This window comes from Rhodococcus artemisiae (assembly GCF_036327795.1).
Lineage (GTDB): Bacteria > Actinomycetota > Actinomycetes > Mycobacteriales > Mycobacteriaceae > Rhodococcus > Rhodococcus artemisiae.
On the sequence record NZ_JAUTXY010000002.1, the window covers coordinates 1 to 56,995 of the forward strand.

54 protein-coding genes (1 of these 54 cut by a window edge) are annotated in these 56,995 nt (G+C 64.3%); 21 read left to right on the forward strand and 33 right to left on the reverse strand.

The window, feature by feature from the left end; all coding sequences use genetic code 11:
* Positions 1-830: transposase (locus Q7514_RS04245; protein WP_330132023.1), on the forward strand; the 830-nt coding region annotated here is incomplete at its 5' end.
* Between the two features lie 55 nt (positions 831-885).
* Here Q7514_RS04245 and Q7514_RS04250 read toward each other — a convergent pair.
* Positions 886-1,419: a MarR family winged helix-turn-helix transcriptional regulator gene (locus Q7514_RS04250; protein WP_330132024.1), complete on the reverse strand. Its 534-nt coding sequence runs from the start codon at positions 1,417-1,419 to the stop codon at positions 886-888.
* A gap of 58 nt (positions 1,420-1,477) precedes the next feature.
* Complete coding sequence (locus tag Q7514_RS04255) at positions 1,478-2,404, reverse strand: DNA-3-methyladenine glycosylase family protein (RefSeq protein ID WP_408016031.1); 927 nt, start codon at positions 2,402-2,404, stop codon at positions 1,478-1,480.
* 70 nt (positions 2,405-2,474) lie between these two features.
* On the opposite strand from Q7514_RS04255, the gene Q7514_RS04260 reads away from it, so the two are divergent.
* Positions 2,475-2,999 (forward strand): ribonuclease H family protein, encoded by a 525-nt coding sequence (locus Q7514_RS04260; RefSeq protein ID WP_330132026.1) that lies wholly within the window; start codon positions 2,475-2,477, stop codon positions 2,997-2,999.
* Between the two features lie 36 nt (positions 3,000-3,035).
* On the opposite strand, the gene Q7514_RS04265 is transcribed toward Q7514_RS04260, so the two are convergent.
* From Q7514_RS04265 to Q7514_RS04320, 12 genes are all read right to left on the reverse strand, one after another.
* Positions 3,036-3,791, reverse strand: coding sequence for an iron ABC transporter ATP-binding protein (locus Q7514_RS04265; RefSeq protein WP_330132027.1), 756 nt, complete (start codon positions 3,789-3,791; stop codon positions 3,036-3,038).
* On the reverse strand, positions 3,788-4,816 hold the full coding sequence (locus Q7514_RS04270; protein WP_330132628.1) for an iron chelate uptake ABC transporter family permease subunit: 1,029 nt from the start codon (positions 4,814-4,816) through the stop codon (positions 3,788-3,790). Before Q7514_RS04270 ends, Q7514_RS04265 begins: the two co-directional genes overlap by 4 nt.
* Before the next feature lie 61 nt (positions 4,817-4,877).
* Complete coding sequence (locus tag Q7514_RS04275; protein WP_330132028.1) at positions 4,878-5,858, reverse strand: ABC transporter permease; 981 nt, start codon at positions 5,856-5,858, stop codon at positions 4,878-4,880.
* An 81-nt stretch (positions 5,859-5,939) separates the two neighbouring features.
* Positions 5,940-6,944 carry a siderophore ABC transporter substrate-binding protein gene (locus Q7514_RS04280; protein ID WP_330132029.1) on the reverse strand — a complete coding sequence of 335 codons (1,005 nt, stop codon included), beginning with the start codon at positions 6,942-6,944 and terminating at the stop codon, positions 5,940-5,942.
* A 123-nt stretch (positions 6,945-7,067) separates the two neighbouring features.
* Positions 7,068-8,636 (reverse strand): long-chain-fatty-acid--CoA ligase, encoded by a 1,569-nt coding sequence (locus Q7514_RS04285; protein ID WP_330132030.1) that lies wholly within the window; start codon positions 8,634-8,636, stop codon positions 7,068-7,070.
* A gap of 19 nt (positions 8,637-8,655) precedes the next feature.
* A complete protein-coding gene (locus Q7514_RS04290) occupies positions 8,656-9,339 on the reverse strand; it encodes a CoA transferase subunit B (protein ID WP_330132031.1) in 684 nt (227 codons plus the stop codon).
* Positions 9,340-9,341: 2 nt separating this feature from the next.
* Complete coding sequence (locus tag Q7514_RS04295; protein ID WP_330132032.1) at positions 9,342-10,100, reverse strand: CoA transferase subunit A; 759 nt, start codon at positions 10,098-10,100, stop codon at positions 9,342-9,344.
* A complete protein-coding gene (locus tag Q7514_RS04300) occupies positions 10,097-10,681 on the reverse strand; it encodes an RBBP9/YdeN family alpha/beta hydrolase (RefSeq protein WP_330132033.1) in 585 nt (194 codons plus the stop codon). The genes Q7514_RS04295 and Q7514_RS04300 overlap by 4 nt, the downstream gene beginning before the upstream one ends.
* Before the next feature lie 55 nt (positions 10,682-10,736).
* Positions 10,737-11,747 carry a zinc-dependent alcohol dehydrogenase family protein gene (locus Q7514_RS04305; RefSeq protein WP_330132034.1) on the reverse strand — a complete coding sequence of 337 codons (1,011 nt, stop codon included), beginning with the start codon at positions 11,745-11,747 and terminating at the stop codon, positions 10,737-10,739.
* 76 nt (positions 11,748-11,823) lie between these two features.
* Entirely contained in the window at positions 11,824-12,876 is a 1,053-nt protein-coding gene (locus tag Q7514_RS04310; protein WP_169690814.1) for a BKACE family enzyme, read from the reverse strand.
* A 56-nt stretch (positions 12,877-12,932) separates the two neighbouring features.
* On the reverse strand, positions 12,933-13,781 hold the full coding sequence (locus tag Q7514_RS04315; protein WP_330132629.1) for a TauD/TfdA dioxygenase family protein: 849 nt from the start codon (positions 13,779-13,781) through the stop codon (positions 12,933-12,935).
* A gap of 97 nt (positions 13,782-13,878) precedes the next feature.
* A complete protein-coding gene (locus Q7514_RS04320) occupies positions 13,879-14,853 on the reverse strand; it encodes a quinone oxidoreductase family protein (protein WP_330132035.1) in 975 nt (324 codons plus the stop codon).
* A 199-nt stretch (positions 14,854-15,052) separates the two neighbouring features.
* Between Q7514_RS04320 and Q7514_RS04325 the strand changes: the two genes are divergently transcribed.
* From Q7514_RS04325 to Q7514_RS04365, 9 genes are all read left to right on the forward strand, one after another.
* Complete coding sequence (locus tag Q7514_RS04325; protein ID WP_330132036.1) at positions 15,053-16,063, forward strand: AraC family transcriptional regulator ligand-binding domain-containing protein; 1,011 nt, start codon at positions 15,053-15,055, stop codon at positions 16,061-16,063.
* Positions 16,064-16,249: 186 nt separating this feature from the next.
* Positions 16,250-16,597 carry a carboxymuconolactone decarboxylase family protein gene (locus Q7514_RS04330; RefSeq protein WP_408016043.1) on the forward strand — a complete coding sequence of 116 codons (348 nt, stop codon included), beginning with the start codon at positions 16,250-16,252 and terminating at the stop codon, positions 16,595-16,597.
* A 29-nt stretch (positions 16,598-16,626) separates the two neighbouring features.
* Positions 16,627-18,000: an MFS transporter gene (locus Q7514_RS04335; protein WP_330132038.1), complete on the forward strand. Its 1,374-nt coding sequence runs from the start codon at positions 16,627-16,629 to the stop codon at positions 17,998-18,000.
* Positions 18,001-18,115: 115 nt separating this feature from the next.
* On the forward strand, positions 18,116-18,991 hold the full coding sequence (locus tag Q7514_RS04340; RefSeq protein WP_330132039.1) for an amidohydrolase family protein: 876 nt from the start codon (positions 18,116-18,118) through the stop codon (positions 18,989-18,991).
* 221 nt (positions 18,992-19,212) lie between these two features.
* Complete coding sequence (gene phnD / locus Q7514_RS04345; RefSeq protein ID WP_330132040.1) at positions 19,213-20,112, forward strand: phosphate/phosphite/phosphonate ABC transporter substrate-binding protein; 900 nt, start codon at positions 19,213-19,215, stop codon at positions 20,110-20,112.
* Entirely contained in the window at positions 20,112-20,933 is an 822-nt protein-coding gene (locus Q7514_RS04350) for a phosphonate ABC transporter ATP-binding protein (RefSeq protein WP_330132041.1), read from the forward strand. The genes phnD and Q7514_RS04350 overlap by 1 nt, the downstream gene beginning before the upstream one ends.
* Entirely contained in the window at positions 20,914-21,780 is an 867-nt protein-coding gene (phnE, locus tag Q7514_RS04355; RefSeq protein WP_330132042.1) for a phosphonate ABC transporter, permease protein PhnE, read from the forward strand. The genes Q7514_RS04350 and phnE overlap by 20 nt, the downstream gene beginning before the upstream one ends.
* Positions 21,777-22,580, forward strand: a complete 804-nt coding sequence (locus Q7514_RS04360) for a tyrosine-protein phosphatase (RefSeq protein WP_330132043.1) — start codon at positions 21,777-21,779, stop codon at positions 22,578-22,580. The genes phnE and Q7514_RS04360 overlap by 4 nt, the downstream gene beginning before the upstream one ends.
* Positions 22,577-23,224 carry a TetR/AcrR family transcriptional regulator gene (locus Q7514_RS04365; protein ID WP_330132044.1) on the forward strand — a complete coding sequence of 216 codons (648 nt, stop codon included), beginning with the start codon at positions 22,577-22,579 and terminating at the stop codon, positions 23,222-23,224. The genes Q7514_RS04360 and Q7514_RS04365 overlap by 4 nt, the downstream gene beginning before the upstream one ends.
* A 6-nt stretch (positions 23,225-23,230) precedes the next feature.
* Here the strand turns inward: Q7514_RS04365 and Q7514_RS04370 are convergent, their stop codons facing one another.
* Complete coding sequence (locus tag Q7514_RS04370; protein WP_330132045.1) at positions 23,231-24,895, reverse strand: class I adenylate-forming enzyme family protein; 1,665 nt, start codon at positions 24,893-24,895, stop codon at positions 23,231-23,233.
* A 309-nt stretch (positions 24,896-25,204) separates the two neighbouring features.
* On the opposite strand from Q7514_RS04370, the gene Q7514_RS04375 reads away from it, so the two are divergent.
* The 5 genes from Q7514_RS04375 (at position 25,205) to Q7514_RS04395 (ending at position 30,720) form a co-directional block, all read left to right on the forward strand.
* Positions 25,205-26,584, forward strand: a complete 1,380-nt coding sequence (locus tag Q7514_RS04375) for an ABC transporter substrate-binding protein (RefSeq protein WP_408016044.1) — start codon at positions 25,205-25,207, stop codon at positions 26,582-26,584.
* Between the two features lie 63 nt (positions 26,585-26,647).
* On the forward strand, positions 26,648-28,918 hold the full coding sequence (locus Q7514_RS04380) for an ABC transporter permease (protein WP_330132046.1): 2,271 nt from the start codon (positions 26,648-26,650) through the stop codon (positions 28,916-28,918).
* Positions 28,911-29,654, forward strand: coding sequence for an ABC transporter ATP-binding protein (locus tag Q7514_RS04385; protein WP_330132047.1), 744 nt, complete (start codon positions 28,911-28,913; stop codon positions 29,652-29,654). The genes Q7514_RS04380 and Q7514_RS04385 overlap by 8 nt, the downstream gene beginning before the upstream one ends.
* Positions 29,651-30,355: an ABC transporter ATP-binding protein gene (locus Q7514_RS04390; RefSeq protein ID WP_330132048.1), complete on the forward strand. Its 705-nt coding sequence runs from the start codon at positions 29,651-29,653 to the stop codon at positions 30,353-30,355. The genes Q7514_RS04385 and Q7514_RS04390 overlap by 4 nt, the downstream gene beginning before the upstream one ends.
* Entirely contained in the window at positions 30,352-30,720 is a 369-nt protein-coding gene (locus Q7514_RS04395; protein ID WP_408016032.1) for a hypothetical protein, read from the forward strand. Before Q7514_RS04390 ends, Q7514_RS04395 begins: the two co-directional genes overlap by 4 nt.
* An 18-nt stretch (positions 30,721-30,738) precedes the next feature.
* On the opposite strand, the gene Q7514_RS04400 is transcribed toward Q7514_RS04395, so the two are convergent.
* The 12 genes from Q7514_RS04400 to Q7514_RS04455 all read right to left on the reverse strand — a co-directional run bounded on the left by Q7514_RS04400 (position 30,739) and on the right by Q7514_RS04455 (position 43,442).
* Positions 30,739-31,881 carry an AI-2E family transporter gene (locus Q7514_RS04400; protein WP_330132050.1) on the reverse strand — a complete coding sequence of 381 codons (1,143 nt, stop codon included), beginning with the start codon at positions 31,879-31,881 and terminating at the stop codon, positions 30,739-30,741.
* A 26-nt stretch (positions 31,882-31,907) separates the two neighbouring features.
* Positions 31,908-32,396, reverse strand: coding sequence for a DUF1269 domain-containing protein (locus tag Q7514_RS04405; RefSeq protein WP_054809508.1), 489 nt, complete (start codon positions 32,394-32,396; stop codon positions 31,908-31,910).
* A 103-nt stretch (positions 32,397-32,499) separates the two neighbouring features.
* Positions 32,500-34,215 (reverse strand): SulP family inorganic anion transporter, encoded by a 1,716-nt coding sequence (locus Q7514_RS04410; RefSeq protein ID WP_330132631.1) that lies wholly within the window; start codon positions 34,213-34,215, stop codon positions 32,500-32,502.
* A gap of 14 nt (positions 34,216-34,229) precedes the next feature.
* The gene (locus Q7514_RS04415; protein WP_330132051.1) at positions 34,230-34,883 is read right to left on the reverse strand and encodes a GAP family protein; all 654 of its coding nucleotides are present in this window, start codon (positions 34,881-34,883) and stop codon (positions 34,230-34,232) included.
* Between the two features lie 56 nt (positions 34,884-34,939).
* Positions 34,940-35,263 carry an SHOCT domain-containing protein gene (locus Q7514_RS04420; protein ID WP_330132052.1) on the reverse strand — a complete coding sequence of 108 codons (324 nt, stop codon included), beginning with the start codon at positions 35,261-35,263 and terminating at the stop codon, positions 34,940-34,942.
* 14 nt (positions 35,264-35,277) lie between these two features.
* The gene (locus Q7514_RS04425; RefSeq protein ID WP_330132053.1) at positions 35,278-35,700 is read right to left on the reverse strand and encodes a DUF6325 family protein; all 423 of its coding nucleotides are present in this window, start codon (positions 35,698-35,700) and stop codon (positions 35,278-35,280) included.
* Complete coding sequence (locus Q7514_RS04430) at positions 35,697-37,583, reverse strand: glycosyltransferase (protein WP_330132054.1); 1,887 nt, start codon at positions 37,581-37,583, stop codon at positions 35,697-35,699. The genes Q7514_RS04425 and Q7514_RS04430 overlap by 4 nt, the downstream gene beginning before the upstream one ends.
* Entirely contained in the window at positions 37,580-39,493 is a 1,914-nt protein-coding gene (locus tag Q7514_RS04435; protein ID WP_330132055.1) for a hypothetical protein, read from the reverse strand. Before Q7514_RS04435 ends, Q7514_RS04430 begins: the two co-directional genes overlap by 4 nt.
* On the reverse strand, positions 39,480-40,685 hold the full coding sequence (locus Q7514_RS04440; protein ID WP_330132056.1) for an NAD-dependent epimerase/dehydratase family protein: 1,206 nt from the start codon (positions 40,683-40,685) through the stop codon (positions 39,480-39,482). Before Q7514_RS04440 ends, Q7514_RS04435 begins: the two co-directional genes overlap by 14 nt.
* Before the next feature lie 92 nt (positions 40,686-40,777).
* The gene (locus Q7514_RS04445) at positions 40,778-42,676 is read right to left on the reverse strand and encodes an alkyl/aryl-sulfatase (RefSeq protein WP_330132057.1); all 1,899 of its coding nucleotides are present in this window, start codon (positions 42,674-42,676) and stop codon (positions 40,778-40,780) included.
* 66 nt (positions 42,677-42,742) lie between these two features.
* Complete coding sequence (locus Q7514_RS04450; protein ID WP_330132058.1) at positions 42,743-43,195, reverse strand: DUF6069 family protein; 453 nt, start codon at positions 43,193-43,195, stop codon at positions 42,743-42,745.
* 19 nt (positions 43,196-43,214) lie between these two features.
* The gene (locus Q7514_RS04455; protein ID WP_330132059.1) at positions 43,215-43,442 is read right to left on the reverse strand and encodes a hypothetical protein; all 228 of its coding nucleotides are present in this window, start codon (positions 43,440-43,442) and stop codon (positions 43,215-43,217) included.
* Between the two features lie 180 nt (positions 43,443-43,622).
* On the opposite strand from Q7514_RS04455, the gene Q7514_RS04460 reads away from it, so the two are divergent.
* Positions 43,623-44,021, forward strand: coding sequence for a DUF7144 family membrane protein (locus tag Q7514_RS04460; RefSeq protein ID WP_330132060.1), 399 nt, complete (start codon positions 43,623-43,625; stop codon positions 44,019-44,021).
* A gap of 39 nt (positions 44,022-44,060) precedes the next feature.
* Here the strand turns inward: Q7514_RS04460 and Q7514_RS04465 are convergent, their stop codons facing one another.
* A complete protein-coding gene (locus Q7514_RS04465) occupies positions 44,061-46,679 on the reverse strand; it encodes a LuxR C-terminal-related transcriptional regulator (RefSeq protein WP_330132061.1) in 2,619 nt (872 codons plus the stop codon).
* A 223-nt stretch (positions 46,680-46,902) separates the two neighbouring features.
* Here Q7514_RS04465 and Q7514_RS04470 point away from each other — a divergent pair, with 223 nt between their 5' ends.
* The 3 genes from Q7514_RS04470 to Q7514_RS04480 are packed head-to-tail and all read left to right on the forward strand — an operon-like array spanning position 46,903 to position 50,273.
* Entirely contained in the window at positions 46,903-48,570 is a 1,668-nt protein-coding gene (locus Q7514_RS04470; protein ID WP_330132062.1) for a SulP family inorganic anion transporter, read from the forward strand.
* A 2-nt stretch (positions 48,571-48,572) separates the two neighbouring features.
* Entirely contained in the window at positions 48,573-49,277 is a 705-nt protein-coding gene (locus tag Q7514_RS04475) for a GAP family protein (RefSeq protein WP_330132063.1), read from the forward strand.
* A 30-nt stretch (positions 49,278-49,307) separates the two neighbouring features.
* Positions 49,308-50,273 carry a TIGR00341 family protein gene (locus tag Q7514_RS04480; protein WP_330132064.1) on the forward strand — a complete coding sequence of 322 codons (966 nt, stop codon included), beginning with the start codon at positions 49,308-49,310 and terminating at the stop codon, positions 50,271-50,273.
* Between the two features lie 69 nt (positions 50,274-50,342).
* On the opposite strand, the gene Q7514_RS04485 is transcribed toward Q7514_RS04480, so the two are convergent.
* Complete coding sequence (locus Q7514_RS04485) at positions 50,343-51,656, reverse strand: bifunctional o-acetylhomoserine/o-acetylserine sulfhydrylase (protein ID WP_330132065.1); 1,314 nt, start codon at positions 51,654-51,656, stop codon at positions 50,343-50,345.
* 428 nt (positions 51,657-52,084) lie between these two features.
* On the opposite strand from Q7514_RS04485, the gene Q7514_RS04490 reads away from it, so the two are divergent.
* Positions 52,085-52,897: an IclR family transcriptional regulator gene (locus Q7514_RS04490; RefSeq protein WP_408016033.1), complete on the forward strand. Its 813-nt coding sequence runs from the start codon at positions 52,085-52,087 to the stop codon at positions 52,895-52,897.
* Here the strand turns inward: Q7514_RS04490 and Q7514_RS04495 are convergent.
* The 4 genes in view from Q7514_RS04495 to Q7514_RS04510 are tightly spaced (at most 29 nt apart) and all read right to left on the reverse strand, a layout consistent with a single transcriptional unit that may run on beyond the window.
* Positions 52,876-53,538 carry a TetR/AcrR family transcriptional regulator gene (locus Q7514_RS04495; RefSeq protein ID WP_330132066.1) on the reverse strand — a complete coding sequence of 221 codons (663 nt, stop codon included), beginning with the start codon at positions 53,536-53,538 and terminating at the stop codon, positions 52,876-52,878. The genes Q7514_RS04490 and Q7514_RS04495 overlap by 22 nt on opposite strands.
* Positions 53,539-53,567: 29 nt before the next feature.
* The gene (locus Q7514_RS04500) at positions 53,568-54,716 is read right to left on the reverse strand and encodes an acyl-CoA dehydrogenase family protein (protein WP_330132067.1); all 1,149 of its coding nucleotides are present in this window, start codon (positions 54,714-54,716) and stop codon (positions 53,568-53,570) included.
* Entirely contained in the window at positions 54,713-56,383 is a 1,671-nt protein-coding gene (locus Q7514_RS04505; protein ID WP_330132068.1) for a class I adenylate-forming enzyme family protein, read from the reverse strand. The genes Q7514_RS04500 and Q7514_RS04505 overlap by 4 nt, the downstream gene beginning before the upstream one ends.
* 28 nt (positions 56,384-56,411) lie before the next feature.
* Positions 56,412-56,995 carry the 3' portion of an SDR family NAD(P)-dependent oxidoreductase gene (locus Q7514_RS04510; RefSeq protein ID WP_330132069.1) on the reverse strand. Its footprint extends 148 nt past the window's final position, so the window shows 584 of its 732 coding nt (coding positions 149-732); its start codon lies beyond the right edge, outside the window; the stop codon is at positions 56,412-56,414.

The following is a 56,995-nucleotide window of genomic DNA, read 5'->3' on the forward strand; positions in this document are numbered from 1 at the left end:
AGGCGGTCAAGGTAGTCACCCGCGCTCACCAGACGCTGATCTGGGAACGCACTCGCCACCTGTTGCGGTTGCGGGTAGCGTTGCGGGACTACTTCCCCGCCGCGCTCGAGGCCTACACGCCGCTCGGGCTCACCTCCACCCCAGTGTTGACCCTGCTGGCCAAGGCCCCGACCCCGGATATGGCCGCCGCGCTCACCCTCCGGCAGATCACCGCCGCGTTGAAGAGCCGCCGTGACATCGAGACCAAAGCGGCGGCGCTCCAGCAGGTACTGCGCGCCGAACACCTCGGCCAGCCCGCTCCTGTGACCACGGCGTATGCGGCGACGGTCCGGTCACTCGTGGCGATCCTGACGACGCTGAACTCCGAGATCGCGAACCTCGAGAAAGACGTGTCGGCGCATTTTGGTGAGCACCCGGATGCTGAGATCCTGCTCAGCCAGCCCGGTCTCGGCGTCGTTCTCGGTGCCCGGGTGCTTGCCGAGTTCGGGGACGCCCCGGGCCGTTATACCAGCGCGAAGGCGCGCAAGAATTACGCCGGGACCAGTCCGATCACCAGGCAGTCCGGCAAAACGCGAGTGGTCTCCGCCCGGCATATACATAACGATCGGCTTGTCGATGCCCTGCACATGCAGGCTTCCTGCGCGCTCCTGCACGATGAGCAGGTCCGTGCCTATTACGACCAGCTTCGCGCCCGCGACGTCAGCCACAATGCCGCTCTGCGGCAGGTCGGCAACCGGCTCGTCGGCATCCTCCACGGCTGCCTCAAGACCCACACGCACTATGACCAGGCGACCGCGTGGTCGCATCGTCAGCACACCCTCGCTGCTTGACAGCTGAGATCCAGGGATGTCTGATCGGTCACCTACGACCAGAGAGGCCGCGTGGTTACCGGTCGGTGCGGGAGTGATGCTCCACAAGCTTGGTCAACATCGCAGTGAATTGCGCACGTTCGTCCGCATCCAGTGGTGCGAACGCCACGTCCTGCACCGCAGTGAGCGTGAGCTCGAGGTCGAACAGCCGGTTCCGTCCTCGGCGGGTGAGGCTGATGATGTTCCGGCGCCGGTCGCTCGGGTCGGGAGCGCGTTCGACGAAGTGCCGATCGACGAGTGCGTCGACGACGGACACCACGTCGCTGCGATCCAGACCGCATCGGCGTCCCAGATCGACCTGGCTGGACGGCCCGTACTCGTCGAGCGCGGCGAGCACGCGGTAATGGTGCCCGCGAGCATCGGAGGCGTCGAGGCGGTCGAACACGACGCGGTGGATGTGAAGCGCGGCTTGGCTCAGCAGGAAGCTGGGGAGATGCTCGAGTCGAGCCGGACCGGTCGGGGTAGCACTGACCGGACCGGTCGGGATAGCACTGACCGGACCGGTCGGGATAGCACTGACCGGACCGGTCGGGGCATCGATGGCGGGCATGCGACGGAGTCTACGTTCGGCGATGCCCGGGACGAAAGTTCCATGAGGCCCGTCCCTGTCACCGTCCGCGGTGGTCGGTGATGGGCGTGCGAGGCCCGCGTTTCGGCACTCGGGAGTACCCACCGGATGCGGCGATCAAGCGCACCGCCCGATAGCGGTGAGGACGTAGTGGTTCGAGGTACTCGACCATGCCGTCGTCGTCGAGCGGTCCGCCGAGCAGCGACCAGCCGACGACGTTCGCCAGGTGATAGTCGCCCACCGACAGTGCGTCGGCGTCGCCGAACGCGCGCTGCGCGACCTCGGCGGCGGTCCACACGCCGATTCCCGGCAGGGACCTCAGTTTCCGCTGGGCTTCGTCCGGGGGGTCGTCGCACAGGCGCTCGAGACGGTCGGCGAGCTGCGCGCACCGCACGATCGTGCGCGCCCGGGCGGGGTCGACGTTCGCCTTGTGGAACTCCCACGATGGGATTCGCCGCCACACCTGGGCGCTCGGCGGAACACACATACCTGTCGGTGCGGGGCCCGGGGCGGGTTCGCCGAAGCGGGTGACGAGGCGGCGCCACGATGCGAACGCCGCGACGCCGTGCACACGCTGTTCGAGGACGGCCGGGACGAGCGATTCGAAGACGCGTCCGGTGCGTGTGATCCGCAGTGCAGGGAATAGCCGGTGGGCCTCGACGAGCGCGGGATGTTCGGGTGCGAAGCCGGACGGGTCGTCATGAGCACCGAGGAGTGCGGGGAGCTGTTCGTGTAGTTCTGCCGAACCGGGGCCCCACAGTTGTGCGCGTGCTCCGTTCGGGCCGTCCTGGGTCAGGCGGTATGTCACCGGACCGGACTCCATCCGAGACACCCGCCACACGGCGGCGCCGTCGGTGCGGTGACATGGATCCCACGCGCCACGCTGGAGAGGCAGCAGCGTCGACGCGAGGTCGACGGGCCATGGCACTCTTATACGGGTGTCCGTGGTGAACGTGGACGTGGGCACCGAATCACCGTACGCCCGTGAACGAAACTCGGGTTTAGACGGTGTCGGACGGAAAGGCTATGGTCGCGACATGATCATCGTGAGCACCGACGGATCCTGTTTGCGCAATCCCGGTGGCGCCATCGGGTGGGCGTGGGTCAATCACGAAGGCCCCAGTGCATCGGGGGGTGAGCGTTCGGGAACCAATCAGATCGCGGAACTGCGGGCACTGCTCGAAGCGCTTCGCGCACATCCCGGTTCCGACCCGATGATCATCGAGTCCGATTCCCAGTACGCCATCAAGTGTGCGTCCGAGTGGCTGCCCGGCTGGAAACGCAAGGGCTGGAAGACGGCCTCGGGTGCCCCGGTGAAGAACCTCGATCTGGTTCGCGACATCGACCGCGAGATCGCCGAGCGCAAGGGGCCCGTGCGGTTCCGCTGGGTGCGCGGGCACGTCGGCAATCACTTCAATGAGGTCGCCGACAAGCTTGCCGGTGAGGCAGCACGCGAGGCGGCCGCCCGGCCCGGTCCCATCGAGGTCCCGAAGAGCACGCCCGCAGCGGTCGAGACCAAGAATGCCTCGCCCGCTGCAGATGCCGAAATGACTCTGTTCTGAGTCCGGCCGGCGTGCTGCTCAGTACCGGCGTGCTGCTCAGTAATAGACGGCGAGGCGGCCGTTCGGCCCGTCGACGCAGGTGACGGGGGTATCGAAAACTCCGGTGAGGACCTCGTCCACCAGGATCTCGTCGGGGGTCCCGAACTCCACGACCTTGCCGTCCTTCATCGCGCAGATCCGGTCGGCGTAGTGGCCGGCGAAGTTGATGTCGTGGAGCACGATGACCACGGTGCGCCCGAGTTCGACGGCCACCTTGTGGAGATGCTGCATCATTTGGACCGAGTGCTTCATGTCGAGGTTGTTGAGCGGTTCGTCCAGCAGGATGTAGTCGGTGTCCTGGCACAGCACCATCGCCACGTAGGCGCGCTGCCGCTGCCCGCCCGAGAGCTGATCCAGGTAGCGGTGCTCGAGGTCGGTGAGGCCGAAGAACTCGATGGCCTGGGTGATGGCGTCCTCGTCCTTGCTGGTGAGACGGCCCTTCGAGTGCGGGAACCGGCCGAAACCGACGAGCTGCCGCACCGTCAACCGGGTCACGAAGTGGTTCTCCTGGCGGAGCACCGAGACGATCTTCGCGAGGTCCTTCGACTTGGTGCTCGAGACGTCGTAGCCGGCGATCTCGATGGTTCCGGCGTCGGCGCCGAGCAACCGGCCCACGATCGTCAGCATCGTCGACTTGCCCGCTCCGTTCGGTCCGACGAGGGCCGTGATGCCACCTGCGGGGATGGTCAGGTCGATCTCGCCGATCGTGACCGTGCTGCTGTACTCCTTACGGAGTCCCTTGATCTCGATCAAAGTCTGCCCTTTCGGAGGATCACGTAGAGGAAGGCCGAACCGCCGACGGCCTCGATGATGATGGACACGGCGCCCTCGGCGTAGAAGATGTTCTTGAGCACGAAATATGCACCGCCGAGGATGACGAATCCGGTCAGAATCGCCACCGGGAACACGAAGCGGTGGTCGTGTGTGTTCGCGAACTGGTAGGCCAGGGTCGCCACGAGGAAACCGAGGAAGGTCAGGGGGCCGACGAGAGCCGTGGTGGTGGCCATGAGGACCGACACCAGAAACAGGATGAGGATGATCTCGCGGCGATGGTTCATGCCGAGATTGGTCGTCACATCCTTGCCCAGTGCGACGATGTTGAGTCTGCGAGACCGCCACCACAGCGTTCCTGCGGCGGCGACGCAGAGCGGGATCGCCAGCGGCAGGTAGGACGCGTCCGCGTTGGACACCGAGCCGAACAGCTTGGCGGTGAGAATGTCGAACTCGCTGGGCGTGAGCATGCGCTGCATGAACGTCGCGACGGAGCCGAGTCCGCCACCGAGCACTATGCCGACCAGCAACATCACCTGCAGGTTCGCGTACTTACCGGACAGCAACCACCCGTAGAGCATCAGCGCGAAGCCGACCATGAGCACCAGCATCAAGGCGAACTGCGGCACACCCTGGAGGGTCGTCACCCCCACTGCGCCGAGGAAGAAGACGGCGGCGGTCTGAATCGCGACGTAGAGTGCCTCGAACCCCATGATCGACGGCGTGATGATGCGGTTGTTCGTCGCGGATTGGAATGACACCGTCGCGACTGCCTGGCACACCACGACGAGCAGGATCACGACGAGATTGGTGGCACGCATCCGGGCGATCCGCCAGTAACCCGTAGTCCCGAACTGGACCGGATTGTCCCAGGCCACCAGTCCCACGGCGATCACGACGGAGAGGAGGGTGAGGGCACCCACGAGGATCCAGTAGCGACGTCGTTGCCGCACGGTCGAGAAAGCCCCGGTACCTGTGTGTCGTTTCCGCACTGTCTCGGTGGACATCGTCGCGGTGGACGGTGTGACGACGGCCGCACCACGATCTGTTGTGACAGGCGCTTGTGTATCAGGCATTGCGGCGGCTCCGGAGAAGCAGGGCGATGAAGACGATGGAGCCGACGACGCCGAGGATCAGCGACACCGGAATCTCGAACGGCATGATGATCGTCCGGCCGATCAGGTCACAGACGGTCACGATAGCGATGCCGAGCAGACACACCCAGGGGAGGTTGCTGCGCAGGTCGTCACCGCGGAACATCGACACGATGTTGGGGACGATCAGCCCGAGGAACGGGAGAGCGCCCACCACCACGGTGACGACGCCGGTGGCGACCGCGATGAGGCCCGTGCCCAGAAGAATGATGCGGTTGTAGTTCAGGCCGACGTTGGTGGCCACGTCCTCGCCGAGTCCCGCCACCGTGAACCGGTCGGCGACGATGAACACGAGGACCGCGACGATGGCGACCACCCAGAGGACTTCGTACTGGCCCTTGATGATCGACGTGAAACTCCCGGCGAACCAGATGCCCAGGCTCTGGAGTTTGTCGGTCGCGAGGGCGATGTATGTGGTGATGGAACCCACCACAGCGCCGAGCATGATGCCGACGATGGGAACGATCAGCGACGACGACAACTGCACGCGGCGCAGGAAGAGGAAGAAGATCATCGTCCCGATGAATGCGGCGACGATGGCGCCGAGCATGCGGGGCATGAGGCCTGCGGTGGGGAAGACGATCATCATGATCAGCAGCCCCAGACCTGCCCACTCGGTCGTCCCGGTGGTGGTCGGCTCCACGAAGCGGTTCTGGGTGAGCAACTGCATCACGAGGCCGGACATCGCCATGGCCGCGCCGGCGAGGACCAGCGCGATCGTGCGGGGGATTCGGGTGATACTGAACATCTCCCAGCCGAACTCGCCACCGAAGATGTCGAACACACCGGTGAACAGAGATACGACCAGTAGGAGTCCGACCCCCAGGAAACCCAGTAGGAGTTTCCAGTCGAAAAGCTTGTCCCGCGTCCGGGAGGGTCTGATCTGCGTACTCATCTCACCGTTGTTCTCACTCGTGAATCACATCGGCCGCGGGCCCGGCCTGATGGCCGAACCCGCGGCGATCGACGCGCTGGATCAGTTGTTCTCTGCGCCCTGTGCGTTCTTCTCGAGCAGATCTGCGAGGGAGTTGAAGAACTCCGTGTAGGTCTGGATGCTCTCGTTGGTGTAGGTGTCGGCGGGCAGGTAGATGACGTTGCCGTCCTGGATTGCCGGCACGTTCTGCAGCGCCGCGGAGTCTTCGAGGACCGTCGCTGCGGGCACGTAGTCCGGGCCGTCGGCCGAGACAGCGGCGTCGCGATCCATGACGATGATCAGGCCCGGGTTGGATGCGGCGATGGCCTCGACGGAGATGTCGTCACCCTGGTGGTCGTCGGATCCCTCGGGTACCTCGAGTGCGGGGGTGAAGTCGAAGATGTCGAACATGGGACCGATGGTGCGGCCGTTGCTCGGAGCCACATAGCCGATCTGACCGCCGGACACGATGATGCCCATCACCGACTGATCGGGCGAGTATGCGGCCTGGACTCGGGCGATCGATGCGTCGAACGCGTCGCTGAGTTCCTGCGCCTCGGCTTGCTTGTCGAAGATCTCGCCGAGAACCGTGACGCCGCGCTTGAGCTCGGAGTCGAACGCCTCCTCGTCGCGGGGGGCGACCTCGACGATGGTCGCGTCCGGCGCGAGTTCCTGGAACTTCTCGCGGTACTGCCCGTAGCGACCACCGTTGATGATCAGGTCGGGGTCGACGGCGACGACGGCTTCGAGGTTGGGCTCGCGGTGCGAACCGAGGTCGACGATGCTGGCGTCCTCGGTGTAGGAAATCGTGTCCGGCATCAGGGAGACAGCGCCTGCGGCGAGCGGGATGCCCCACGTGTCGAGGGTCTCGAACGTGCTGTTGTCGGTGGCGACCACGGACTGCGGCGGAACGGTGACCGTCTGGGTACCGAAGTTGTCCTCGACCGTGACGGTCGTGGCGGCGGTGTCGTCGGAGGACTCGGTGGCGGGGTCGCTCGAACATGCCGTCAGGGCAAGGGCTGCCAACGTGCCGAACACGGCACCTCGGTACAGGCGGGAGGCGTTCATCGTTTTCCTTGCTGCTCGCTTACGAAGGGCAGGTAATCCCTTTAGGACACCTTACAAAACGGTTAGCATAACCTAACCTGGAAACTTCGCTAGCTCTGCCTCGGATCCCCTGGTGAACTGGTGTTATCGGCGACCTGCCTTCGTGGCGAGTTCGCGCTTGAGGATCTTGCCCGTCGCGGTCATCGGGAGCACTGTGGTGAACTCGATCGATCGCGGGTACTTGTACACCGCCATCTGATCCCGGCACCACGCGATGAGTTCGGCCTCCTCGACCTGCTTGCCCGGTTCGAGGATGACGAACGCCTTGACCTCCTCGCCGTGCGTCTGATGAGGCACGCCGATCACTGCTGCGAGCGAGACCGCGGCGTGCGTGATCAGCACTTCCTCGATCTCCCGTGGGTACACGTTGAAACCGCCGCGCACGATCAGGTCCTTTGCGCGGTCGACGATGTAATAGAAGCCGTCGGAGTCCCGTCGGGCGAGGTCGCCTGTGCGCAGCCATCCGTCGCGCATCACCTCGGCGGTCGCTTCGGGGCGGCCGAGATAGCCGGACATGACGTTGTGTCCCCGCACTGCGATCTCGCCGACAGTGTCGAGGTCGGTCACGGTGTTCCACTCCGTGTCGACGAGTCGCGCCTCGATTCCCCACACCGGGACACCGATCGATCCGGGGCGGGGTTCGCGCTCCGGGTCGCTGAACAGGGCCAGCGGCGAGGTCTCGGAGAGGCCGTAACCCTCGAGGATCTGCACACCGAAACGCTCGGAGAACTGAGTGAGGATTTCGACGGGAAGTGCTGCTCCCCCCGAGATCGCGCGACGCATCGTCGCGGCGATCCGGTCGACATCCACACTCTCGTCCAGTGCGCTGAGCAGGCCCCAATACATTGTCGGCACACCGGCGAAAACGGTGATGCCCTCGTCCGTCATCAGTCTCAAGGCTGCGCGTGCCTCGAATCGTGGTAGCAATACCAGAGTGCCGCCCACCGACAGTCCCGCGTTCATCGTCACGGTCTGACCGAAGGAATGGAACAGGGGTAGCGTCACGAGGTAGGTGTCGTGGCGGATCGGGTTGCTGTCGAACAGTCGGTTCGAGGTGACGGCATTCATCACCATGTTGGAGTGGGAGAGCTGCGCGCCCTTGGGTTTTCCGGTGGTACCGCTCGTGTAGAGGATGACCGCGATGTCCTGCGGTGCGCGCACCACCGTGGAGAATGCGTCCGAGGTTTCCGCGAGTGCAGCTTCGAGACCCGAAACGTCGCCGGTGCCAGTGCCGGTTCCAGGCTCGTGGCCCGCGACGAACATGACGCGGCACTGTGTTGCCGACTCGAATCCCGCTCGGCCGAACTCGCCGATCGGCAGGTCCGGACCGCCCTCGAAGCAGATGTAGGCTTTTGCTCCGGAATCTTCGAGGTGATAGGCGATCTCGCGACCCTTGAGCATGATGTTCAGCGGCACCACGACCGCGCCGGCCTTGAGGATGCCGTAGTAGACGATCGGGAACTCGGGCACGTTGGGGAACGACATAGCGACGGTATCGCCGGGCTCGATACCGTGTTCGATCAGGAGGTTGGCGACCTGGTTCGAGCGGGAGTCGAGTTCGGCGTAGCTGATGCGAGTGTCTCCGAGCACCAGTGCGTCACGGGACGGGTATCGCCGGGCGGAATCTTCCAGGAGGACAGACAAGTTGAGCATTGTGGAGTCGCTTTCAGGATCAGATTCGGGAGGAGAGGGAGACGGTCGTGGTCAGGGAGGCTCCGGTGGCCGCTCGGACCTGCTCCTCGGTCACACCCGGCGCGCACTCACGCAGAGCCAGACCATCGTCGGTGACATCGATGACGGCAAGATTCGTGACGATCCGCTGCACCACGCCCTCACCCGTCAACGGAAGCGAACACGAATCGACGATCTTCGGCGCACCGGACTTGTCGGTGTGCTCCATCAACACGATCACCTTACGAGCACCGTGCACCAGATCCATCGCACCACCCATGCCCTTGACCATCTTGCCCGGCACCATCCAATTCGCCAGATCCCCGGTCTGGGAGACCTCCATACCACCGAGCACGGCGGTATCGATATGACCACCACGGATCATCCCGAACGACAGTGCCGAATCGAAGAACGCCGCACCCGGATCGACCGTCACCGTCTCCTTACCGGCATTGATCAGATCCGGATCGACCTCCTCGTCCGTCGGATACCGGCCCGTGCCCAAGATCCCGTTCTCACTGTGCAACGTCACCTGCACACCCTCGGGCAGATAATTCGGGATCAGGGTCGGCAAGCCGATACCGAGATTGACGTACTCACCCGGTGACAGTTCCTGCGCGGCACGCGCAGCCATCTCGATCCGCGACCACCCGACGGTCTCGGCGGTGTCCACACTGGTGCTCATGCTCACGCTCCCTTTCCGGCGCTGACGGTGCGCTTCTCGATCAGCTTGTCCTGGATGCCGGTGTGCACGATCCGATCGACGAACACACCCGGCAGATGCACCTGCCCCGGATCGATCTCACCCGGCTCGACGAGCTCCTCGACCTGCACGATGCACACCGCGCCGGCCATCGCCGCCAGCGGATTGAAATTCATCGCGGCCTTGTTGAACACCAGATTGCCCTCGGTATCCCCCCGCAGCGCATGCACCAACGAATAGTCGGCGCTGATCGACTCCTCGAGCACATACCGCTTACCACGGAACTCGCGGATCTCCTTCGCCGGCGACGCGATCTGCACCGACCCGTCCGCCGCATACCGCCACGGCAACCCACCCTCGGAGATCGGGGTGCCCACACCCGCGGGAGTGAAGAACGCCGGAATCCCGGCACCACCGGCGCGGAGTTTCTCGGCGAGGGTGCCCTGCGGTGTCAACTCCACCTCGAGTTCACCGGAGAGGTACTGGCGTGCGAATTCCTTGTTCTCACCGACGTACGACGCGGTGACCCGGCGGATCCGTTTTTCCCCGAGAAGAATCCCGAGTCCGTGGCCGTCGACGCCGCAGTTGTTGGAGAACACCTCGAAGTCGGTGGCGTTGCCGGCGGCGATCGCGGCGATCAACTCGTCGGGGATACCGCACAGGCCGAAACCACCGACGGCCAGCGACGCACCGGAGGGGATATGGGCGACCGCGTCGGCCGCCGTAGCGTAGACCTTGGTCATGACGTGGCCGCCTCGCATCGGTCGAGCAGTTCTTGCAGGAACTCGTCGGCTTTCGGCCACTCGCCGAATCCCGACGCGGGGTTGAGGTGTCCGACCTCACCCAGGTCGACGAACCGGCTACCCCACACCTCGGCCAGGCCTGCGACCCTACGCTGCTCTGCGAGCGGGTCGTTGCTGCTCGCCGCGACGATGCTGGGGAAGGGGAGACGGCGTCGCGGGATCGGAAGCCAGCCACCCTGTTCGAGATCATCCATCGTGGGATAGTTCTCGGGTAGCGGGGACTCCAGATCGGCCGGCGTCGCGAGCAGGGCACCGAGGATCGGTCTGGTCGACTGCTGCGCCCAGTGCACAGCGATCAGGACACCGGCGCTGTGCGCCACAAGAACCAGAGGTCCGTCGACCTCACCCACTACCGCGTCGAGCGCGGCGATCCGGGCCGCCAGACTCAGCTTGTCGTGCTCGAGCGGGGGTACCGTGCGCACCCGGTCGAGGCGATCGGCAAGCCGGGTCTGCCAGTGGTCGGCGACGTGGTCGCGCAGACCGGGGACGATGACCACGGTCGGTTCGGCATGGTTGTTCATTGCTCTCCCAAATCTGTTGTTCCACAGCGACCGTCGACGCTGCAAGATCGTGTGCTCAGATGTCTACGCAGATCTTCCCGAAGTGGCCACCGGACTTCTCGTAGTGGAACGCCTCTACGAGATCGACCAGGGGGAAGTGCCGGTCGATGATCGGCCGCAGGCCGGTCGATTCGATGGCGTCGATCATGTCGAGTTGGTGCCGGCGACTGCCCACCAGTAATGCACCCATTCGAAGTTGACGGGCCAGAGCCAGACGGATCGGGACGTCACCTCCGGTACCGGTGAGGACGCCGATCATGGCGATGTGGCCGCCGACGCGGGATGCAGTCATCGACTGCTGCATTGTTCCGGAGCCGCCGACCTCGATGACGTGGTCGACTCCGCGGTCGCCGGTGATCTTGCGGACCGCGGCGCCCCAGTCCGGTGTGGAGCGGTAGTTGAGGACGTGATCGGCCCCGATCTCGCGGAGCCGATCCAGCTTGTCGTCGCTCGACGAGGTGGAGATCACTGTTGCACCAGCAGACTTGGCGAATTGCAGTGCGAAGATCGATACGCCACCGGCCCCCAAGGTGAGGACGGTGTGTCCTGGACGGAGCGCACCGTCGACGAACAGTGCCCGCCACGCTGTCAATCCGGCTGTCGTCAAGGTCGCTGCTTCGGCATGACTGTAGCCCTCGGGTGCACGAGTGAATGCGGCCGCCGGCATCGTGACCTCGGTGCGTGCGAAGCCGTCGATGCCGTCACCCGGTACGCGTTCGAATCCTTGGGCGGTGGGTTCTCCGTCGATCCAGTCGGGGAAGAATGTGCTCACCACGCGGTCGCCCACAGCGAACTCGGTGACGTCCTGTCCGATCGCGATCACCTCACCGGCGCCGTCGGACAGCGGTATTCGGGGTTCGCTCACGCCCTTGAGCCCGCTGACAACGGCGAAGTCGTGAAAATTGAGCGAAGCGGCGCGAATCCGCACCCGTACTTCACCGTCGCCGGGTGTGTGTTCGGCGAGCGCGACCTCGGTGACGGTGTCGAAGCCGCCACCTGCACCGACCTGCAACGCTGTGACAGCCATGTCGTCCGTACTTTCCTTTCGTATCGGACGCGACCCGGGCCCGGCGTGAACGGCGGGCCCGGGTCGCGGTGATGGGTCAGGCGTGCTGTGTGAAACCGACCTGCCCGGGCCGTCGGTTCGGTGCGTACCCGAGCTTGGCGAGGGTTTCGTCGGCGTCGCGGTAGGTCTCGCCGATCTTGTAGATGTCGCGGGCTTCCTTACCGGTGGCGACTTCGCGGCCGAGTTCGCCGGCGATGCGGACCAGTTGCTGGATCTGCTGGACAGAGGTCATCTTCTCGCCCTTGCGGCCCCAAATGGTGTCTTCGTTGCCGCAACGGTTGTGCAGACCCATCGCAGTCGCCATGGTGTTGACCGGAAGGACCGAGCGCATGAGCGTTTCGAGGGTCAGGCAGGCCCCGTCCGGGACACGCTGCACGAAGTTCATGATGTTGTACGGGTTGGGGCCGTCGAAGCCACCGCCGATGCCCACCCAGGTCAGGTTGAGAGGTCCGGTGTACACCCCGCGGCGGATGAGACGCTCGACGGTCTCGAGTTGCGGGATGGACGAGAGCTGGAAATGGGGCTGGATGCCGGCCGCCTGCAAACGTCGCAGGTGCTCCTCTACCCACTCGGGACCGGCGGGAACGGTCATTTCGCGGTATGCCGCAGCAAGTTCCGGACGTTCCATCGAGGTGCCCGCGATGTCGTCCGCGGTCATGAGCTCCATGATGTTCATCTGGCTGGTGTTGATCGCGATCGTGACCTGATCAGGCTTGGGGTCGAGCTCGGCGAGCATGTGCCGGGTGTCGTCCGAGAGCCATTTCGCGTCGGCGCCTTCACCTTCCGGAGCGAAAGAGATGGACCCGCCGACCTGCAGGATCATGTCCGGCACGGCCTCGCGCAGGCCGGCGAGGAGTTCGTTGAACTTCGACAGGCGCTTGGAGCCCTTGCCGTCGAGTTCCCGCACGTGGATGTGCAGCACGGTGGCGCCGGCCTCGTAGCAGTCCACCGCCTTCTGGATGTGCTCTTCCATTGTCAGCGGCAGGTCTTCGCGGAAGTCGTTCGGCTCCCATTCGGGTCCGTACGGCGCGCAGGTGATGACCAGCTTTTCCTGGCATTCGGGGAAGAGGGCATCGTCGTGGAAATGCATGGCAGTCTCCTGTGGATCGAGTTGGGAAGTCTTGGGTCGAAAAAGGATCGGTGCGATCAGAAGGGGCGGTCGCCGATGATTCCGGCGCGTTCCATCTTGCGGACGGCAGGCCAGTAATCCTGGACCGCGTAGTGCTGCGTGCACCGGTTGTCCCAGATCGCGACGCTGTTCGGTGTCCATCTCCACCGCACCTGATATTCGGGGATCGTCGCCTGGCTCTGCAGGTATCGGAGCAGATCGCCGGCCCCGGGCGCGTAGTCGATGCCGCATCGGACATTGTCTGCGTTGTGGAAGTTGGTGAAGTGCGTGGTGAAGCTGTTGACGAAGAGGACCTTCTCGCCCGTTTCCGGATGGGTACGGACGACGGGGTGCTCTGCGTCGGGATAGCGTGCCTTCAGCTCGAGGCGCTTCTCGATCGGCAGTCTCGCACCGAACGACGCTTCGATGCTGTGTCGCGCACGCAGGCCGGCGATCTGTTCCTGGACACGCTGGGGCAGTCGCGCGTAGGCGAGGGCCATGTTCACCCAGATCGTGTCGCCGCCGATAGCGGGACCTTCGACGCATCGCAGGACGGATCCCATCGGCGGGTTCTCTCGCCAGGTGGCATCGCAGTGGTAGGAATTCTCGAATGCCTCGGGCGGGCTGTCGAGGTCCTTGTAGATGCGGACCAGACCTGGATGCTCCGGATCGCTGCCGAGTACCGGATGATCCTCGAGCCGGCCGAAGCGTTCCGCGAGCGTGACGTGCTCGGCCCGGCTCATGTTCTGGTCGCGGAAGAACAGCACCTTGTGTTCGAGTAGCAGTGCTTTCAGTTCGGCGAACAGCGCGTCGTCGCGAGACACCTCGGCCAGGTCCACGTCGTGAAGTTCTGCGCCGATGCTCGCGGTCAACGGTCGCGCGTTCATCGGACTCCCGGAGGCTGTACCGATGCAGGGTTTCGCACGGTCGACAGTGGTGGTCATGGCGGTTGTCCTCCTGTCCATGACGATGGGTGGGTGTGGGTCAGACCGAGAACACAGAGGAACCGACGCTGATGCCGGATTCCAGTTCACGGTGAGCGAGCTCGGCTTCTTCGAGCTTGTACCGCTGGTTGATGTCGATCTCGATGCGTCCGGCGGCGACGTGTCCGAACAGCTCGTTCGCCAGTTCGGCGCGCTCGGCAGGGTCGGCGATGTAGTCGGCGAGCGCGGGGCGAGTGACGAACAGTGAGCCCTTGACGGCGAGTTCCATGGCGTTGATCGGCGGGATCGGGCCGGAAGCAGTACCGAAGGCCACCAGCAGGCCGCGGCGGGCGAGGGAGTCGATCGAGGACTGGAAGGTCGACTCACCGATGCTGTCGAACACCACTGGCACGCCCTTGCCGTCGGTGAGCTCGCGGACTCGCTCGGCGACGTTCTCTCGGGTGTAGACGATGACCTCGCTGCACCCGTGGGCTCGCGCCACCTCGGCCTTCGCGTCAGTGGACACGGTGCCGATGACGTTGATGCCCAAGTGCCGTGCCCACTGGCAGAAGATCAGACCGACGCCACCGGCCGCCGCATGCAGCAGGACGGTGTCCCCGATATTCAGCGGGTGGATGCGGCGGAGCAGGTACGAAGTGGTCAGGCCGCGCATGGTCATTGCGGCTGCGGTGTCGAAGGGGATCTCGTCCGGAAGGGCGATCAGATGCTCGGCCGGCATCACGCGTTCGGTGCTGTACGCGCCGAGCGGGCTGCCCGTGTAGGTGACACGATCGCCTTCCCTGAAGTCTGTGACACCCGAGCCGATCGCCTCGATGACACCGGCGGCTTCGACTCCCATTCCTGCGGGGAGCGGGGCCGGGTACATACCGGTGCGAAAGTAGGTGTCGGCGAAATTGAGGCCCACGGCTTCGTGCCGGATCCGGACCTGGCCGGGTCCAGGTTCGCGGACCTCCACTGACTCCCACTTCAGGACCTCGGGGCCGCCGGTTTCGTAGAATCGGATCGCCTGTGCCATCTGTTCTTCTCCTCTGATGTCGCTGCGCCTGATGTCACCGCGTCGTCGGTGTTCTGCCACCTCGGAGGGTTCGTGTGACGCTGATAACACGACAGTAATCAGGAGTCGTGGGTCATACTTACCCTCAGGGGACATATTTATTGCCGATTCGGGACAGGCGTCCGAATCGGCGCTGCGGCAACGAAGGGAGGGGTCGACGATGAGATCGGCGAAACCTCTGGCGCGCTACGCGGCGCTGACGGGCTACATCGACCTGGGGCGCTCGTTGTCGGTCGAGCCGGTCCAGCTGCTGCGGAGCGTCAATCTCGATCCGGCGGGTCTCGAGCTCCAGGATCGCTGGGTGCCGGCCGCGTCGATCGCGCGACTGCTCGAGCTGTCGGCCGCAGCGACGGGACGTCAGGATTTCGGGCTCAGGCTTGCCGAACGGCGACGGTTGTCGACACTCGGCCCCCTGAGCATGGGTATCCGGGAGGAGCCGGATGCCCGGAGTGCGCTGCGGATGCTGATCCGCTATCAGCACACCTATAACGAAGCGCTGTTCATCGAGGTCATCGAACGCGATGGGCTGGCGACCGTCGTTCTCCGCGTCGAGACCGGCGAGCCGATGCCCGTGCGCCAGTCCGTGGAGCTCGCCCTTGCCGTGATCCATCAGCTGTTGCAACACCTGCTCGGAGATCGTTGGCGACCCGTGTCGGTGTCCTTCGAGCATCAGCGACCCGACGACGACAGCACCCACCGCCGCATCTTCGATGCGCCCCTGACATTCGGTGGTGACTACTCCGGAATCGTCATGTACGCGAACGACCTGGACCAGCCCAATCGCCTGTCCGACCCGTTGCTCCGCGGCTACGTACGACAGGCTCTCGACGAACTCGCAGCTCCGGAGGCGCCGACCCTCGAGCAGCGGGTGCGCGAGCTCGTCGAACTGCTACTGCCGACCGGGCGCTGTTCCGTCGAGCAGGTTGCTCAGAGTCTCGGCGTGGATCGGCGCACGGTCCACCGACATCTGGCCAAATCGGGGCAGACCTTCACCGGGGTAGTCGACGCCACTCGCGCCGAACTCGCCCGGCGGTTGGTGGCGAGCGGGCGGCACACCTTCACGGAGATCTCCGAAATGTTGTCGTTCTCGGCGCCGAGTAGCTTCTCCCGGTGGTTCGGTCAGCAGTTCGGCATGAGTCCTCGTGAGTGGCGCAAGCGCTCCGAAGAATGACTGTCCCGAAATGTGAAGAATTACGTCCCGGCAGGATAATTAATCTCGATCAGCGAGGGATAACGTGATGTGCACCACGTTCACCGTGGAATGGCGTGCATGACACACCACACTTCGACCCCTGCGTGAAACGAGTGCCGCGTGACCACGAAACCCGATTCGATTCCCACCCCGACCCTCGACGCCATGCGTCGGGATGGAAAATGGAATCCCTTGTGGGACACCCTGTCCGACTGGGATCCGGAGTGGACCGAGCAGTTCATGGCGATGAATGCCACCCCGATCGAGCGGGGCATCTTCACGCCGGAGTTCGTCGAACTCCTCAGCATCGCGATCGACGCTGCCGCTACCCACATGTACGCCCCCGGCGTACGGCGGCACATCCGTGCTGCGCTCGATCTCGGAGTCTCTCGCGACGAGATTCTCACCGTTCTGCAGATGGTCAGCGTCCTCGGAATCCATGCCTGCAATCTCGGCGTTCCGATCCTCGAGGAGGAACTCGACGCACATCAGGCGCGTCACGCAGCGTCCTGACCACACCTTCCCCCACTCGAGGAGCTCTCATGGGAAACCCTCCCGCCTCGATCGGTACCTCCGTCGAACTCGGCCCCGACTCTCCGGCCGATGTACTAGGATCCGATCGCATCGACTCTGCTCAGCCCCGCCGCCGCCCCACCTATCCCTGGGTGGTCTTTGCGCTGACGTTCGCGTTGCTGCTGTCCGATTACATGTCGCGCCAGGTGCTCAGTGCGGTCTTCCCGTTCCTGAAGGCCGATTGGGATCTGTCGGATTCCCAGCTCGCGTCGCTGACCAGCATCGTCGCGCTGATGGTGGGTTTGCTGACCTTCCCGCTGTCCCTGCTCGCGGACCGCTGGGGCAGGGTTCGCAGCCTCGCCCTGATGGCGGTGATCTGGAGCATCGCGACGTTGTTCTGCGCGGTGGCAGCCAACTACGAGCAGATGCTCGCCGCTCGCTTCCTGGTGGGCGTCGGCGAGGCTGCGTACGGCAGTGTCGGAATCGCATTGGTGCTCAGTGTCTTTGCACCCCGCATCCATTCGACTCTCAGCGGTGCTTTCATGGCCGGCGGCTCGTTCGGTTCGGTCGTCGGCGTCTCGCTCGGCGGTGTCATCGCTGTGCACCTGAGCTGGCGATGGTCGTTCGCTGCGATGGCAGTGCTCGGCCTCATTCTCGTCGCGCTGTTCCGCATCGTGGTCACCGAACGCCGGTTGGCCGCACACGCAGTCGACCAGGATGTCGCGTCACCTGCACGCCCGGACGCGCCCCCGATCCGAGTCCCCGTCTCGTCTCTGTTCACCAACCCTGCGGTCTGGTGCGCGTATCTCGGTGGCGGTCTGCAGATGTTCACCGCTGCAGTGCTGCTGTCGTGGACCCCCAGTTTCTTCAACCGCGAGTACGGCATGGCCCCGGACAAGGCGGGCCTGATCGCCGCGGCCTTCGTGATGCTGATCGGCACCGGCATGGTGGTGTGCGGCATCATCACCGACCGGGTCAGTCGCAACAACCCCTCCGGGAAGTGGTCCAGTGCCATCGCGTACTGCGTCATCTCGTTGACGTCCCTCGGAATCGCATTCCAATTGGAACCCGGTGCCGCGCAATTGACGCTCATCGCGCTCGGTGCCTTCTTCTCTGCCGGTTCCTCCGGCCCGACTGCAGCGATGGTTGCCAGTCTGACGCACCAGTCGGTGCGCGCGTCCGGCCTGGGGACCTTGACCGTCGCCAACAATATCCTGGGGCTGGCCACCGGACCGTTCATCGTCGGCATCCTCGCCGACCGGCTCGGCCTCATCGGCGCACTGCAGTTGACCCCGCTGGTGTACGTGCTCGCAATCGTGGCGCTGTTCTTCGGTAGACGGTTGTACGCGGCAGGGCTCGACAAGCTCGCGATTCAGAGTGCAGCCGCAGCGGCAAAGGCCTGACTCTGCGCTCCGCAGAACGACAGGACCGGGTGCGGATCGCTTCCGCACCCGGTCCCGGCCTGTTCAGGCCCCTCCATCGAAGGTTGTTCCGATACACCATGTGTACGGTCGCAGTGTGAACGAGATCGATCAGGTTGCGCAGTTCCGTCGACGGCACGGCATCGATGAGCTCATCGATGTCCACACGCATTTCATGCCGAAGAACGTGATGGACAAGGTCTGGGAGTACTTCGACACGGCAGGACCGCTCGTCGGACGGACCTGGCCCATCACCTACCGACACACCGAGGAGGAGCGCGTCGAGCGACTGCGCGCGTTCGGTGTCCGGTACTTCACGTCGATGCTCTACCCGCATCGGCCGGAGATGGCGGCGTGGCTCAATTCGTGGTCGGCCGATTTCGCCTCCCGAACCCCGGACTGCCTGCACACCGCGACGTTCTATCCCGAACCGGGCGCGGCGTCCTATGTCGCCGAGGCGATCTCGTCCGGTGCCGTCGTGTTCAAATCCCACATCCAGGTCGGCGACTACACGCCACTCGATCCGCAGTTGAAGGACGTGTGGGGACTGCTCGAGGACGAAGGGCTACCGATCGTCGTGCACTGTGGGTCGGGGCCGGCTCCCGGAACGCACACCGGACCCGAGCCGATGGCCGAACTGATGCGCCGGTACCCGAATCTGGCGGTGATCATTGCCCACATGGGGATGCCGGAGTACGAGGCCTTCCTCGACCTCGCGGACGAATACCCGCGCGTGCACCTCGACACCACGATGGCGTTCACGGACTTCGTGGAAGCGGACATGCCGTTTCCCGAAGCGGCACTGCCCAGGCTCGATACCCTCCGGTCGAGGATCCTTCTCGGCACCGACTTCCCCAACATCCCGTACGGCTACCTCCACCAACTCGAGGCGGTCGAGCGGTTCGCGCCGGATTCCGCGTGGGTACGCGAGGTGTGCCACGACAACGCGGCCGCATTGTTCGGGCTGGGGTAGCGCCAGCGTCGTTCGCTGCAGAAGAAGGCAGATACACACTGTCAGAAGTTGTGTACCTGCCTTTTCTGTTGTGTGGGCGATCGTTCGGGTGTAGCGGCAGCACCGAGTGTTCACCTGGCGTCCAATTTGCAGTACGACAGTCTCGTAATTCCGCGTTACGTGGGGGAGTTCCAATACAGCCGTTCTCGTTATCGATACGACGTCGCTGTGAAAGGGACATCATGCGTCGCCACACCATCACCGCGGGCATCCTGGGCCTGACTGCCCTTGTCGCGGTCACCGGTTGTCAGGCAACCAGTACGGATACGGATGAATCCGCCGCTGTCATCAAGATCGCCACAACTCCGCTGGGGGACGATCCGACCCAGGCCAACCCGATCGAATCACTCGCTTCACTTCTCGAGACGGAGACCGGGCGCGCGGTCGACATCGTCGATGTACCCGACTATCTGAGCGTGGTGGAAGCGATCCGCTCCGACCACGTCGACTTCGGCATCATGAGTGGCTTTCCCTCGGCACTGGCTGTCAGTACCGGTGAGGTCGACGCACTCATGGCATGGCGGGGCGATGGGGCGCCCGTCTCCACATGTGTCGTCCTCGACGACTCTCCGGTGCAGGCGCTCGACGATCTCCGCGACGGCACGGTCGCCTTCGCAGACCAGGCATCGAGCTCCGGGTACTTCATGCCCGTCTACATGCTGCACGAGGCAGGGCTCGAGCAGAACGATGACTACGAGGTGATCTTCGCGGGCGGCCACGAGGGTAGTTTTGCCGCGCTCGAACAGGGTCAGGTCGATGCCGCGTGCACGGCGATTATGCTCACCGAGCTCGGCGCGCCGATGTTCCCGTTCGAGGACGGCGAGTGGCGTGGCGTCGGTGAAAGTCCATCGATGCCCATAGCCGGCGCGGTGCTGGCACGTCCTTCACTCGACGAGGACACCCGCGCACTCCTGCAGCAAACGCTCCCCCGGGTGTTCTCCGAGGAGAACGCTGATGCGCTCGGCGCGCTCGGTTCAGGATTCGTCGGCCGTGAGGCGATCATGGACCCGGCCGGCTCGGAGTTCCAGTCGTTCGTGGACATCGCCGCAGTCGCAGGCGTCGAACTCGAGGACCTGGACTGATGAGCGCAACGACCCTCACTGCCGCCGCCCCGTCGGTACGGGCATCCAGCCAAGGCTCGCCTGTTGTGACCGTCAGGGCCCTTCAGGTTGCCTATGACACCGAACTCGTCCTCGACCGTGTGGACCTCGACCTTCACCCCGGTGAGATGGTTGCGCTCCTCGGTGCTTCCGGCTCCGGCAAGTCGACACTGATGAAAAGTCTGACCGGCTTTGCGCCGATCACCTCGGGCACAGCCGATGTCGCCGGGCGCGACGCCACCAGCGCATCCGGCCGGGAACTCCGCAGGCTGCGTGCCGACGTCGGCCAGGTGTTCCAGCAGTTCAACCTCATTCCCCGATTGAGCGTGTTCTCCAACGTTCTCACCGGTGCACTGCACCGGGCAGGACCTCTCAATGTGATCGGAGGCTTCACCAGCGAGCATCGACGACTCGCGATGCACTATCTCGACCGGGTCGGAATCGCACACAAGGCGAAGGAGCCTGCCCGCTCGCTGAGTGGCGGACAGCAGCAGCGTGTTGCGATCGCCCGTGCACTCATGCAACAACCCCGTGTCATCCTGGCCGACGAACCCGTCGCGTCTCTCGACCCGAAACTGGCCACGTCGGTGCTCGAGCTGTTGCATGACATCGCGAAAGGGGACGGCATTCCGGTGCTCGTGAGCCTGCACGTCCTTCCGCTCGCCCTCGCACACAGCGATCGGATCATCGGTCTCCGCCACGGCGAGATACTCCTGACCGCGCCGACAGCCCAACTCGATTCCGAAAAACTGTCCGTACTCTACGAATTCGAGGAGGTCGACGATGACGATCACCTCGCCTGATCCCGCACTCCAGCGCGATCCGATTCGGAAATCCGGGCACGTCATCGAGTCGCTCGACCAGGCCGAGCGTCATCGGCTCGAGCAGGCGTTCTCGATTCCCCGTACCCGGTTCCTCGCAGGAATCCCGATTGCGCTCATCGTCCTGCTCTGGTCCTTCAATGGTGCCGAATTCAACTTCGGCAAACTCGGTGACGGTGCTGTGAACATGGGCGAGTTCATGTCCCGGCTCTTCCCTCCGGACTTCTCGAAGTTCGGCAAGATCGTCGAACTGCTGATCGAGACCTTGCAGATGGCGATCGTCGGGACGGTACTCGGAGCGGTGTTGTCGCTGTTCGTGGCATTTGCGGCAGCTTCCACTCTCTCGCCGAAATGGATCTACTACCCGGCGCGCTGGACGATGAACGTCATCCGCTCGATCCCGGACCTCGTCTTCGCGCTCATGTTCGTCTCCGCAGTGGGGCTCGGCCCCTTCGCGGGCATCCTCGCAATGACACTCGGCTCACTCGGCTCGATCGGCAAGGTGTACGCCGAAGCAATGGAAGCCGTCGACCGCGGCCCGACGGTGGCCATGGAGGCGGTCGGCGCGTCGAAACGCCAGGTCATCCAGTACGGAGTACTTCCGCAGGCCGCGCCCCTGCTCGTGTCCTACACATTGCTGCTCTTCGAGGGGAATGTCAGGGGTGCCACAATTCTCGGTCTCGTCGGGGCCGGCGGCATCGGACTCGAACTGACCACGGCGATGAAGATGTACGACTACGGACATCTCAGCGCCATCATCATCTGCATCATCGTGCTGGTCACGGTGATCGACCAGGGCAGTGCCCTCATCAGAAGGAGAATCACGTGACGATCACTACTGTCGACATCTCGCTGAGCATCCCTGCCAATCTGCGGGACATGGGAGGCATCCGGATCGCGGGCGGTGTTCTGCGAGCGGGTCTGGTCATCCGAGCCGACGACCTTTCCACGATCCCAGAGGAGACAGCACGCGACCTCGTGGAGGGTGGCCTCGTCAGCGTCATCGATCTTCGATCGACTGACGAGGTCGCTCTCACGGGGCGTGGGGTGCTCGCCGGACACCCGGTCGCTTATCACCACCTGCCGCTCATGGCGGACATCGGTCAGGGGATGTCCGGTCTCTCGAAGGACGCAAGTTCGTCGGAAGGCGCAGGGCCGTCGACATTCTCATTCGATCATGTCCAGTTCGGCACGATGTACGCGGACATGGTGGAACGCGCCGCACCTCAACTCGCCAGCGCGTTGTCGATCATCTCGCTCGCTCCCGGAGCCACAGCATTCCATTGCACGGCCGGCCGCGACCGCACCGGCGTGCTCGCCTCGCTGTTGCTGCACTCGCTCGGCGCCGGCGACGACGACATCGTCGCGGATTACGCCCTCACCGACACGAACATGGCCGGGGTCCACTCCCGCACCCACGCCGTCATGAGTGTCCTGATGACGCGGATCGGCTTCGACCTCGACGATATCGCTGCATCGACGATCACGAACGAACCGTCCGATATTTCGATGATCACGATGCTTGCGGTTCTGCGTGAACGCCACGGCGATCCGCTTGCACCCCTGCGTGCGGCAGGCTTGGGCGACGACGTGGTGGCGCGGCTGCGCGAACGAGCGCGCGCGGCATGACGACGAGTGAGGTCCGTGCCACGGAGCAGGAGCGCCGTGGCCCGGGCCGTCCTCGCGACCAGGATCTCGACCAGCAGATACTCATGGCCACTATCGAACTCATCGACGCAGACGAGGCAGTGACCGTCACGCGCGTCATCGAACGTAGCGGCGTCAGCCGTGCAGCTCTCTATCGACGGTGGCCGTCGGTGACATCTCTCGTGGCCGCTGCGCTGGACGTCGGCCGAGAGGTACCGGAACCGGTGCCTTCGGGCGGAGATCTGCGTGAGGCGATCGTGGCATTGTTGGCCGGGACGGCGATTGGTGCTTCCGAGTTCCCGGAACAGCGGTTCCGGCATCGGATCAAGCTGAGTATGGAAGACCCGGAGTTGCAGCGGGCGTATTGGAATTCGCATGTGCGGCGGCGGCGCGTCCCGATCGAGGATGCACTACGGAACGGTGTCATGTCCGGCGTCTTCCGGTCGGACCTCGACCTCGAAGCGTGCTTCGATCTCATCGCGGGCGTGTTCTACTACCAGATGATCGTGCGCGGCGACAGGATGGACGATCCGGTCGTGCGGTCGAGGTGCGAGGCAGCCCTCGACGTCGTGTGGCGCGGAATGCTCGCCGATGCAGATGGGGAACGGTCGGCATCGGCGAGCTGATCGCGCTCAGACGGAGAGGTCGCGCCGGATGATCTTGCCGGTCGCGTTGCGCGGCAGTAGATCCTGCGTGATCTTCCAGGTCTTCGGGATCTTGAAGTAGGCGAGGCGTTCCTTCAGGAAGTCCCGAAGGTCGTCTTCGGTGGCGTTGGTGTCGGCGTGAAGTACGACCACCGCGCCGACCTCTTGCCCGAGGTCTTCGTCGTCGATACCGATGACGGCGCATTCCTGGACTGCGGGATGCTCGTCGAGGGCCTGCTCGATCTCGGTCGGGTACACGTTCTCGCCGCCGCGCAGGATCAGATCGGAGCGCCGGCCGGTCAACCGGAGTCTGCCGTTCTCGAGAGTCCCGTAGTCGCCGGTGCGCAGCCAGCCATCGGAAGTGATCGCACCGTCGGTCGCGGCGTCGTTGTTCCAGTAACCGAGCATCACGAACGGGCTGCGGACACAGATTTCCCCCTCGACACCATCGTCGACCTTCACGCCGAACGGGTCGCGGATCTCCATGCTCACAGTGAGGATCGGGCTGCCGAGCGTGCCGGGGAAGGCTTCGATCTCGGGTGCGGTTGCCACCGCAATTGCGGTGCTGCACTCGGTCAGACCGTAGCTGTCCACGAGCGCCTGCTTCGCGAACGGGAACTTCTCCTGCAGTCGCTTCTTGAATGCCGGAGACGACGGTGCGGATGCCAGTGCGAACGCGCTCAGTGACGACAGGTCGTACTTGTCGGTGTCCTCGTGTTCGAGCATGCGGGACGCCATGGTCGGGACGGCGCCCCAGTTGGTGACCTTCTCGCGGTCGATCAGGGTGAACACCTTGTCGACGTCGAAGGCGCCCTCGGTCATGACGAGGGCGCTGCCGGTGGCGAGCCGGGGAACCGCGAGGTTGTGCAGGCTGGCGATGTGGAACAGCGGCGACGTCACGAGGTAGCGGAGGTCGCTCGGCACGGCGTCGTCGTACGGGCGCCCGTACATCTCCGACATCATCGCATCGTTGAACCGGTGGTAGTCGATGACGGCGAGCAGATTCCGTTGGGAATGCACCGCGCCCTTGGGGCGTCCGCTCGTGCCGCTGGTGAACAGGATGACGGCGGGATCGTCCTCGGCGACGTCGGTGACCGGGAGTTGGGCACCGGCTGCCGCGGCGACGATCCGCGGCACATCCTCTTCCATCGAGAGCAGCTCGAACCCGGACACCTCGGCCTTGGCGATCAGTGCGGCGCGCTTGGCATCGGCGACGATCACCTTCGGCTTCACCATCTCGACGCCGTACGCGATCTCCGCGGGCACCCACCACGAGTTGAGTCCGACGGAAATTGCCCCGAGGGCCTGTGTCGCCCAGAACGTGATGATCCATTCCGGGGCATTGGCAGCGAGCAGCGCGACCCGATCGCCCTTCCCCACGCCGTATTCGTCGCGCAGAGTCGTCGCCAGAGCCGCCACCGCATCGGCGTGCTGCGCGAAGGTGATGCGCCGATCGGCCGTGACTATGTAGTCGCGGTCGCCCCAGGCCTTCGACCTTGCGATCACATCGCCGATACGTCGGTCGCGATTGACCATCACCGGGATGTGGTTGCCACGAACCTCCTCCACAGCGATCTCGAACCGTCCGCCGGGGCCTGTCAGCCGGGATACGACCTTCTGCAGCATCTGTTGGACGTCCGCTGGTGCTGTCACTTCGATCGCCTTTCGTCGGTGTCGCCGTGGGGTTGTGCAACTTCGCGGGGCGACGATCTCATGCTCTGTCTCCAGTATGGCGTGATCGCTACCACTGACCGGGAGTGGACTGTGGTGGCGATCACCCCGAAGTCTCACTCACCGGGAGTCCGGGATGTCCGATGCGTGACGCTGGCTACTTTCTCGGCACCCCGATATGCCGCCGCGAGGTGCGATTTCCTCGCCGTCCTCGGCGTGCTCGAGACGAAGGAGATCTTCATCGTGAAACGCAGTACTGCTTCGAAGCTGGTGGCCGGCCTGGCCGCCACCATGGCGGTGACCTCGGCCTGTGCGTCGGATCGCGGACCGGATTCGTCGTTCGGCGGGCTTGCCCCGGTCGCCGCTGCGGAAGCGGCCGCAGCTCCGTCCGAGGTGAAGTTCGGAACGCTCGAGTCCCCCTGCGGCGCGGGTGATGCCGTAGGAGCAACGGATCAGGGCGTCACCGACACCGAGATCCGCATCGGATTCGGCGACGACAGCGGCTACGTCAAGAGCCCGGGCCTGAACAAGGAAATGGGCGACGCCGTCGCCGCCATGATCGATTGGTGCAACGAGCAGGGGGGCATCAACGGCCGGCAGATCACGGGTACCTACTACGACGGTGCGATGACCCAGGCGAACGCCGTCATGCAGAACGCCTGCGGGTCCGAGTTCATGATGGTCGGGCACGGCTTCGCCATGGACCAGACGTCCGAACAGACACGCGTCGCCTGCAACCTGGCAGCCGTCCCGGCGTTCACCGTCTCCCCGGATGCGGCGAACGGTCCGATGACGTACCAGGGCGTTCCCTTCCCCGTGGACTACGCCAACGGGTCGCAGTGGTTCCAGATTGCCGAGATGTACCCCGACCTTCTGAACGACTTCGACGTCATCGACTCCACGATGCCGACGATCATCACGTCGACGAACAAGATCCGCTCCATCGCGACGGCTGCGGGCTTCAACCTGAAGAACTGCGGCGTGACCCTCAACTACGAGGGTGAATCCAGCTACGTGCCGTTCGCCGAGAAATTCAAGGAATGTGGCGTGAAGGGCCTGTGGACGTCGCGGTCGCCGGTGCCCGCCGAGTTCAACTTGGTCAAGGCCTTCGACCAGGTCGGGATCGACCCCATCTTCATGGGCGAGGCCACCTGGTACGGCGACGCGGCTCGTGAGTGGAACGGCGCGAACGGTGGTCTGCTCGACAACCTGAACGCCGGCATGACCTTCCAGATGATCGAGAATGCCGACACCGTTCCCGCGGTGAAGGACTACGTCGACGTCGTTTCCGAACAGGGCGGCAAGACCGCGCTGCTCGGTATGCAGGCCACGTCGTCGTTCCTGCTGTGGGCAACGGCGGCACGTGAGTGTGGATCGGACCTCACCCGGCAGTGCATGATCGACGAACTGTCCGAGATCCACGAATGGGACGGCGGCGGATTGCACGCCGTGACCGATCCGGGCGCCAACATGCCCGCGAAGTGCGGTCTGGTCACCACGCTCGAGGGCACGGAGTTCTCGCAAGCGTTCCCGACTGAAGCCGGCACCTTCAAGTGCGACGACAGCTACCTGATCGCGACCGACGCGAGCACCTGGGGTACCGATCTCGGCCCCGACCGTATCGCCACGAAGTACCTGAATCCCAACATCATCAGGCCCGCGGCGTCCTGATCCGATGACGACCGGTGCCGGCAGCGTAGCCCGCTGCCGGCACCGACGAGCAGAGGTTTTCGCATGGACACCTTCTTGACCTTCACCGTTCTGGGGCTGGTGCTCGGATCGGTATACGCGATCGCAGCATCGGGCCTCGTTCTCACCTACAACACCTCGGGCATCTTCAACTTTGCGCACGGCGCGCAGGCGATGCTCGGCGCCTTCGCCTACTGGCAGTTCAAGGTGGGCTGGGGTCTGCCCACTCCCGTGGCACTGCTGATCGTGCTCGGCGTCCTCGGCCCACTGATGGGCCTGTTCCTCTACACCGTGATCATGCGCGGCATGCGTGACACGGCCGAGGTGACGAAGATCGTCGTCACCGTCTCGATCCTCCTCGGTATGGTCGCTGTCTCCCACTGGTTCTGGCATCCGGAGATCCCGCGCACCATGACGATGTTCTTCGGCGACCGAAGCGCAGTCGAGATCTTCGGCGTCGGTATCCGCTATCACGAGCTGATCTGTATCGCCGTCGCCATCCTCATCGCCGTGGGCCTGCGCGTCATGTTCACACGTACTCGATCGGGTGTCGCGATGCGTGGCGTCGTCGACGACCCGGATCTGTTGCGGCTCAACGGACACGACCCGGATCGCCTGGCAGCGATCTCGTGGGTGATGGGATCGACCCTGGCGGTGCTCGCCGGCATCCTGATCACACCCATCAACGGCGGCACCCTCGAAGCGAATATGCTGACGCTGCTGGTCATCGACGCGTTCGCCGCAGCGATGTTCGGCCGGCTGCGCAGTATCCCGCGCACCTTCGCCGGAGCGATCTTCCTCGGCCTGGCGGCCACCTACGTGCTGGCGTACTTCCCGACATCGTGGAACTGGACGTCGAACTTCCGCGTCTCGCTGCCGATGATCGCCCTGTTCGTCGTACTGATCGTGCTGCCGCAGGATCGCTTGCGCGGAGCGGTCACCCGCACCAGAGAGCGCTATCACGTGCCGTCGGTGCGTAAGGCAGTGGCGTGGGCCGTGGCCCTGGTGGTCATCGTCTACGCCATCCGATTGCTCATGGTGACGTCCTCGGTCACCACCATGACGATCGGCATGACGTTCGCGATCATCGCGCTGTCGTTGACGCTTCTCACCGGGTATGCCGGTGAGATGAATCTGGCACCGGTGTCGTTCGGTGCGATCTCCACGATCGTCGCGTTCCACTTCGGGATTTCCGGGGCCGGGCTCGCCGCTCACCTGAACCTGTGGGGCGTCGCATTCGGTGTTGCCGCGGCAGCCGTGATCGGCGGTCTGATCGCATTGCCTGCACTGCGGCTCCGCGGTCTGTATCTGGCCTTGGCGACCATGGCATTCGGTGTGTTCCTGTCGAACATGGTGCTGCGGGACACCACCCAGCGAGAGCTCTTCGGTATCAAGTTCTCTCTCTTCACCGACGGCAACATCGCGATTCCGCCGTTGAAGGTGGGGCCGCTGGATCTGCGCAACGAGACCGTGTTCCTCATGACCATGACGGTGATCTTCGCCGTGCTCGGTGTGGGAATCATCGCCCTGCGCAACAGCGGTTACGGCCGGCGTCTGGCCGCGATGAAGGACAGCCCCGCTGCATCCGCGATGCTCGGGCAGAGCCTGGTCCGGCTCAAGCTGGGTGTGTTCACCTTGTCGTCCGGCATCGCCGGACTCGGCGGTCTCTTCATGGCGAGTGCGATGGGGTCGGTGTCCAACGAGAGTTTCTCGATCATGGTGAGCCTGTCGCTGTTGATGCTCACCGTCGTCGCGGGAATCGGCTACGTCTCGGGTGCATTGTTCGGCGGTCTGATGTCGGGTATCGGTTTCGCGGTCATCATGACCTCGTTCGCGAACCTGGCTGCGGCGCAACCTGGACACGCCGACATGTGGAACTTCCTGGGTAATGTCGCCGCGGTGAGCCCGGCACTGATCGGCATCGGTGTCGCAGCCAACCCCAGTGGCAGCGTCCACCAGGTCGTCGAAGGCTATCGTCACCTCGCGAACGCCAAGCCGGTGCTCATCGGCGGCGCGGCCGTGGTGCTCTTGTCCTACGTCCTCGCGTTGGTGGGTGCCCTGGACAACTGGTGGTTCGCATCGATCACCATCGCGACGGTGTTCATGCTCCCGGTCGTCGGGCAGTGGCTGATGCCCGAGGCGGTACTCGGCGCCGAGGAAGCGAAGCGGCGTGCTCCGCTGGTCCCGGAGCGGGTGGGTCTCGATGTTCCCTACAGCGATCAGGTGCGTGACGAGATCGACCGTGAACTCGGTATCGACGGGTACCTGGCGGCCTCTCCCACACGGACCGACAAGGAGCTGGTCACCAATGGCTGACACGCCGATTCTCGAAACACGCGGTATCACAGTTCAGTTCGGCGGTCACAAGGCCGTCAAGGATGTGAGCATCGGAATCGCGGACGGCACCATCACCGGGCTGATCGGCCCGAACGGTGCTGGTAAGACCACGTTGTTCAACACCATCACCGGCCTGCAGAAGCCGACCGCCGGCAAGGTGTTCCTCGATGGCCGAGACATCACCTCGGCTCCGCCGTACAAGCGCGCTCGCCGTGGTCTCGCCCGCACCTTCCAGCGTCTCGAATTGTTCGTGTCGTTGTCGGTGCGCGACAACCTGCGTGTGGCCGGCGACATCCACAACGCCAACGGCCGCGCTCGCATCGATGTGGAAGCGGAGACCGACAGGCTGCTCGAACTCACCGGCCTGGCAGACATCGCAGACAAGGACGTCTCCGACATCCCTACCGGGCGGGCCCGTGTGGTGGAGGTGGCGCGGGCGCTGATGACGTCTCCGCGGGTTCTGCTGCTCGACGAACCGGCATCCGGTCAGACCGATCAGGAAACCGACGAGTTCGCGGAACTCCTCACCGGTCTCGCCGACCAGGGACTGGCGATCTGCCTTGTCGAACACGACATCCCGCTGGTGATGAAGCTGTGCTCGACGATCCACGTCCTCGATTACGGTGCGATCCTCGCCAGCGGACTTCCGGAGGAGATCAAGAACGACCAGAGCGTGATCAACGCGTACATCGGAACCGAGGAGGAAGCGGTATGAGCACCGAGCCTTTGCTCGAATTGGTCGATGTGCGTGCCGCGTACGGACCGATCGAAGTTCTGCACGGCGTCGATCTCGTGGTGGATCCCGGCGCGGTCGTTGCGTTGCTCGGCCCCAACGGCGGCGGCAAGACGACGACGCTGAAGGTGTGCTCCGGAATCCACCCGGCGACCTCGGGGGAGTTCCGGTTGGCGGGACGCGTGGTCAACGGTGTATCCGCGGCAGAGTTGGCCCGCCTGGGCGTGTGCTCGATCCCGGAAGGCCGTGGCGTGTTCCCCAACCTGACGGTGCGGGAGAACCTGTGGATCGCCACCGGCACCGGTGTTTCGCTCGCAGAACTCGAGGAGGTCGCCTACGCGCGGTTCCCGATTCTCGGTGAGCGACGCACCCAGCTGGCCGGGTCCATGTCGGGCGGCGAGCAGCAGATGCTCGCACTGTCGCGGGCGTTGGGCACCAACCCGACCGTGTTGTTGCTCGACGAGCTGTCGATGGGGCTGGCGCCTCGAATCGTCTCGCAGATCTACGACATCGTGGGTGAGCTTGCTGCCGAGGGTGTCTCGATTCTTGTCGCGGAACAGTTCGCACGGGCAGTGCTTCCCATCGCCACCAGTGCCGGACTCATGTTGCAGGGCCGGGTGGTTCGCACCGGTGGTCCAGCGGAGATCGAAGAAGCACTGTCCACCAGTTACCTAGGAGGTTGACCATGACTCTCGTCGAAGAACGACGTGAACAGTTCAAGAAGGATGTGGCCGCGTTGGGGCTCGATTCGGCGAGTGCCGGTTCCGGCGGAGGCAAGGGGCGGATCATCGGCCTGGTGCTGATGATCATCGGTGCCATCGCGGCATTCGTGATCTACATTGCGTCGCTGACGCTGTCGGACTCGCGAGACCTGCTGTCGTACCAGCTGCTGAGCATCGGATTCATCGCGATCACCCTGATCGGCGGGTTCGTGTACCTCGCGGCTGCGGTCACCCGGGTGCTGAGCCTCTGGCTCGTGCGGCAACTGCTCGAGAGTAATGCTCAGGCGGAGAAAGCAGCGGAGGAGCTCACACCGACAACTGCCTGACGAGGTGGGCGGCGCCGGTCAGCCCGGGTCCTCGACGAGACGCTCCTGTTGTTCTGTTGCGTCGTCGAGGTTCCCGGGCTCTTCGGTGTCGATGGGTGAATCGCCGATCAATGCGTCGACCCATCGCGTGGACTGATCGATATCGATGAGCAGGGCCTTCACAAGCAGTGTCAACGGCACGGCGAGTAGCGCACCGAGCGCGCCGAGCACCCACGACCAGAACACCAAGGACAAGAATGTCACCGTGACACTCAACCCGACGGCGTCGCCGACGAACTTCGGCTGGATGATCGACTGGATCACGAAGTTGATGACGCTGTAGACCACGATCACCCACACCATGAGGGCCGGTCCACCTTCGAGCAACGCCAGAATCGCGGGCGGTATGAGTCCGATGATGAAGCCGATATTCGGGATGTAGTTGGTGATGAACGACAGCAGTGCCCACAGGATCGGAAGTGGCACACCCAGCAGCCACAGCGCAGCACCGTCGAACACCGCCACGATGAGACCGAAGACCGTGGACACGATCAGGTACTTACGTGTTCCGCCGACGAAAGCGGAAAGCGCGTAGGAAATGTCGGGACGCATCCGGTCGACGATGCGCATGCGACGCCCGATCGTACTGCCGTCGATGGCCATGAACAGCAGCAGAGCCATGATGAACACGAGGTTCGAGACGACTCCGAGGAGTCCGGCCAGCAACTCGTCGAGGAATCCGACGAGTTTCCCGAGGTCGAGACTGCTGAGAGTGCTGGCGATGCGGTCGTCGTCGACTCCGGCATTGCTCAACTGCGCATGTGCCCCGTCGAGCAAGTTGTTCAGGCTGTCGGTGTACTGCGGCAGCTCTGTGGCAAGTTGGGCAACGGACAGGAGGAGTGCGCCGATCAAACCGAGCAGGATTGCGTACACGGCTGCCAGGGCGGCCAGCATCCCTGCCCACACGGGAATCCCCCGCCGCGCGGCCCATGTCTGGATCGGCTGCACCGCGATGGTGAGCATCAACGCCAGGAACAGCGGAGCGAGCAGGCCTGACAGTGCCCTTGCCCCGGCAACCGCGACGACGGTGGCTGCCAGGGCAAGGAGGACTATCAATCCACGAGGAATCGTCCAGGGCGGTGGCGCCGATTCTGTGCTGACCGGCGTGTATCGCGAGCCCATCCGGATTCCTCCTGGTCGATGCTGTGTTATTCGGCGAACACGCTGCGCAGGGTGGCTTCCTGCTCATGCGACAGGTTCGTCGAGATCAGTTCGGCCTTCTGGCCCTCGAACTCCTCGTGAACACGGTCGAGGGTTGCGTCGGAGGTCAGGACGAACAGTGCCGACGTGCCAGGAGTGATCTTGTCCTTCAGGTTCTTGATGAAGTCGTCGTCGATTCCGACGTCCGTCAGCGATCCCGTCAGAGCGCCGATACCCGCGCCGATGGCAGCACCGATGAGGGGGATGAAGAACAGGATGCCGAAGAGCAATCCCCAGAATGCACCGCCCAGGGCCCCGACCCCGGCGAGGTTGTTCAGCTGTCGTGTCTTCGGTTTCTTCGCGCCTTCGGCCCAACTGACCACGGCGGCATCGTGCACGGTGATGAGTTCCTGACGCTGCAGGTCTTTCAACGTCTCGACGGCAGTATCGGCGCCGGTTTCGGTATCGAACTTCCATACGGTCAGGGTTCCGGCCATGGGTTCCTCGATTCGGTGACGTGGTGATGCTGTCGAACTCGACGCTATGGCGGAGGCCGCTATCGGGTCTTCATACGGTGAGGGTGAGATCCCGCGGGAGCGGTCAGTCCGTTCCGGCAATCGGGTCTGCGCCGGCAATGGCGGCACGGACGGTCGGATAGACCGCGATCGGTGTGACCTTCGAATTCGAGTGGCCCAGCACATCACCGAACTGACCGACGTCGCGGGCGATACGCAGCGTGACTCCATTGTCGGCGAGCGTGTCGCGTAGTTCGAACAACATCTGTGCGGCACTGACATCGATGAACGGGGACGTCTCTGCATCCAGCACAACGACCCTGGTCTCGTCGGTGCAGCGCGCCTCGATCTGCTGATGCACGTAGTCGGAGTTCGCGAAATAGAGACCGGACTCGACCCGGACCACGAGAACGTCGGTCCTTCCCGCGGCATGGTCGCTCGACGGGTGCGTGGTGACATCCACCCACCGGTCGCCCTCGCGAACCAGTGACGCGACGTGCGGTCGGGACGACCGGTACAGCAACAGCAACATCGACACCCCGATGCCGATGACGAGTCCGGGAAGCGTATCGAACAGCAGCACGCCGAGCATTGCCGCGATCGCCGCCGCGAAGTCTTCTCGCGCAGCGACGCCGTAGATGCTGCCCAGCCGGTCGGTCCACACCCGGTAGAGACGGCGCAGCGCAGTGAAATCGACCAGTTCGACGACCGCTGCGATCACGATGGCTGCGAGGGCTGCGTCCGGCAGCTGTTCGAACAGTCCGGTGAGGAACAGCAGCGTCAGGACCACCAGGGCGGCGACCACGAGGCCGCTGACCTGCGTCCGGGCGCCCGCGCCGCCATTGACCGCGGTTTTGGAGAGACTGCCGTTGACGACCATGCCCGAGCTGAACCCCGATCCGAGGTTGGCGGCGCCGAGACCCAGTAGTTCGCGGTTGGGATCGACGGTGTAGCCGTGCTTGACCGCGTATGTCTTTGCCGCGCCGAGACCTTCGGCGAAGCCGATCAGCAGGACTCCGACGGCGGGCCCGAGGAGGTCGGTGTAGTCATGGAATCCGAGACCATCGGGTATCCCCAGTGTCGGTAGGCCAGAATCGATGTGCCCGACGATGGCCACTCCCTTGTCGTCGAGACCGAAGACCGCGACCGCAAGGATGCCGACGGCCACCGCGACCAGCGCTCCGGGGATGAGGGGCAGCCATCGTTTGAAACCCAGGACCACCATGAGACAGACGGCCCCCACGGTCAGAGTGCGCCACTCGGTGTCGCCGAGACCTCGGATGATGCCCCAGGCCTGGACGAAGAAGTTCCCTTCGGTCTTCTCGATTCCGAACAGTTTCGGCACCTGGCCGATGATGATCGTCAACGCGAGTCCGACGATGAATCCTTTGAGGACCGGTTCGGAGATGAACGCCGCGACGAATCCGAGGCGGGCGAACCCGGCGATCAGGCCTACGATCCCGGTGGCGATCGCCAATCCCGCCGACAGCGCGATGAACTTGCCGTCGTCGGCGCCGGCGATCGGAGCGATGATCGCCGCCGACAGTGCTGCGGTGGCAGACATCGGGCCGACGACGAGGTGCCTCGAACTTCCCGCTGCCGCATACAGAATCAGAGAGGGGATCGCCGCGTAGAGGCCTACCACCGGTGGAACCCCCGCGATCGTCGCGTAGGCGAGTGCCTCCGGGACGAGGACCGCCCAGACCGTCAGGCCGGCGATGACGTCGGGTCGGATCCAGGATCTGCGGTAGCCCTGCAATGATCCGAAGAGAGGCCAGGCAGTGGCGTTGGGGTGGTTCATTTTCGGGTGGTTCATCACAGACCACCGAGACCCTTGCCGACGACCGTCGCACCCATGATCAGGAGCACGATGGCCATCACCATGTGGTTGTTGGTCTGCAGCCAGTTCTTGGCTGAATCGAGTGCACCGCCCATCCGTTGCGCCGCCACCGCATAGCCGATGACGGGTACCAGGACCGAGCAGGCGGCAAGGATGGTGAAGACGAGCCAGACCACGACCGCGTTACCGGAGGACAATCCGGCGGTGCCGATCGCGACACCTGCCGACACGCACAGGAGCAGGTTCTTGGGGTTGACCGCCGACAGGGCGAGCCCGAGACCGGTGGCCTTGACGAACGTGAACTCGTCGATGGCCTGCATCCACTTGGGGGGTGTGGTGTCGGACCGCGATTGCCACTGCTTGAAGGCGAGGATGATCAGGAGGAGGCCGAGGACCACTTTGACCCAGCCGGTGGACGATCCGCCACCGTCGTCCGGGGTGATCGAACCGGCGAGGAGGATCACGATGCCGGTGACCGCGAGGATCCCGACGGCCCAGCCGACTCCGAATCCTGAACTGGTTGCTTTCGCATTGCGCGACAACAACATCAGGATGACGGCCACGATGGGTATCGGTGAAATCGCGACACCCACGGCCAGTGGAAGGATTTCTCCGATTGTGGCGCCCATGGCGATAAGTCAATCAGTCGGCCGACGGCCTACGGCTCACCTGTACCGGATGAATCTCAGCCGAGGAGTTGCTTTTTCGCGGCGGCAAATTCCTCGTCGGACAGCACACCCGCGGTGTGGAGTTCGCCGAGTTGCTTCAGTTTCTCGACCAGATCGTCGGATGACGCAGGCGGTGCGGCCGGAGTAGGGGCGGGGGCCGGGTAGTCCTGGGGCGGGGGAGGGGCCTGCTGCTGTGTGTAGGCCTGTTTCTCGGCTGCGCGCTGCTGACCACGGCGGTTGATGGCATTGGACGTGGCGGTGGCCGTGCCTGAGATGACTGCGGTGCGCGCGACGGTGCCGAGCAGACCCGGACGACCGACGCGTCCTCTGCGGAAGACCATGTGACTGCCTTTCTCTACGTTGCCGACAATGCAGCCTCGACCGCATCTCTCGGTACCTGAACGTGAAGTTCGACTTCGCCCCCGGCAGCCCGTACCTCGCCGGCGAGCTGGCGTGCCCATGTCTCCTCGTACACGATCACCACCGCCGACGTACCGGGCTCCATCGAGGATCGGACGACCTCGAGGTCGTCGTCGCTGACCAGACCGAGTGGGTCGACGGTGAGTCCGTCGAGCCCGGTTTCGGAGAGCGGTTCGTCGATCTCGATCTGGGTGACCGAGCCGTCGGCATCTTTTGCCAGATAGATGAGGTCGAGCACCGTGGCATACCCGCGGTCGACCACTTCGCCGAAGGCGGCGGTCACGGCTGGATCGATCCGAGTTCCGGGGAAGGACAGGACGACCATTTCGACGGGTCCGATGGCGGCTGGCTGCGTCATGTGCTCGATCCTTCCGAAGATGTCCTTGTCCGCGCTTCACCTGATTCGGATGAGGTTCGCTGTTTCCCGCTGGTACCGGAACCCGGCCATCGTGGTTCGAGTGGGGGAAAGACCAGACTCAACGCCGCCCCGATCGTGAAGTAACTGCGCAAGAATCGGAACAGGAGGTAGGCGGGGATGTGTCGAACCGACCTGCGCCACCACATGAAGCAGACGATGAATGCGAGGAGCATCTGCATTCCCAGGATCGTCGCGACGACGGGCTGCCAGCGTAGATCCCCGAAGGTCGAGCGGAAGACGACCTCGACGAGGACGGCGTAGATGAGAACCGGTGCGAGCATCGCGCGCCGGGCCGCGTTGACGAGTTGGAACGGGAGAACGAACGTCCCGGCCATGGATCGGGGGTAGAGCAACGCATCGCGATTGTGCGCGGTGATGTGATAAATGCTGCGGAACCATCGGATGCGCTGTTCGCGGAGGTGAGCATACGACATCGGTGTCTCGCTGTAGTAGATCGCTTTGGGATCCGAGACGGTGTGGTAGCCGGCCGAGTTCATTCGCAGACAGATATCGGTGTCCTCGCCGTTCATTCCCTCGACGATGCCGCCCACCTGCATCACCACACTTCGACGGTAGACCGAAAACATCCCGGGTACTCCGATCAATCCTTGATACCCGCCCAGCGCGACCTGGAAGAAGCCGTGTCGCATGAGCACCTCGACCAGGCGCACCTTGTCGATCCACGTCTCCTGAGTCTTGGGCAGCGGCAACCCGCCGACCGAGCCGACCGCCGGATCTGCGAAGTGACGCAGAGCGATCTCGAGGCATCCCGGGGCGATGACGGTGTCGGCGTCGATACGAACCAGGAACTCTTCTGTGATGTGATCGACGCCCATGTTGAGCGCGATCGCCTTGCCTGGTTGAGCGCATTCGAGGACCACACCCGTGATGACGTTGCATTCGGCGATCGCTTGCTCTGCGACCGTGAAGGTGTCGTCGGTCGACGCATTGTCGACGATGTAGAGGTGGATGTGGCCGGGGTAGGTGGCTGCGGCGCGGTCGACCGCAAAGATGGAGGCTGCGATATCGTGAGCTTCGTCGTGTGCAGGTATGAGCACTGCCAGCGGCGGGGAGAAGCTGTGTCGGCGTGAGCGTGCCAGCATCCGCCAGCCGAGCAACGACGCTAATGCTGCGAATACCTGTTGCACGAGAAAGACTCCCGGTCCGATCCCGCCCAGCAACGCCAACTTCTTGAGGTCGAGGACAGCGTTGAGGAAGAACACCTCGAACAAGGTTGCCACGACGATGGCAAGGCTGATGCAGAGAAACAACCGCAGGTAGGCGCTCGGCGGTGTTCTGGGATTCATGGGGCCGTGCCGTGCGGGGGGAAGCTTCGCCTGCCGCATGATCGTGTGCGGGAAGATCGCCAGGGCGAACAGCGCGGAGATCACCTGCTGGGTGAAGACCGACAATGCGACGAGGCCGAATTCATAGAGCCCCCAGCCGATCAGGTCGACCACGAAACACGTGAGGGCGAATTTCCCCAGCAGAGACGCTCCGATGAGCAGTCGTCGCCACCTGTTCGAATACGCGTAGACAGCGTAGGTGAGGAAGAAGACGATGATGAAGAGGCGGGTGGGCACCGCGACGTCACCTCGGTCGTGTGCCCAGAAAACAGGATCGTTCAGGTCTGCGATGCCCGTTTTCACCAGCACGGTCAGAATCGTCAGCGCGAGGACCGAGATCGCGGCGAAGGTGATGAGAAAACCGTTGCTTGCGCTGGCCGGGCGGTCGACCGCGTACTTCGCGGGTGCGCTGTCGGCCGACCGGTAGTGGTCGGCAATCGCTGTATGGTTCTGTGCTGCCCGCAGTTCGGCGCTCATCGCGGAGCGGTCGAGCGCGGAGACTCGGTGTAGACGAGCGCACCTTCGGCATCGACGGTGACGGAACCGCCAGGGGTTGCCACCTGAACACACTCCCGCCCGAACGGCGCGAGCTGAACCTGCGACGGATCGCCGGATGCCTGGATCGCCAATCCTGCGCCCTCACCGGGGCCGGTGGCGCACTGGATCACCGTTCCGTCCTCGGAGGAGGTGAGGTCCAGGAGCGGAGCGTTGTCGTCACCGGTGGTGAGACGGCCGTCCTGGACATGCGCGAGCGTGTTGACCTCGGGGCTCTGCCCGATCATGACGAAGGGTTCGCCGGGGGCGGGCGATGCGTTCCAGTGGTACTCCGGATACTGCTGTGCCGGAGAGAATTCGGACAATGTGGGGACCATGGCGTTGAGAAGGTCCACCGACGTCGTCGTCTCGGTGCCGGGGGCATAGACGGCGTAACCGGCCGCGAAGCTGCGGGGTATCGCGGTGAACCCCGCCCCGGGGTCGTCGCCGAGTACGAGTGCGGACGTGTCGAGGAGCTGGATCGGGTAGCTTGTGGGACGCACGTCGCACCCTCCGAGGTCGCGATCGCGCTGGATGGTGAGCGTGAGTCTGTTGTCGAGCAGCTGTGCGGTCGGTGGCAGCGGGACGACGACAGGATCCGGTGTGTCGAGCCGCCTGCTCTCGACGAGCTGCCCGTTCAGGCTGACATTCAGGATCCAGGTGAGATCCGCGGGAGACGCCGGCATCCGCAGATCGACTCGCACCGCTTCGGGAAGGCGCCCGCCCGGAAGGTCGGCAAGTGAGTACCGTGCGGTCCAACTGTGGTTCTCGGTGATCTCGGTTTCTGTGATGTCTGCTCCGAGCGCACCGAGTCCTGCGGGATCTCCGGCGGGGACGGTAGCGAGTGCACGTGGATCGGTGGCCGTAGTGTCGGCCGTGGTCGCCACCGGCGTCGACAGGAAGAGTGCTGCGAGGTCGGCCAGGGGTTCGACGACGCCGAGCACGGGTGTCTCGTCGATCGTGCCCAGCACGATTCCCTGACCTTCGGTGTCGGTGCTCCTCCAGCCGGTGACGTCGGTGAGACTCGCCGCTGGGCCGACCAAGAGTGTGTCGCCGGGACCGGATTCCGGGATCCGGTCGGAGTAGGTGATCTCGTACCCGGACTGCATCATGGCGATTCCGATATCGGCTGCGGTCGATCGCCATTCGTCGCTCTCATCGGTGAGCACTACGGTCAGGTCGCGGCCCAACGCCGAGACGGCATCGCGGACGGTGCGGATCGGCTCCGAGAGTGCTGCTTCGACCACCGTTCCGGGATCGAGGTGGATGACCATGCCGGGGGAGTCCTCCGGTGTGCACACCTCGGTGTGCAGGATTCCGCGGGTCTCGACCCGGACACGAACCTGCCCGTCCTGTGCGGTCCGCTGTGGAATGTCGATCCCCACATCCAGGTCGATGTTGCCTCGCGGCATTTCGCTCTCGTAGACCTGCTGGCCGTCCATCGCGACGCTCATGAAGACGGTGCTGTCCTCGGCGACCTGCGTGGTTCCGGTCAGATGCAGGCGGGTCTGCTCGCGTTCCGAGTCGACCGGGAGCGAGACGAGGAAGGACGTCGACGGTGAGGAGTCCGTCAGCCATGTGCCGTCCTCGCTGCCGAGTCCGGCGAGGGTCTTCGTGAAGTGGCGGTCGGCCGGAACGGACAACGGGGCGGTGCTGTCGTCCGCGCCGCCGAACCACAGGGGGCGGACGATGACGAACCCCAGGAGCAATACCACCGCGACTGCGAGCACCCACCATGCAGACGTGGGGACGGAGCGTTCCTTCTCTCCGGGAAAGTAGTCCGGTGTATCCGATTCACCGGATTCCGCTTTCTTCGGTTCCGCTTTCTCGGGCGGTGTGTCATCGTCGGCCATGTGCGACCTCCTCCGCAGCGTCTCTTCGGTCCCGGTTCCAGTACGAGGTGCACCGGATGTGATCGGTGTCGACTCGATCCGCGTACTTCTGCGCGATCTCGACCGATTCGGTCAGAAGGCCCGTCGACAGGCTGATCGGTTGCAACCCGAGGCCCAAGAGATGATCGTTGCGCACCTCGAGCTGGTTCTCGTCGGCTTCCTTGCGCGGGTTGGATACGGTCTCGACGTCGGCGCCGAGGAGGTCGGCGACGAGGTAGGCCAGATCGGATACCCGGTGGGTCTCGGAGACCTGATTCATCACACGCACGCGCCCGGAGACCTCTGCACCCGAGTCCACCGCCAGCCGGATGCAGCGCACCGTGTCGCGGATGTTGATGAAGGCGCGGGTCTGTCCGCCCGTCCCATGGACGGTCAGGGGATATCCGATCGCAGCTTCGACGAGGAACCGGTTGAGAACGGTTCCGAAGTCTCCGTCGTAGTCGAAGCGATTGATGAGCCGGGGGTCGAGCGCGGTCTCGTCGGTCTGCGTGCCCCACACGATTCCTTGGTGGAGGTCGGTGATGCGGAGACCGTCGTTGTTCGCGTAGAACTGGAAGAGCAACTGATCCAACGATTTACTCAGGTGGTACACGCTGCCCGGCTGTGTGGGATACAAGATCTCCCTGCTGTGGTTCCGGCCCGTGCGGTCGGGGTACGAGACGGTCAGATACCCCTCGGGAAGATCCATCGGTACCGATTCGTAGCCGTAGACCCCCATCGTTCCCAGATGCACGATGTGGGTGTCGAGCCCGAGCTCCACCACGGCTGCGAGGAGATTGTGGGTGACGGCCAGATTGTTCTGGATGGTGTAGCGCTTGTGGGCCGGTGATTTCATCGAATAGGGCGCTGCACGCTGTTCGGCGAAATGCACCACGGCATCCGGCCGCTTCGTCGCGAGAAGCTCCGTCAATGACGAATAGTCCTCGGCAAGGTCCATTTCCACGAAGTCGATCTCACTGCCCGTGACGTCCCTCCATGATCGGAGGCGCTCGGGCAGTGGACGTATCGGTGTCAGCGACCGAACCCCGAGTTCGTCGTCGATTCGTCGTCGAACGAAACTGTCGACGATGGTGACGTCGTGTCCGTGCGCGGAGAGGTGAAGCGCGGTCGGCCAGCCGCAGAATCCGTCGCCGCCGAGAATGAGTAGGTTCATGGGTGGCCTCTGCCGAGTCGTCTGAGCAGTGGAGTAGGTACGGCATGGCCCCGGACGTCACATGTGACTCGTCAGGGGCCCCTCCGTGGTGCCTACGGTGTCACGATCGCGAAGTCCGGATCGGGTGAATCGAGATATCCGACCAGTTCGGACAATGCGGCGACATCGCCGTCTGCTTCGACCGATCCTTCCTTGATCATGGCATTCAGATCCGCGCCCCCGAGCAGGGCTTCGTGCAGTTCACGATTCGTGAGTGTGAAGGTGGCATCCGGCGCCGGGAGATCGGCGTCCCCGAGATCGAAATGGACGAGCAGCCCGTTTCGCAATTGAGCTCGATGGGTGATCGATTGATCGCTCACTCGCCAGTCGATGGTGATCTGGGCATCCCACGCCCGGGGGCCGTCGACCCTCAACGCGAGGGCGTCAAAGACCTGATCGACGGTGAGCGCGCCGGCGATGTCGGGGGACGCCGTCGACAACGGCGTCCCGATGCCTCCGTTGCGGAGTTCGTACGCGCCCATCAGGAAGAAGTTTCTCCAGGTGCCGTTCTCGGAACCGTAGCCGAGCTGCTCGAGGGTGTCGGCCTGCAGTGCCTTCGCCTCGGTGTTGTCGGGGTCGGCGAAGATCACGTAGTTCAGTACTTGTGCCACCCAGCGGAAATCACCCTCATCGTACGAACGGCGTGCTTTGGCGATGACTTCCTGCGCGCCGCCCATGAACTCGACGTGTCTCTTCGCGGACGCGACCGGCGGATGCTCCCACAGATTTGCCGGATTTCCGTTGAACCAACCCATGTAGCGCTGATAGATGGCCTTGACGTTGTGACTGACGGAGCCGTAATAGCCGTGCGTGTGCCAGGCTGTCTCGATCGCCGGAGGCAGATCGATGTCCTCGGCGATCTCGATGCCCACGGACCCCTTGTTCATGGCCCGGAGCGTCTGATCGTGGAGGTAGCCGTAGAGGTCGCGCTGAACCGACAGGAAGTCCGTGATGCGCTCGGTGTCCCACGTCGGCCAATGGTGCGACGCGAACAGCACATCGGTGCGCGATGCGTAGCGGTTGATCGACTCGGTGAGGTACTTCGACCACACGTGCGGGTCGCGGACCAGCGCACCGCGCAGCGTCAGGAGGTTGTGCAGGGTGTGGGTCGCATTCTCGGCCATGCACAATGCACGTTTGTCGGGGAAGTAGAAGTTCATCTCCGCGGGAGCCTCGGTGCCCGGCGTGAGCTGGAATTCGACGCGCACCCCATCGATCACCTCGGATTGTCCGGTGTGATCGATGTGGACGGTCGGGGGGATGAGCGTCGGCGTGCCGGTGGAGTTCGTGGGTCCGAGGCCGGCACCGATGGATCCCTGAGCGCCACGCGGGAGTGCTGCCCCGTACATGTACGCGGACCTCCGCGCCATTGCGGTACCCGCGTACACGTTTTCGGCGACCGCATGTTCGACGAACCCGACGGGGGCCACCACGGGGCAGCGTCCCGCCTGGACATCCTCTTCGGTGGTGACACCTTTGACGCCACCGAAATGATCGATGTGGCAGTGCGAGTAGATCACGCCGGTGACGGGACGCTCTCCTCGGTTCGCGCGGTACAGGCCCAGTCCTGCGGCGGCGGTTTCGGTGGAGATGAGCGGATCGATGATGATGACGCCGGTGTCACCTTCGACGATGGTCATGTTCGACAGATCGAGTCCGCGAACCTGGTAGATACCTTCGGTGACCTCGTAGAGCCCCTGCATCGCGCAGAGCCTCGACTGGCGCCACAGACTCGGGTTGACCGTGGGCGGGCACTCTCCTTCGAGGAACGCGAATGCATCGCTGTCCCACACGGTGTTCCCCGACGCATCCTTGACCACCCCGGGCTCCAGGGAGGCGATGAACCCGCGCTCGGCGTCGGAGAAGTCCTGAGTGTCCGAGAACGGAAGGGTTCGTTGTGCTTCCGAATTCTTGTTCGACACAGTGGTTGTGGCGTCCTGATGTTGCGTCATGTATCGATCGTGCTGCCATCTCCGTGCAGTGCCATCACCTATTGCAGGTGAATTCGCCTTTGCTCCTCATCGACCGATAGGTCGGGAAATCGCTGCCGATCGTGCGACACCCGACAGGAGCGACACGATTGCGGTACCGACGACAAGGTAGAGCACGGCGCTGCACACCTTCGACGCCAAGGTCGCGTCGAACATGAAGGGCCACAGCGCTACGGCGACGGTGGCGAGAGTGCAGATCCAAGAGAAGAAACTCGTGGCACGCGGTGTCGACAAGATGAGCAGGTGGAGTAGGCCTGTCGCTACCAGTGCCGCAATGGCGGCGAACACCGCAAGGTTGGCGGCCTGGGAGCGCCCGAACAGTATTTCCGGCGTGATCACCGGGACGTCGAGCAGTTCACGGATGACGAGTAGTCCTACGACGGCCGCGAGAGCTGCGACGACGGCGGTAGCGAGGCCACCCGACCACAGCTTCTTTACGTCCACCGCGTTCGTCGCAGGGTCCGGATTGTACTGGGACATTCAGCGAATCCTCTCTCGATCAGTCGGGAAGTCGGCTCATTTCGATGAGGGTGATCCCCAGTGCATCGAATCGTGCCAGTACCCCGCGTAACTCGGTCGGACTCGCGATCGAGCCGTAGAGCATGGTGTATGCACCGGGAATGTCGGACACGTGCAGTTCCGGAAACGCGGTGAGTGTGCGTTCGGACAGCGTGCCGGCGACGGTGAACGAATATCGCACGCCCTTCGGCCACGAATCTGGCTGCATCGCCGCTCCTCTCGTGGTGCACCCCACAATGTCGCGCCCGGCGACGATTGCGCTTCACCCGTAAGTGGTGAACCTCGAGAGATCACCTGTCGCGGGCGATGTGAGATCCCTGGGCGACCGCGTGCAATGGAGCGTGACGGACCGTGCTCAGGTCCGAATCACACACGAAGGGAATCGACTATGTCTTCGTCCGATGGAGGCGTCAAACAAGGTTTCGCGGCCGGCACGTCGATCGCGGCTGCGCTCATCCTGCTCGTCGTCGGCGTGGTATCGATCCTGCAGGGGATCTCTGCTATCGCCACCGACGAACTGTTCGTGGTCGGCGCCGAGTACATATTCGAGTTGAACACAACGGCGTGGGGCTGGATCCATCTGATCGTCGGCATTCTCGTGGTGATCACCGCGTTTGCGCTGATGTCGGGGGCCACATGGGCACGCTTCGCGGCGATCGTACTCGCCTGCCTGTCGATCATCGCCAATTTCTTGTGGCTGCCGTATTACCCGATGTGGTCGATCCTGATCATCGCCTTGGACATCGTCGTGATCTGGGCCGTGTCGACGTGGGACCCCGATCGCTGAACTTCTGTCCGGCCTCTCGGGCTGACCGGTACGGCTGCACTACAGCAGACCGGTCAGCCGAGCGGCTGTGATGGCATCTCCCCGCGACGACACTCCCAGTTTTCCGTATACGCCTCGGAGATGTGTCTTGATGGTGTTGACCGACAGCGCCAGAGCATGCGCAATCTCCTGAGTGGTCTGCGGAGAGGGCAACTGTTTGAGCACGCGCGCTTCTGCGGGCGTGAGGACGACGTTCGTCGAAGCATGGGGCGCGTCGGGGTGCGTCCGGATTCTCTCGACGAACGGATCCAGCCTGCCGAAGCGGCCACTGTGGGTGTCGAGCAGCGCCACCGCGCCACCGATGGTGAGGAACGGCCGGACCAGGTGCTCGGGTTCGGCGAGGGTGAGCGCGGTCTCGAGATCGTCGTAGGCCCCGAATTCGTGGTCGGACGCTGCACGGAGGACCGCTCGCAATACATGGGCTTCGACCTCGGAGACCCCGTGGTCGAGCCGATGGTCCAGGACGGAATCCAGCAGCTCCCGGGCACGCGCCGAGCGCCCACGAGCGTGTTCGACTGTTGCAGCGGCGAGGTCGAAGTGGGGGCGTCGCCCCAGAACTCTTGTTGCCTCCTCGATGATCCGCTGAGCCTGGTCGAGTTCGTGGACGGCCACGAGTACTCGGGTGGCGAACGGAATGATCGGCGCTGACCGGGCGCCCATCCGAGAGTCGGCCAGAGCGGTCAGGACCACGTCGGCGACATCGCGGGCAGCTGCGATCTTGTCGGTGGTCCGGTGGAAGTCGATGAGTTGCGACATCGCGTAGCTGTCCCACCCCGCGAGAGGCGACGCCAGACCATCGCTGCCGACGGACATTGCGAGCGGCCGATCGATTCCTTCCGGCGCTTGTGTTCCGCAAAGGAAGTGATGGTAGCGGCACATCACCGCGCACCGGTCGGCATCGCCCGACCCCGACAGGCCGACACTCCGCGCGTATTCGACACCGATGAGCGCGCGCGGACCCATCGCCGACACGTGCCCACGAGTACCTTCGTTCAGGGCGAGCAGCATCAGCGCCTCCAAATGAGGGCGAATGCTGCCGGCGTGCTCGGCCATGCTGACGGCGGCGCGGAGACGATCACTCGTGCCTGGATCACCCGTCATCATTGCGCACTTAGACTGCTGGACCGCGACATAGGACTCGATATCGCGATGGCCCCCGGGTGCTGCCGGTGCGGAGACATCGACGACCTCGTCTCCGAGTGCGCTGCGGATGTCGATTTCGACGGCGTGATGGAAACGGTCGAACACTTCTGCGGGGCAGACGGAAGACGAGCGGGCGGACGTGGCGCGGAGAAATGCTTCGGCTTCGACCGGAACGCCGAGCGCCAGCGCATGCACGCTGCGCAAGAGATGGACGAAGGGGTCGTCCGCGATGTCGGACGGTGCAGAATCGAGGACCTTCAGAAACGCGGCACCGTGCGGTCCGAACACCGCCTTCGGCCCCAGGTCGAGGATGCATTTGGACAGCGCATAGCGATCTTGCGCGGCGGTGAGATATCGGATGGCCCGGACCGGGTCGCCGGCCCTGGAATACCAACCACCGACCCTGAGTTCGAGCCTGCGGACCCCGTCACGACCGAGCATCCGGTCGAGTTCGGCTTTGAGGTGTGAACGCATGAGCGGGTGGTAACTGTAGATTTCCGATCCGGCGCTTCCGGTGTGCGACATCGGAAAATATGCGGCGAGGATCTCCGCGAGTATCCGTGCCGCCTCGGGGCCTGCGAGTTCGGTGGCGAGATCTACATCGAACGAATCGGCAACCGCTGTCCGCATCAGGAACTCGCGTTGCTCCGCGCTGATGCTGTCGAGTAGCTCTCCCACGAGGAAATCGGATATCGCCGGATGATCCGATGCGGTGGCCGACTCCAGGATCTCTCTGCTGTCGCCGCGCGCCGACAACAGGAGCGCGAGGAAGCGGACCATGGCGGCCCACCCGCCGGTGAGTGCCACGACCGCATCGAGCTCGTCGTCGGTGACCACGACATTGCCCGCCGTGAGCGTACGACGGGTCTCGTCGCGGTCGAACGCCAGGACGGCATCATCGAGCCGTACCAGAGCTCCGGTCAGATCCAGCTGGTGCCACGGTATCGGCGGTGGAAATCTGGAGGTCAGCACCACGGTGACGTGCTCGGGAAGTATCTCGAGAAGATGCGCCAGCCCGGACAGCGTCAGTGGGTCGTGGACGGCATGAGCGTTGTCGAGGACGAGCACGGCCGGACCATCGTTCGCACCGAGCCACTGCGCGAACATCTCTGCCCGCGTCCTCGGTGCCTGGTCGCCGTGGCAGGGTGGTGAATCGCCGAACGACCGGTGGAGTTCGTCCCAGAATGCACGGGGATTGTTGTGTTCCTCGGAGAGCGTCGCCCATGCCACCTGTGTCTGCGATGCAGGCAGATGAGCGCAGCGCAGCCATTCGGTTACTGCCACGGTCTTGCCGGTTCCGGCCATGCCGCACACGAGCACGACACCCCCGCCGAGCTTCCGGGCACGCTCGAAGTGGGCGCACAGTTGATGCCGGTGGACCGGCTCGGTTGCGAGCCGGGGTATCGATCGAACGCCTCGGCCTGCGGTTCCTGTAGAACTGTCGTCGCTGGTTATGAGCAGCACCGCGGCTCCCATTCAAGAAATTGTCAGATGTCTTCTCCTAGGATCTGTCCCCCGCGTTCGAATTTATCGCAGTCGAGCCGATCTCGGGGGATGAACGGAATGAGCGCACGATGCAGCAAGGGTTCCACAACGATGGCATTTCATCCTCGCCGGGTGAGCCGACAGGAGAGTCGCGCTCACTACGGTTGTGTGTGCCGCCTGACGGTGGGTGCAGGCCACGAGCCGAGGAGGAACAGTGCCGGCGAAGCAAGCCGGTCCGCGGCGTGCACACACCTTGCGCGATGCCGTGGCCGGACTGGGCGGGGCCATCTCGTCGATCCCGGACGGGATGGCTTGTGGTCTGCTCGCCGGCGTCAACCCGGTCTACGGCCTCTATGCAAGTTCATCCGGTGCGTTCTTCGGAGGACTCGCCACCTCCACCCCCCTGATGGTCGTGACCACGACGAGTGCGGCTGCCCTCGCAACGGGCTCGGCTCTGGAGAGTGTTCCCGCCCAGAACCGCGACTCGGCGCTGATCCTTCTGACGATCCTCGGGGGCCTGCTCATGTGGGCAGCAGCGGCACTGCGCGTCGCTCGTTACACACGCTTCATCTCGCATTCGGTGATGATCGGATTCCTCACGGGGATCTCCGCGACGATCCTCATTTCCCAGATCCCGACGATGATCGGCGTTTCCACGAGCGGGCCCTCAGCGTTCGCCAAGGCGCTCGACCTCGTGACGGAACTCGGACACATCGACCTCGCGTCACTGGTGTGCGGCGCTCTGGCACTGACCGTGGTGGGCGTGCTGGGCCGGACCCGTTTCGTCGCGCTCGGTGCGCTCGGGGCCATCGCGATTCCCAGTGTCATCGTCTTCTTCCCCTGGTTCGACGATGTCGCGCAGGTTCGAGAGACCGGTGACCTCCCGACAGGCCTTCCGATGCCCGAAATACCCGAACTTTCGCTGCTGACCCCCGAATTGATCGCGGGCGCAGCATCTGTCGCGCTCATCGTGCTGGTTCAAGGCGTCGGCGTCCGCGAATCCGTACCGGAACCGAGCCGGAGACCGAATGCGGTCTCCCGTGATTTCTCGGCGCAGGGGCTCGCCAATGTCGCGTCCGGCTTCTTTCAGGGGATGCCGGTCGGGGGCTCCGTGTCGGCGACCTCCCTCAATATCGCATTGGGTGCACGCACCAGGTGGGCCGCGGTGTTCCGCGGTGTGTTCGTGCTCGTGCTCGTCCTTGTGGCAGGAGGGTTGATCGGACGGGTTCCGATGCCGGCCCTGGCCGCGCTGCTGATCTACGCCGCCGTGATGTCGATCCGCCCGCGCGAGATCGTATCGGTGTTCCGCGCCGGCGGAATCGGGCGCGTGACCCTCCTGATCACCGCGCTCGCGACCCTGCTGCTTCCTGTGGCGACGGCGGTGGGTGTCGGTGTCGCGTTGTCGCTGGTGCTACAGCTCAACAGGGACTCGATCGATATGCGCATCGTCGAGCTCGAACCGACCGACGACGGCGGGCTCCGCGAACTCGACCCACCCATCGTGCTGCACTCGGATCACGTCACAGTGCTCGACGTCTACGGGAGTCTGCTCTACGCGGGGGCACACAACTTTGCGAACCAATTGCCGTCGGCGGCGGACAGGGTTGTGGTGGTGCTGCGGCTGCGCGGACGCGTCACCGTCGGAGTCACGTTCATGAAAGCCCTGGTCGAGTATGCGAGGAGACTCGACGAGCGAGGCGGGCACCTGTACGTCAGTGGTGTGGATCCGGTCCTGATGAGCAGGTATCGCGAGAAAGTCGGGCTTCCTCCGTGCATCACTGTGGTCGAGGCCGAATCCGTTCTGGGTCGCTCGACCCTGCATGCGTTCGACGAGGGCACGCGTTGGCTTGCCGCTCAGCGGGATTCACCTGACGAGGAGTGAACATGAGTGGTGTGGTGGTTCAGCTGATTCCACTCGCGCTCGGGATCATCATGAGCCCGCTCGCGATCATCGGTGTGGTTGCGGTCCTCCTGTCGGCACGAGCACGGCCGAACAGCCTTGCATTTCTTGCAGGGTGGGTACTCGGTGCGTGCTCCGCGATCGGGGTGACGTATCTGATCCTGAGCAGGCTCGCCGTGCACGAGCATCATGATCCACCGCTGTGGGTTCCTATCCTGCATCTGACGCTCGCTCTTGTCTTCGCGGTCGGTTCGGGGATCATGTTCGTTGCATCGCAACGGATCAAGGCGATCAGTGCCGAACGTGCGGAAGGTGCCGAGCCCACGCCGGAACTCCCGGCAATGTTCCGGGCGATCTCGGAATTCGGCCCGGGCAAGAGCTTCGGTCTCGGAGTCGGCCTGTTCGTGCTCAATCCCGTGGACCTGTCGTGTGCGGTTGCGGCTGCCCTCACCCTGAGGCTCAGCGGGCTGACGGGCAGCGTCGTGTGGGTTACCTCCATTGCATTCGTGATCGTATCGGTGTCGTCTGTTGCCGTGCCCGTCCTGTTCCTGCTGATCCGCGGGGAGCGTGCACAGAAGCCGCTGACCGACCTGCGAACCTGGATCGCAACGCACACGAAACTTCTCAACGTCGCCCTGCTCGTGCTGCTCGCGATAATGCAGTTCGGTAAGGCGCTGAACACCTTGTGATTTCGTCATCCGGCAGAGCGGGGATCGGCCATGAACGTACTGGTTCCGGACAGTCAGCGGCGGACGCTCGACGAACTTGTCGATCGCCTCGATCTCAGCGCGGGAGAGTCTGCATCGAAACGCTCGGCCTTCTGGATCATGCTGACGTTGTCCGCGGTGATCGCCGCGTCGGGTGTGGCGGGCGATTCGACCGCGACGGTGATCGGCGCCATGATCGTCGCGCCGTTGTCGGTCCCCATTCTCGGTGTCGGACTGGGGATTGCGACTGCACAGGGAAGGCTGATCGTCCGCAGTCTGCTCCTCGTACTCTTGGGAATCGTGCTGGTGGTGGCGATCGGATTCGTCGTCTCGCAGTTGCTGCCCAATCCGACGAACGTACTGTCGAATTCTCAGGTGGTCGGCCGTACGTCTCCGAAGCTGATGGATCTCACCGCCGCGCTGGCAACCGGGTTGGTCGGCGTCATCGCCATCACCCGGCGCGACGTCGGAGACGTGCTTCCCGGTGTGGCCATAGCGATCTCGCTGGTACCGCCGCTCGCGGTGGTCGGCGTGTGTCTCGGCTCGGGCGCGCCGGGGCTCGCGCTCGGTGCGTTCGTGCTGTTCGCGTCGAACATGGTGGCGATGATCGTGACGGCGACGGTGGTGCTCGTCGTCGTGGGGTATGCACGCGAGGCCGGGGCCGGCGAAGCTAGGCGAGGCCGGGCCTATGCAGTCCTGGTCACAGGCTTGATCATCGTGGCGGTTCCGATGGTGGTGAACTCGTTGTCGTCGCTGTGGGCCGGTCAGATCGCCGATGCTGCACGGATCTGGCTCGGAGACGAGTCCGTTTCGCAGGTCACCGACGTGTCGTTGCAGCAACGGACGGCGCTCGTCCATGTCCTGTCGCCCGAGAAACTTCCCCCGGTGGACGAACTCCAGTCGGCGGTGGACGACCTCGTGCCGTGGCACCCGGAGGTCGTGATCGTGCACACCTACGGCGGCCGTTTCAGCGAGTGACGAGGCGGGCAGGGGAGGGACACGCGACGTGCTCCCTCCCCTGCCCGTGTTGTTCCGTGGCCGGCGAGATCAGCTTCCGGCAGCCTCGAGGCCGACGGTGATATCGGCGAGGATGTCGTCGATGTGCTCGATACCGACGGCGAGGCGGACGAGTCCGGGAGTGACGCCGGCCGCGAGCTGTTCCTCGGCGGAGAGCTGGGAGTGCGTGGTCGACGCCGGGTGGATGACCAGGGACCGCACGTCGCCGATGTTGGCCACGTGGCTGTGCAGGGTCAGTGCGTTCACGAACCGCTTACCGGCATCGATGCCGCCGGCGAGCTCGAACACCACGATCGCGCCCGCGCCCTTGGGTGCGAGCTGCTGGGCGCGGTCGTACCACGGTGACGACTTCAGGCCGGGGTAGGCGACCGAGGTGACCTCGGGGCGCTGGTCGAGGAACTCGGCGACCTTCTGGGCGTTGGAGACGTGGCGCTCGATGCGCAGACTCAGGGTTTCGAGTCCCTGCGAGATGAGGAACGCGTTGAACGGCGACACCGCGGAGCCGAGATCGCGCAGGAGCTGGACACGCGCCTTGAGGGCGAATGCGGGTGCGCCGAGGTCGGCGTAGACGACACCGTGGTAGCTGGGGTCGGGGGTGGTGAACCCGTCGTGGCGCCCCTGCGTCCAGTCGAAGTTGCCGCCGTCGACGATGACGCCGGCGATTGCGGTGCCGTGTCCGCCGAGGTACTTGGTGGCCGAGTGGACGACGATGTCGGCGCCGTGCTCGAGCGGGCGGATCAGGTACGGGGTGGCAACTGTGTTGTCGACGATCAGCGGCAGGCCGTTCTCGTGCGCGACACCGGAGACGCCGGGAATGTCGAGGATGTGGTTCTTCGGGTTCGCGATGGTCTCGGCGAAGAACGCCCGGGTGTTGGAACGGATGGCCGCGCGCCACTGCTCGAGATCGTCGGGATCCTCGACGAAGGTGGTTTCGATGCCGAGTTTGGTGAGCGTGTAGTGCAGCAGGTTGTAGGTGCCGCCGTACAGGTACGGGCTCGCAACGATGTGGTCGCCGGCCTGGGCGACGTTGAGGATCGCGAGGGTCTCGGCTGCCTGGCCGGAGGCGAGCAGCAATGCTGCGACGCCGCCTTCGAGGGCTGCGATGCGCTGCTCGACCGCATCCTGGGTGGGGTTCATGATGCGGGTGTAGATGTTGCCGGTTTCGGCGAGACCGAACAGCGCGGCAGCGTGGTCGGTGTTGTCGAACGTGTAGCTCGTGGTCTGGTAGATCGGAAGCGCCCGGGCTTTGGTGTCGCCGCCGGCGGGCTGTCCTACGTGGATCTGCTTCGTCTCGAAGTTCCAGTCGGCGGTCGGATCGACAGCGTCGGGCGTGGTGTCACTCATGGGTTTCGGGCTCCGGTTTTCTCGGGTGATTCAGTGCTCGGGTGATTCAGGGGATGCGCCGACCTTGCGGTCCGCGACCCGTGCAGCGATCGTCGAGCTGGCCGAGTCGTGGGACCGGAGGCTACGGGTGCGGGCGGTCAGCGGGCCTGGCACCCGCAGATACACAGTTTCCGGGCATGGACATGCGCCGACGGATACCCCGGCGACTGTTCGTACGTCCTGCTCACGGTCGTGACGATAGTCGCAATCGATGATCTCTACCAGTGCACCGGGAAATGCAGCGCGACGCGCCGATGTATTTGCATCCGTAGCGCACATACACTCTGTGTGCTGTACTTCTCCGGGGGCCGATCTTTGCTTCAATCGTGCAGTAACCAATTTCAGTTCTGCTCGAGTTCCGCACCCGACCACTAGCGATGGAGGGCACGTTGACAGTCGTCGATTCGGAGTTCACGCAGGCCGACGCCACGATGCTGCGCCCGCCACCACCCTCGATGGTCGAGCGAATGACACGCATCCTCGAAGCCTTCGATGCAAGCATCGCCAGGCTCACACTCGAAGAGGTGACGTTCCGCTCGGGCCTGCCCCGGTCGACCGTGCACCGCATCCTCGAACAGCTCGTCCGCCTCGACTGGCTCGAGCACAGCGCGCTCGGTTACGGGCTCGGATCCCGTGCTCTCGGGCTCGGCGGCGACATCGACCGAGACCGTCTCCGTGAATGCGCGGCGCCACACCTCCACGAACTGGCAATGCAGACCGGTGGCGTCGTGCATCTGGACGTTCTCGACGGAGCGCAGGTGTACTGCCTCGACAAGGTCGGTGGCGCAGGCGCTGCCGGGCTGCCGACGAGGGTGGGTGGCCGCACCGCGGCCTACGCCACCGCCGGTGGCAAGGCCATGCTCGCGACGCTCGACCCCGAGCAGGTCGACAGCCTGTATCCCTCCCGACTGGCTCCGGCCACCCACCACACGATCACCGACCGGGTGATGCTCCACCAGGAACTGAACCGTGTCCGCAAGCACCACGGCATCGCGTTCGACCGCGAGGAATCGATCGTCGGAATCGGCAGTGTCGGTGCACCCCTGCGGGGCACCGGTGGAATCATCGCGAGCGTGTCGCTGGCCGGTGGAGTGCGCGCGATCCAGCTGGAATGGATGGCACCTCTGGTGGCCGACTTCGCCCGGAAGATCTCCAGTGCGCTCGCGTGCGGAGACGAGGGTCAGCGAACCAGGTGGGCGTAATCGTCGCGGCGCTCGGCCGGCAGGATCGTGTTGAGCACGAAGCGGATCTGCAGACGGATGTACTCGTCCAACGAGTAGAGGGCCCCGAAGTGCCAGTGCTTGAGCGCCCACCCGTGTGCGAGCAGCAGTAGGTCGAACACCATGAGATCGACGTCGACGTCGTTCATGACGCCCGCGGCGATGCCGTCTTCGAGGACTTCCCGCAGTGGTGCCGAGGTCGACACCTCGAGTTCCTTGATGCGGTCGCGGCCGGCGCGATCGAGTGTCCGGCTCTCCCGATACGTCAACGTCACTGCATCGATGTTCTCGTCGACGATCTCGATATACCGCCGCATGCCGGCGACGAGGCGTTCGACGGGGTCGTCGCCCGCAGTTTCCATCGCGGGCGCCAGCTGGTCGCGGAACGATTCCAGGATGCTGATGATCGTCGCGAGGAGGACGTCCTCCTTGCCCCCGAAGTACTTGTAGATCAGGCCCACGCTGACACCCGCCTCATCGGCGAGCGCCTGCATGGACATCTGATGGAAACCGGTTCGCTGCATGACCGTTGCGGCGGCGCGAAGGACCTGGCGTCGCCGCGAATCCGTCCGTACCGCCCGCACCGCGTCGTGGACGGACAGTTCGTCCTGGTCGCTGGTCATGTCGTGCTCCTGTCGCGCCGCCGTTCTCGTCAGATTCCGAGATCCTTGGCGATGATCGTCTTCATGATCTCGGTGGTACCGCCGTAGATCGTCTGGATGCGGGCATCGACGAATGCCCGCGACACGGCGTACTCACGCATGTAACCGTAGCCGCCGTGCAACTGCAGGCATCGGTCGGCGACACGCACCTGCAGTTCGGTGGTCCACCACTTCAACCGCGCGGCGCGAGCGGCGGTGAGCCTGCCGTCGACGTGCTCGGCGATGCAGTCGTCGAGGAAGGTGCGGGCCAGGTCGAGTTCGGTGGACAGTTCGGCCAGCACGAACTGGGTGTTCTGGAAGCCGGACACCGGTTTACCGAAGGCCTTGCGTTCCCGCACGTAGGCGAGCGTCGTCTCGAAGATACCTTCGGCTGCGGCGACCGCACCCACTGCGAGCGACAAGCGCTCCTGAGGCAGATTGTGCACGAGCTGATAGAAGCCCTGCCCCTCCTCGCCCAGGCGATTCGCGACGGGCACACGCATATCGGTGAACGTCAGCTCACTGGTGTCCTGCGCGTGCAGACCGATCTTCTCCAGGTTCCGGCCACGCGAGAAGCCGGGCATGTCGGCTTCGGCGACCAGCAGCGTCAGGCCCTTGTGCGGGTCGTCGGAGGTGCGGGTCGCGACGACGAACAAGTCACCGTTCTGTCCGTTGGAGATGAACGTCTTCGAGCCGTTGACGATGTAGTGGTCGCCGTCGCGGACCGCCGACGTGCGGATGCCCGTCAGGTCGCTGCCCGTTCCGGGTTCGGTCATCGCAATGCCGAGGACCGTCTCGCCGCTGACGACGCGGGGCAGCCAGCGTGCTTTCTGTTCGTCTGTGGTCATGTCGGTGAGATAGGGCAGCACTACATCGTTCTGCAGCGAGAACGCGATACCGGCGGCGGCATGACCGGCCCGGTTGACCTCGTCGATCAAGATGGCGTTGTAGCGGAAGTCGTCGACACCCGGCCCGCCGTACTCGTCGGGGACCGAGAAGCCCAGCAGGCCGAGCTTGCCTGCCTCGACGAACAGGGAGCGATCGAGGCAGCTCGCGCGTTCCCAGTCCTCGTGGACGGGTGTGATCTTCTCGCGTACGAAGTCTCGTGCGACCTCGCGGAACTGGAGATGTTCGGATTCGTGGATCAGTGCGTTGTTCATCGGATCATCCCGGTAGCGGTAGGGGTGGTGAAGTGGCCGTCGGTGAATTCGTTCGCTGCCGCCGCGGTTGCCTTGTAGTGCAGCTTCTTTCCCGTTGCCGAAACCGGGAGGGAATCGACGAACCGGTATGCTCGCGGCCGTTTGAACGAGGACAGCAGGTGGTGAGCGCGGCAGTGCTCGTCGAGCGCGTCGACGGTCAGGTCGGGATCGGACGCGACGACATAGGCGACGACGATGCGCCCCCACCGTTCGTCCGGGACACCGACGACCAATGAGTCCTGCACGCCCGGGTGCTGATTGAGTGCTTCTTCGACCTGAACGGGATGCACGTTCTCTCCGCCGGAGACGAGCATGTCGTCCTTGCGGCCGACGATCGTGACGAACTCGCCGGCATCCCACGTCGCCAGGTCTCCGATGTGCAACCAGCCGTTCCGGAACTTGGCCTTCTCCTGGTCCGGAGAGTCGAAGTAGGCGTTGGAACACTTCGGTGACCGGACGATGACCTCGCCTACCTCGTCGCCGTCGCGCGCGACCACGTCGTCAGGATCGGCGAGCCGTTCCGGATACACGTGCACGACGCGAACATCGTCGTCGGTACAGGCGCGGCCCGCGGTCCCGGCGTGCTCGGGGAGATCGGACGGACGGAGGAAGGTGTTCCAGAACCCCTCGGTGCTCCCGTACCCGTTGAAGATTCGCGGGTTGAGCACCTTCTGGTAGCGGAGTGCAGCATCGCGCTCGAGGGGAGCGCCCATCGTGACGATGCCGCGCAGTGTCGACAGGTCGCGGGCACGTTGCTCCTGCGCGGTGGCGAGCATGGCGAGGTTCGTGGGTGCGCCGATGAGGAAGGTCAGGCCCAGCTCTTCGACGAGATCGAGGACCCGATCGGGATCGAAGGTGCGCAGCGGCACCACCTGTCCGCCGATGTAGAACGTCGGGTTCGGTCCGCCGGAGTACAGGCCGCCGCGGTGGAACCACGGGGTCATGTTGAGTGTCCTGTCCTCGGGGCCGAGCGGGAAATGCATGATCACGTCGTGCGCGCTGAGGATCTCGATCATGCTGTTGAGCGGGACGCCCTTGGGCATGCCGGTGGTGCCCGACGTGTACAGGCGGGTGGTCTCGTCCCAGACGGTCCGGTGCAGCGGCGGCAACGCGATCCGGTCGGCGGGGAGATCCTGGTAGCGCATCGCGGTGGCACCCGGGACGGAGACGGTCTCGCCGTCGCCGACCGCGATCATCACATCGGGTGTGTGCGACGAGTGTTCGAGTGCCCCCTCCACGGTCGGAGTGAGTTCGGTGTCGTAGACGAACGCTTTCGGTGTGCTGGTGTCGAGCACGAACGCGGTCTCTCCCGCGGCCAGACGGAAGTTGACTGGTGAGCCGACAGCGCCGACGGCCTGCACCGCGAGGTACAGCTCGGCGAACTCGATTCCGTTGAACAGCTGGTACGCGACGACGTCGCCGCTCCGGACACCCGCGTCGGCGAGGCCGGTCGCGATCCGGTCGACTCGTTCACCGAGCTGCTGGTAGGTCCACCGGCGCCCGGAAGCGGGGTCGGTGAGGGCGACCCGGTGCGCGTAACGCCCGGTGTTGCGCCGGAATCCGTTGAGATACGTGAAGTCGTTCTCGAAGTACTCCCGGTAGGCCCGGGCGTTGTACGACGCGGTCATGTGTCTCGTCCTGTCCTGGTGAGTGCGCTCAGCCGGCCATGGTGAGGCCGCCGCTGACGCTGATCACCTGTCCGGTGATGAACGATGCGGAGTCGGAAGCGAAGAACAGAACCGGGGCGGCGACCTCGTCGGGGCGGGCGAGCCGCCGGAACGGGATGGCTTTGATCAGTGCCGCCTTGAGCTTCTCGTCCTGTGACTGGAACAGCGGTGTGTCGGTGGGGCCGGGGCACACACAATTGACGTTGATGCTGTGCCGTGCCATTTCTCGTGCAAGCGATTTGGTGAGCGCGATGACGCCGCCCTTGGCCCCGGCGTAGATGGATTCGCCCGAGCTGCCGACGCGGCCGGCGTCGCTGGCGAGGTTGATGACCCGCCCGCCGTTGCCTGCCTCGATGATCCCGGGCAGGAAGGCGCTGCAGATGTTCACCGGGCCGAGGTAGTTGATCGCGACGACCTTCTGCGCAAATTCGGTTGTGGCATTGAGGAACTGGTCGGTCCGGTCCCATCCTGCAGCGTTGACGAGGACGTTGGGTACACCGACCTGAGCGTGGGTGTGTTCGCGGAGTGCGTCGACCTGGCCGCGGTCGGAGATGTCGACGGGGAGCGCGGTGA

What these genes read in the sequence shown, in the direction of transcription:
- Q7514_RS04430 (WP_330132054.1), bottom strand. Translation starts at nt 37,583, where the DNA reads ATGAGCGCCGAACTGCGGGCAGCACAGAACCATACAGCGATTGCCGAC.
- Q7514_RS04495 (WP_330132066.1), bottom strand. Translation starts at nt 53,538, where the DNA reads ATGACCAGCGACCAGGACGAACTGTCCGTCCACGACGCGGTGCGGGCG.
- Q7514_RS04260 (WP_330132026.1), top strand. Translation starts at nt 2,475, where the DNA reads ATGATCATCGTGAGCACCGACGGATCCTGTTTGCGCAATCCCGGTGGC.
- Q7514_RS04390 (WP_330132048.1), top strand. Translation starts at nt 29,651, where the DNA reads ATGAGCACCGAGCCTTTGCTCGAATTGGTCGATGTGCGTGCCGCGTAC.
- phnD (WP_330132040.1), top strand. Translation starts at nt 19,213, where the DNA reads ATGCGTCGCCACACCATCACCGCGGGCATCCTGGGCCTGACTGCCCTT.
- Q7514_RS04435 (WP_330132055.1), bottom strand. Translation starts at nt 39,493, where the DNA reads ATGGCCGACGATGACACACCGCCCGAGAAAGCGGAACCGAAGAAAGCG.
- Q7514_RS04275 (WP_330132028.1), bottom strand. Translation starts at nt 5,858, where the DNA reads ATGAGTACGCAGATCAGACCCTCCCGGACGCGGGACAAGCTTTTCGAC.
- Q7514_RS04320 (WP_330132035.1), bottom strand. Translation starts at nt 14,853, where the DNA reads ATGGCACAGGCGATCCGATTCTACGAAACCGGCGGCCCCGAGGTCCTG.
- Q7514_RS04440 (WP_330132056.1), bottom strand. Translation starts at nt 40,685, where the DNA reads ATGAACCTACTCATTCTCGGCGGCGACGGATTCTGCGGCTGGCCGACC.
- Q7514_RS04405 (WP_054809508.1), bottom strand. Translation starts at nt 32,396, where the DNA reads ATGGCCGGAACCCTGACCGTATGGAAGTTCGATACCGAAACCGGCGCC.
- Q7514_RS04415 (WP_330132051.1), bottom strand. Translation starts at nt 34,883, where the DNA reads ATGGGCGCCACAATCGGAGAAATCCTTCCACTGGCCGTGGGTGTCGCG.
- Q7514_RS04480 (WP_330132064.1), top strand. Translation starts at nt 49,308, where the DNA reads ATGAACGTACTGGTTCCGGACAGTCAGCGGCGGACGCTCGACGAACTT.
- Q7514_RS04305 (WP_330132034.1), bottom strand. Translation starts at nt 11,747, where the DNA reads ATGGCTGTCACAGCGTTGCAGGTCGGTGCAGGTGGCGGCTTCGACACC.
- Q7514_RS04500 (WP_330132067.1), bottom strand. Translation starts at nt 54,716, where the DNA reads ATGAACAACGCACTGATCCACGAATCCGAACATCTCCAGTTCCGCGAG.
- Q7514_RS04460 (WP_330132060.1), top strand. Translation starts at nt 43,623, where the DNA reads ATGTCTTCGTCCGATGGAGGCGTCAAACAAGGTTTCGCGGCCGGCACG.
- phnE (WP_330132042.1), top strand. Translation starts at nt 20,914, where the DNA reads ATGACGATCACCTCGCCTGATCCCGCACTCCAGCGCGATCCGATTCGG.
- Q7514_RS04290 (WP_330132031.1), bottom strand. Translation starts at nt 9,339, where the DNA reads ATGAGCACCAGTGTGGACACCGCCGAGACCGTCGGGTGGTCGCGGATC.
- Q7514_RS04270 (WP_330132628.1), bottom strand. Translation starts at nt 4,816, where the DNA reads ATGTCCACCGAGACAGTGCGGAAACGACACACAGGTACCGGGGCTTTC.
- Q7514_RS04485 (WP_330132065.1), bottom strand. Translation starts at nt 51,656, where the DNA reads ATGAGTGACACCACGCCCGACGCTGTCGATCCGACCGCCGACTGGAAC.
- Q7514_RS04410 (WP_330132631.1), bottom strand. Translation starts at nt 34,215, where the DNA reads ATGAACCACCCCAACGCCACTGCCTGGCCTCTCTTCGGATCATTGCAG.
- Q7514_RS04375 (WP_408016044.1), top strand. Translation starts at nt 25,205, where the DNA reads ATGGCGGTGACCTCGGCCTGTGCGTCGGATCGCGGACCGGATTCGTCG.
- Q7514_RS04505 (WP_330132068.1), bottom strand. Translation starts at nt 56,383, where the DNA reads ATGACCGCGTCGTACAACGCCCGGGCCTACCGGGAGTACTTCGAGAAC.
- Q7514_RS04280 (WP_330132029.1), bottom strand. Translation starts at nt 6,944, where the DNA reads ATGAACGCCTCCCGCCTGTACCGAGGTGCCGTGTTCGGCACGTTGGCA.
- Q7514_RS04380 (WP_330132046.1), top strand. Translation starts at nt 26,648, where the DNA reads ATGGACACCTTCTTGACCTTCACCGTTCTGGGGCTGGTGCTCGGATCG.
- Q7514_RS04365 (WP_330132044.1), top strand. Translation starts at nt 22,577, where the DNA reads ATGACGACGAGTGAGGTCCGTGCCACGGAGCAGGAGCGCCGTGGCCCG.
- Q7514_RS04310 (WP_169690814.1), bottom strand. Translation starts at nt 12,876, where the DNA reads ATGCATTTCCACGACGATGCCCTCTTCCCCGAATGCCAGGAAAAGCTG.
- Q7514_RS04300 (WP_330132033.1), bottom strand. Translation starts at nt 10,681, where the DNA reads ATGAACAACCATGCCGAACCGACCGTGGTCATCGTCCCCGGTCTGCGC.
- Q7514_RS04455 (WP_330132059.1), bottom strand. Translation starts at nt 43,442, where the DNA reads ATGCAGCCAGATTCGTGGCCGAAGGGCGTGCGATATTCGTTCACCGTC.
- Q7514_RS04315 (WP_330132629.1), bottom strand. Translation starts at nt 13,781, where the DNA reads ATGAACGCGCGACCGTTGACCGCGAGCATCGGCGCAGAACTTCACGAC.
- Q7514_RS04285 (WP_330132030.1), bottom strand. Translation starts at nt 8,636, where the DNA reads ATGCTCAACTTGTCTGTCCTCCTGGAAGATTCCGCCCGGCGATACCCG.
- Q7514_RS04350 (WP_330132041.1), top strand. Translation starts at nt 20,112, where the DNA reads ATGAGCGCAACGACCCTCACTGCCGCCGCCCCGTCGGTACGGGCATCC.
- Q7514_RS04295 (WP_330132032.1), bottom strand. Translation starts at nt 10,100, where the DNA reads ATGACCAAGGTCTACGCTACGGCGGCCGACGCGGTCGCCCATATCCCC.
- Q7514_RS04425 (WP_330132053.1), bottom strand. Translation starts at nt 35,700, where the DNA reads ATGACGCAGCCAGCCGCCATCGGACCCGTCGAAATGGTCGTCCTGTCC.
- Q7514_RS04335 (WP_330132038.1), top strand. Translation starts at nt 16,627, where the DNA reads ATGGGAAACCCTCCCGCCTCGATCGGTACCTCCGTCGAACTCGGCCCC.
- Q7514_RS04420 (WP_330132052.1), bottom strand. Translation starts at nt 35,263, where the DNA reads ATGGTCTTCCGCAGAGGACGCGTCGGTCGTCCGGGTCTGCTCGGCACC.
- Q7514_RS04400 (WP_330132050.1), bottom strand. Translation starts at nt 31,881, where the DNA reads ATGGGCTCGCGATACACGCCGGTCAGCACAGAATCGGCGCCACCGCCC.
- Q7514_RS04475 (WP_330132063.1), top strand. Translation starts at nt 48,573, where the DNA reads ATGAGTGGTGTGGTGGTTCAGCTGATTCCACTCGCGCTCGGGATCATC.
- Q7514_RS04445 (WP_330132057.1), bottom strand. Translation starts at nt 42,676, where the DNA reads ATGACGCAACATCAGGACGCCACAACCACTGTGTCGAACAAGAATTCG.
- Q7514_RS04325 (WP_330132036.1), top strand. Translation starts at nt 15,053, where the DNA reads ATGAGATCGGCGAAACCTCTGGCGCGCTACGCGGCGCTGACGGGCTAC.
- Q7514_RS04385 (WP_330132047.1), top strand. Translation starts at nt 28,911, where the DNA reads ATGGCTGACACGCCGATTCTCGAAACACGCGGTATCACAGTTCAGTTC.
- Q7514_RS04250 (WP_330132024.1), bottom strand. Translation starts at nt 1,419, where the DNA reads ATGCCCGCCATCGATGCCCCGACCGGTCCGGTCAGTGCTATCCCGACC.
- Q7514_RS04450 (WP_330132058.1), bottom strand. Translation starts at nt 43,195, where the DNA reads ATGTCCCAGTACAATCCGGACCCTGCGACGAACGCGGTGGACGTAAAG.
- Q7514_RS04465 (WP_330132061.1), bottom strand. Translation starts at nt 46,679, where the DNA reads ATGGGAGCCGCGGTGCTGCTCATAACCAGCGACGACAGTTCTACAGGA.
- Q7514_RS04330 (WP_408016043.1), top strand. Translation starts at nt 16,250, where the DNA reads ATGCGTCGGGATGGAAAATGGAATCCCTTGTGGGACACCCTGTCCGAC.